The sequence below is a fragment of the Carboxylicivirga sp. genome, assembly GCF_982718395.1.
Window position 1 is genome coordinate 1 of the sequence record NZ_CEXQWX010000012.1, and the last position, 57671, is coordinate 57671.

At 36.4% G+C, this 57671-nt stretch carries 49 protein-coding genes and 1 tRNA gene (1 of these 50 running past the window's edge); 23 read left to right on the forward strand and 27 right to left on the reverse strand.

Annotation, left to right across the window (positions count from 1 at the left end; genetic code table 11):
- The 4 genes from AC4MRQ_RS04110 to AC4MRQ_RS04125 form a co-directional block, all read right to left on the reverse strand.
- Positions 1-660 (reverse strand): KamA family radical SAM protein (locus AC4MRQ_RS04110; RefSeq protein WP_491196379.1); only part of this gene is annotated, 660 nt, incomplete at its 3' end.
- A 110-nt stretch (positions 661-770) separates the two neighbouring features.
- The gene (locus tag AC4MRQ_RS04115; protein WP_491196380.1) at positions 771-1274 is read right to left on the reverse strand and encodes a MarR family winged helix-turn-helix transcriptional regulator; all 504 of its coding nucleotides are present in this window, start codon (positions 1272-1274) and stop codon (positions 771-773) included.
- A 281-nt stretch (positions 1275-1555) separates the two neighbouring features.
- On the reverse strand, positions 1556-1684 hold the full coding sequence (locus AC4MRQ_RS04120) for a hypothetical protein (protein ID WP_491196381.1): 129 nt from the start codon (positions 1682-1684) through the stop codon (positions 1556-1558).
- A 278-nt stretch (positions 1685-1962) separates the two neighbouring features.
- Positions 1963-3270, reverse strand: coding sequence for a B12-binding domain-containing radical SAM protein (locus AC4MRQ_RS04125; protein ID WP_491196382.1), 1308 nt, complete (start codon positions 3268-3270; stop codon positions 1963-1965).
- Between the two features lie 542 nt (positions 3271-3812).
- Here AC4MRQ_RS04125 and AC4MRQ_RS04130 point away from each other — a divergent pair.
- Positions 3813-4562 carry an NYN domain-containing protein gene (locus AC4MRQ_RS04130; protein ID WP_491196383.1) on the forward strand — a complete coding sequence of 250 codons (750 nt, stop codon included), beginning with the start codon at positions 3813-3815 and terminating at the stop codon, positions 4560-4562.
- A 110-nt stretch (positions 4563-4672) separates the two neighbouring features.
- Here the strand turns inward: AC4MRQ_RS04130 and AC4MRQ_RS04135 are convergent, their stop codons facing one another.
- From AC4MRQ_RS04135 to AC4MRQ_RS04165, 7 genes are all read right to left on the reverse strand, one after another.
- The gene (locus AC4MRQ_RS04135; RefSeq protein WP_491196384.1) at positions 4673-4972 is read right to left on the reverse strand and encodes a hypothetical protein; all 300 of its coding nucleotides are present in this window, start codon (positions 4970-4972) and stop codon (positions 4673-4675) included.
- 283 nt (positions 4973-5255) lie between these two features.
- On the reverse strand, positions 5256-6320 hold the full coding sequence (locus tag AC4MRQ_RS04140; protein ID WP_491196385.1) for a hypothetical protein: 1065 nt from the start codon (positions 6318-6320) through the stop codon (positions 5256-5258).
- Positions 6308-6931 carry a hypothetical protein gene (locus AC4MRQ_RS04145; protein ID WP_491196386.1) on the reverse strand — a complete coding sequence of 208 codons (624 nt, stop codon included), beginning with the start codon at positions 6929-6931 and terminating at the stop codon, positions 6308-6310. The genes AC4MRQ_RS04140 and AC4MRQ_RS04145 overlap by 13 nt, the downstream gene beginning before the upstream one ends.
- Before the next feature lie 142 nt (positions 6932-7073).
- Positions 7074-7994 (reverse strand): glycerophosphodiester phosphodiesterase family protein, encoded by a 921-nt coding sequence (locus AC4MRQ_RS04150; protein ID WP_491196387.1) that lies wholly within the window; start codon positions 7992-7994, stop codon positions 7074-7076.
- A gap of 160 nt (positions 7995-8154) precedes the next feature.
- On the reverse strand, positions 8155-9606 hold the full coding sequence (locus AC4MRQ_RS04155; RefSeq protein ID WP_491196388.1) for a sulfatase: 1452 nt from the start codon (positions 9604-9606) through the stop codon (positions 8155-8157).
- A 370-nt stretch (positions 9607-9976) separates the two neighbouring features.
- Positions 9977-10050: transfer RNA gene (locus AC4MRQ_RS04160), tRNA-Arg, on the reverse strand.
- A gap of 199 nt (positions 10051-10249) precedes the next feature.
- Complete coding sequence (locus tag AC4MRQ_RS04165; protein ID WP_491196389.1) at positions 10250-11002, reverse strand: NigD1/NigD2 family lipoprotein; 753 nt, start codon at positions 11000-11002, stop codon at positions 10250-10252.
- Between the two features lie 208 nt (positions 11003-11210).
- On the opposite strand from AC4MRQ_RS04165, the gene AC4MRQ_RS04170 reads away from it, so the two are divergent.
- From AC4MRQ_RS04170 to AC4MRQ_RS04180, 3 genes are all read left to right on the forward strand, one after another.
- Complete coding sequence (locus AC4MRQ_RS04170) at positions 11211-12923, forward strand: M23 family metallopeptidase (RefSeq protein ID WP_491196390.1); 1713 nt, start codon at positions 11211-11213, stop codon at positions 12921-12923.
- 121 nt (positions 12924-13044) lie between these two features.
- On the forward strand, positions 13045-15183 hold the full coding sequence (locus AC4MRQ_RS04175; RefSeq protein WP_491196391.1) for a tetratricopeptide repeat protein: 2139 nt from the start codon (positions 13045-13047) through the stop codon (positions 15181-15183).
- Positions 15184-17190: a tetratricopeptide repeat protein gene (locus AC4MRQ_RS04180; RefSeq protein WP_491196392.1), complete on the forward strand. Its 2007-nt coding sequence runs from the start codon at positions 15184-15186 to the stop codon at positions 17188-17190.
- A gap of 57 nt (positions 17191-17247) precedes the next feature.
- On the opposite strand, the gene AC4MRQ_RS04185 is transcribed toward AC4MRQ_RS04180, so the two are convergent.
- Together AC4MRQ_RS04185 and AC4MRQ_RS04190 are read right to left on the reverse strand one after the other, a co-directional pair.
- Positions 17248-17874 carry a trimeric intracellular cation channel family protein gene (locus AC4MRQ_RS04185; RefSeq protein ID WP_491196393.1) on the reverse strand — a complete coding sequence of 209 codons (627 nt, stop codon included), beginning with the start codon at positions 17872-17874 and terminating at the stop codon, positions 17248-17250.
- Positions 17875-17883: 9 nt separating this feature from the next.
- Complete coding sequence (locus AC4MRQ_RS04190) at positions 17884-18477, reverse strand: HAD family hydrolase (protein WP_491196394.1); 594 nt, start codon at positions 18475-18477, stop codon at positions 17884-17886.
- Between the two features lie 162 nt (positions 18478-18639).
- Here AC4MRQ_RS04190 and AC4MRQ_RS04195 point away from each other — a divergent pair, with 162 nt between their 5' ends.
- Together AC4MRQ_RS04195 and AC4MRQ_RS04200 are read left to right on the forward strand one after the other, a co-directional pair.
- Entirely contained in the window at positions 18640-19467 is an 828-nt protein-coding gene (locus tag AC4MRQ_RS04195; protein WP_491196395.1) for a mechanosensitive ion channel family protein, read from the forward strand.
- 66 nt (positions 19468-19533) lie between these two features.
- On the forward strand, positions 19534-20424 hold the full coding sequence (locus tag AC4MRQ_RS04200; protein WP_491196396.1) for a DUF3078 domain-containing protein: 891 nt from the start codon (positions 19534-19536) through the stop codon (positions 20422-20424).
- 51 nt (positions 20425-20475) lie between these two features.
- On the opposite strand, the gene AC4MRQ_RS04205 is transcribed toward AC4MRQ_RS04200, so the two are convergent.
- Positions 20476-20688 carry a DUF3820 family protein gene (locus AC4MRQ_RS04205; RefSeq protein WP_491196397.1) on the reverse strand — a complete coding sequence of 71 codons (213 nt, stop codon included), beginning with the start codon at positions 20686-20688 and terminating at the stop codon, positions 20476-20478.
- Between the two features lie 177 nt (positions 20689-20865).
- On the opposite strand from AC4MRQ_RS04205, the gene AC4MRQ_RS04210 reads away from it, so the two are divergent.
- Positions 20866-21618, forward strand: coding sequence for a creatininase family protein (locus tag AC4MRQ_RS04210; protein ID WP_491196398.1), 753 nt, complete (start codon positions 20866-20868; stop codon positions 21616-21618).
- Positions 21619-21642: 24 nt separating this feature from the next.
- Here the strand turns inward: AC4MRQ_RS04210 and AC4MRQ_RS04215 are convergent, their stop codons facing one another.
- The 7 genes from AC4MRQ_RS04215 to AC4MRQ_RS04245 form a co-directional block, all read right to left on the reverse strand.
- Positions 21643-22383 carry a hypothetical protein gene (locus AC4MRQ_RS04215; protein WP_491196399.1) on the reverse strand — a complete coding sequence of 247 codons (741 nt, stop codon included), beginning with the start codon at positions 22381-22383 and terminating at the stop codon, positions 21643-21645.
- 742 nt (positions 22384-23125) lie between these two features.
- Positions 23126-24310 carry a C1 family peptidase gene (locus AC4MRQ_RS04220; protein WP_491196400.1) on the reverse strand — a complete coding sequence of 395 codons (1185 nt, stop codon included), beginning with the start codon at positions 24308-24310 and terminating at the stop codon, positions 23126-23128.
- Positions 24311-24474: 164 nt separating this feature from the next.
- Positions 24475-26238 carry a DUF4091 domain-containing protein gene (locus AC4MRQ_RS04225; protein WP_491196401.1) on the reverse strand — a complete coding sequence of 588 codons (1764 nt, stop codon included), beginning with the start codon at positions 26236-26238 and terminating at the stop codon, positions 24475-24477.
- A 228-nt stretch (positions 26239-26466) separates the two neighbouring features.
- Positions 26467-27540: an AMP-binding protein gene (locus AC4MRQ_RS04230; protein ID WP_491196402.1), complete on the reverse strand. Its 1074-nt coding sequence runs from the start codon at positions 27538-27540 to the stop codon at positions 26467-26469.
- A 3-nt stretch (positions 27541-27543) separates the two neighbouring features.
- Positions 27544-28590, reverse strand: coding sequence for an o-succinylbenzoate synthase (locus AC4MRQ_RS04235; protein WP_491196403.1), 1047 nt, complete (start codon positions 28588-28590; stop codon positions 27544-27546).
- A 5-nt stretch (positions 28591-28595) separates the two neighbouring features.
- Positions 28596-29495, reverse strand: coding sequence for a 1,4-dihydroxy-2-naphthoate polyprenyltransferase (locus AC4MRQ_RS04240; protein WP_491196404.1), 900 nt, complete (start codon positions 29493-29495; stop codon positions 28596-28598).
- Positions 29496-29910: 415 nt separating this feature from the next.
- Positions 29911-30453 carry a hypothetical protein gene (locus AC4MRQ_RS04245; RefSeq protein ID WP_491196405.1) on the reverse strand — a complete coding sequence of 181 codons (543 nt, stop codon included), beginning with the start codon at positions 30451-30453 and terminating at the stop codon, positions 29911-29913.
- 246 nt (positions 30454-30699) lie between these two features.
- Here AC4MRQ_RS04245 and AC4MRQ_RS04250 point away from each other — a divergent pair, with 246 nt between their 5' ends.
- The 6 genes from AC4MRQ_RS04250 to AC4MRQ_RS04275 all read left to right on the forward strand — a co-directional run bounded on the left by AC4MRQ_RS04250 (position 30700) and on the right by AC4MRQ_RS04275 (position 37749).
- Entirely contained in the window at positions 30700-32715 is a 2016-nt protein-coding gene (locus AC4MRQ_RS04250) for a methyl-accepting chemotaxis protein (protein ID WP_491196406.1), read from the forward strand.
- Positions 32716-32874: 159 nt separating this feature from the next.
- A complete protein-coding gene (gene murB / locus AC4MRQ_RS04255; RefSeq protein WP_491196407.1) occupies positions 32875-33885 on the forward strand; it encodes a UDP-N-acetylmuramate dehydrogenase in 1011 nt (336 codons plus the stop codon).
- Positions 33886-33909: 24 nt separating this feature from the next.
- The gene (gene mltG, locus AC4MRQ_RS04260) at positions 33910-34977 is read left to right on the forward strand and encodes an endolytic transglycosylase MltG (protein ID WP_491196408.1); all 1068 of its coding nucleotides are present in this window, start codon (positions 33910-33912) and stop codon (positions 34975-34977) included.
- A gap of 297 nt (positions 34978-35274) precedes the next feature.
- The gene (locus AC4MRQ_RS04265) at positions 35275-35907 is read left to right on the forward strand and encodes a hypothetical protein (protein WP_491196409.1); all 633 of its coding nucleotides are present in this window, start codon (positions 35275-35277) and stop codon (positions 35905-35907) included.
- 22 nt (positions 35908-35929) lie between these two features.
- Positions 35930-36382 (forward strand): SPOR domain-containing protein, encoded by a 453-nt coding sequence (locus AC4MRQ_RS04270; protein WP_491196410.1) that lies wholly within the window; start codon positions 35930-35932, stop codon positions 36380-36382.
- A gap of 170 nt (positions 36383-36552) precedes the next feature.
- Positions 36553-37749, forward strand: coding sequence for an FprA family A-type flavoprotein (locus tag AC4MRQ_RS04275; protein ID WP_491196411.1), 1197 nt, complete (start codon positions 36553-36555; stop codon positions 37747-37749).
- Positions 37750-37856: 107 nt separating this feature from the next.
- Here AC4MRQ_RS04275 and AC4MRQ_RS04280 read toward each other — a convergent pair whose 3' ends face one another.
- The gene (locus tag AC4MRQ_RS04280; RefSeq protein ID WP_491196412.1) at positions 37857-39839 is read right to left on the reverse strand and encodes a glucosamine-6-phosphate deaminase; all 1983 of its coding nucleotides are present in this window, start codon (positions 39837-39839) and stop codon (positions 37857-37859) included.
- Between the two features lie 150 nt (positions 39840-39989).
- The gene (locus AC4MRQ_RS04285) at positions 39990-42530 is read right to left on the reverse strand and encodes a serine hydrolase domain-containing protein (RefSeq protein WP_491196413.1); all 2541 of its coding nucleotides are present in this window, start codon (positions 42528-42530) and stop codon (positions 39990-39992) included.
- 201 nt (positions 42531-42731) lie between these two features.
- Here AC4MRQ_RS04285 and AC4MRQ_RS04290 point away from each other — a divergent pair, with 201 nt between their 5' ends.
- Positions 42732-43139: a response regulator gene (locus tag AC4MRQ_RS04290; RefSeq protein WP_491196414.1), complete on the forward strand. Its 408-nt coding sequence runs from the start codon at positions 42732-42734 to the stop codon at positions 43137-43139.
- A gap of 138 nt (positions 43140-43277) precedes the next feature.
- Here the strand turns inward: AC4MRQ_RS04290 and AC4MRQ_RS04295 are convergent, their stop codons facing one another.
- Together AC4MRQ_RS04295 and AC4MRQ_RS04300 are read right to left on the reverse strand one after the other, a co-directional pair.
- On the reverse strand, positions 43278-45230 hold the full coding sequence (locus AC4MRQ_RS04295) for an OmpA family protein (RefSeq protein WP_491196415.1): 1953 nt from the start codon (positions 45228-45230) through the stop codon (positions 43278-43280).
- A 48-nt stretch (positions 45231-45278) separates the two neighbouring features.
- On the reverse strand, positions 45279-45998 hold the full coding sequence (locus AC4MRQ_RS04300; RefSeq protein ID WP_491196416.1) for a lysophospholipid acyltransferase family protein: 720 nt from the start codon (positions 45996-45998) through the stop codon (positions 45279-45281).
- An 887-nt stretch (positions 45999-46885) separates the two neighbouring features.
- Here AC4MRQ_RS04300 and AC4MRQ_RS04305 point away from each other — a divergent pair.
- The 6 genes from AC4MRQ_RS04305 to AC4MRQ_RS04330 all read left to right on the forward strand — a co-directional run bounded on the left by AC4MRQ_RS04305 (position 46886) and on the right by AC4MRQ_RS04330 (position 51576).
- On the forward strand, positions 46886-47044 hold the full coding sequence (locus AC4MRQ_RS04305) for a hypothetical protein (RefSeq protein ID WP_491196417.1): 159 nt from the start codon (positions 46886-46888) through the stop codon (positions 47042-47044).
- A 353-nt stretch (positions 47045-47397) separates the two neighbouring features.
- Positions 47398-48156 (forward strand): hypothetical protein, encoded by a 759-nt coding sequence (locus tag AC4MRQ_RS04310; RefSeq protein ID WP_491196418.1) that lies wholly within the window; start codon positions 47398-47400, stop codon positions 48154-48156.
- Positions 48157-48385: 229 nt separating this feature from the next.
- Entirely contained in the window at positions 48386-49183 is a 798-nt protein-coding gene (locus AC4MRQ_RS04315; protein WP_491196419.1) for a DUF6623 family protein, read from the forward strand.
- Between the two features lie 625 nt (positions 49184-49808).
- Positions 49809-50582, forward strand: a complete 774-nt coding sequence (locus AC4MRQ_RS04320) for a DUF6597 domain-containing transcriptional factor (RefSeq protein WP_491196420.1) — start codon at positions 49809-49811, stop codon at positions 50580-50582.
- A gap of 31 nt (positions 50583-50613) precedes the next feature.
- Positions 50614-51057, forward strand: a complete 444-nt coding sequence (locus AC4MRQ_RS04325) for a VOC family protein (RefSeq protein WP_491196421.1) — start codon at positions 50614-50616, stop codon at positions 51055-51057.
- Positions 51058-51069: 12 nt separating this feature from the next.
- The gene (locus AC4MRQ_RS04330; protein WP_491196422.1) at positions 51070-51576 is read left to right on the forward strand and encodes a VOC family protein; all 507 of its coding nucleotides are present in this window, start codon (positions 51070-51072) and stop codon (positions 51574-51576) included.
- A gap of 128 nt (positions 51577-51704) precedes the next feature.
- On the opposite strand, the gene AC4MRQ_RS04335 is transcribed toward AC4MRQ_RS04330, so the two are convergent.
- Positions 51705-51968, reverse strand: coding sequence for a YkgJ family cysteine cluster protein (locus AC4MRQ_RS04335; RefSeq protein ID WP_491196423.1), 264 nt, complete (start codon positions 51966-51968; stop codon positions 51705-51707).
- 310 nt (positions 51969-52278) lie between these two features.
- Here AC4MRQ_RS04335 and sfsA point away from each other — a divergent pair, with 310 nt between their 5' ends.
- The 3 genes from sfsA (at position 52279) to AC4MRQ_RS04350 (ending at position 56902) form a co-directional block, all read left to right on the forward strand.
- Positions 52279-52977, forward strand: a complete 699-nt coding sequence (sfsA, locus tag AC4MRQ_RS04340) for a DNA/RNA nuclease SfsA (protein ID WP_491196424.1) — start codon at positions 52279-52281, stop codon at positions 52975-52977.
- A 141-nt stretch (positions 52978-53118) separates the two neighbouring features.
- A complete protein-coding gene (locus AC4MRQ_RS04345) occupies positions 53119-55005 on the forward strand; it encodes a DUF3858 domain-containing protein (protein WP_491196425.1) in 1887 nt (628 codons plus the stop codon).
- A complete protein-coding gene (locus AC4MRQ_RS04350; protein WP_491196426.1) occupies positions 54989-56902 on the forward strand; it encodes a DUF3857 domain-containing protein in 1914 nt (637 codons plus the stop codon). Before AC4MRQ_RS04345 ends, AC4MRQ_RS04350 begins: the two co-directional genes overlap by 17 nt.
- A gap of 47 nt (positions 56903-56949) precedes the next feature.
- Here AC4MRQ_RS04350 and AC4MRQ_RS04355 read toward each other — a convergent pair whose 3' ends face one another.
- Positions 56950-57671, reverse strand: partial view of a DUF6263 family protein gene (locus AC4MRQ_RS04355; RefSeq protein WP_491196427.1) — the 3' portion only. It continues 202 nt past the right edge of the window; only the last 722 of its 924 coding nucleotides appear in the window; the start codon falls outside the window, past its right edge — the gene reads right to left on this strand; it ends in the stop codon at positions 56950-56952.

Genomic DNA, 57671 nt, shown 5'->3' on the forward strand with positions numbered 1-57671 from the left:
AATACGATAGGGCAACACAACTGGCATCCTTGTTCCTATACGAACTATCTCGACATGGGGAATTTTTTTTAATTCAGATAACAACCAGTCAATTTTATCATCTGGCAGCATTAACGGATCGCCTCCTGAGAGCAAAACATCCCGCACTTGCGGATTATCAGCAATATAGCCAATACCTTTTTGCAGCTGTTCCTTTGATGGCACAAAGTCAATATCTCCCACTTTCCTCTTTCGAGTGCAATGTCTGCAATACATGGCACACATATTACTTATATGAAACAGAACCCGATCAGGGTATCGGTGTGTAATGCCTTCTACAGGACTATCTTTGTCTTCTGATAGTGGATCGGACATCTCTGACTTTAGCACAGATAATTCTTCAATACCACCAAATGCTTGTTTGAAAACTGGGTCGTTTCGGTAATTATTCTGATCAATTAAAGAAAGGTAATAAGGAGTAATGGATAGTGGAAATTTCTGAAAGGTCTCTTCTAAGGCTTTGCGTTCCTGCTTGTCAAAATGTATGCCTGTTAAATATTCAAAGGTTTCCAGGTTGCGGATCGTATTTTTAAGCTGCCACTTCCAGTCTTTCCATCTGGAAGTGCTTCCGTTTCTCTCAATTTTATTTTCAATCTCTTGTTGAACTTCATTGTAAATCATCTAGTAGTAAATTGTTTCTACACGAACAAAATTAGATAAAATACAATAGACTTCCTAATTATAATCTTTTCAGACCATAAGCATAAACTCTATAACAAGTGATTGAAATATTACTCCAGATCTGTCTCTATATCACTTTGCTGCTCACTGTCAATCTTTAACATGATAATCGGCGATGCATCAACCTGCTCAATATCCAGCAAAGCTACCAGTGACTCTAACCCAACCTCTAATTTTTCAAGTTCATCACCATTTAATTTTTTCAACCTTTCTGATAATTGTTCGTGTAGCAATGGTGGAATGGTTTTAAGCAACTCATCTCCGGCTGATGTCAACACAATATTCGCCACACGCTTGTCTCCCGCCTTTGGTAACCTGGCCAGATAGCCTTTTTTCTCCAATCGGTTAATAATTCCGCTTACAGTGCTGGAGTTCAGGTTTACATACTTTCGTATCTCCCCCTGTGTAGCCTGGTAGTTAGATGACTCCCTGAGGTAGCTCAGGCACAACACCTGGGGTATACTCACGCCATACTCCTTTTGTATTTTCTTTGATTCGATATCAATTGATCGAACAATTTTTCTGATTTTAATTAATATTTCTTGCGTATCCATTTGCCAGCATTAATTTTTATACGAAGATTAAATCTAAATACCCGATGCATTATACGTGTTAAAGATAAGTGTTTTCTGGAATTTTATTCTTCGTTATTCTTTCGATACATATCAATAAACAGTTTAAAGCCCGGCAAACACGCGCTCAAAATACTATTGATCAAAACTAATTAATCCTTGTATGTAAAAGAATGTTGGGCCACCTTTAGGTGGCCTTTTTTATTGAGGATGATATAGACCTAACATGGTTCTAAATCCTGTTAGGTCTGGAACAAACTATATTAAACCCGCTTTGGACGTGGCTGAAGGTGTGTCAGACTTCCAATTTGCACCGGTTGCCTGGTTTCGATGCTATTGCAAGCTGCAACTCCAATTAATATGGACATTGCCCCATTTTTGGTATTACTCATTGGTAACAAATCTTCCTAATCAAACGTTTATTGAGATATAGAATCCTCTAATAAAACACAAAAGCCAGCAAGTTTAAACTCACAGGCTTTCTTGTGATCCAGAAGGAAACCTTCTTTATGCTGCAATTCACTTAACTTCGCCTATTATCCAACACTTAAGATTTAGGTATCGAAATAGTCCCGTCTGTTATTATTTCTATTATTTAAATAGTGATAAGAATTGAAAACTAAATTATTGACATATAGATTGTAAGTAAATCTTAATAAAGGGTAATACTTCATTCTGCTAATAGATTTGTTTTTAAATTAGCTAATCTCTTGCTTTCTACTTTCACCTGTTTCATATGGCCTAAATTCATTGAGAGATACACTAATGGTTTGTACCAATTTCCAAATAATCGCTTCAACACAGAAGTTATACTATAAAACTTCTTTCTGGCATTAATTTTCCCCATCTGTAGTTCAAGAGGTGTCATATTTTTTGGCTTAAATACCACTGTATTATGATCGTAATACTTCCAATCTGTAGTTATTAAGCGCTGTTCGTTTTTTAGTTTCTCGTAAACATTAGTACCGGGATATGGTGTCAGCACATTAAAAGAAACTGTACTTACTTTATTTTTTACTAAGAATTGAACTGTTTCTTCAAATATTTCCTTTGTGTCGTTATCAAATCCGAATACGATTGACGCATGGATAAGGATTCCCAAGTTTTTAACTTTTTTAAAGGCGTGCTCCAAATGTTGAATTTCCTTTATAGACTTGCGCATTGATAATAGCTGCTTAACTGATACACTCTCAATACCTAAAAAAAGTGACTGACAGCCACTTTCAGCTGCCAATTGTATCAACTCATCATCACCTACTAACAGAGATATGGAAGCTTGCCCGACCCACTTAATTTTCAATGGTTTAATTGCTTTAAAGAGAGTTTTAGCATATACCGGATTGCCTATAATGTTGTCGTCTAGAAAAATAAAGACCTTCGCCTTTGATTCCTTTATGTCACGAACAACATTATCGACAGATATATGTCGTATTTTTTGTCCAAATAAATTAGTTACACAACAAAAATCACAATTATAAGGGCACCCCCGCGTTGTTAATATTGGAATGACATTGAATAGTCTCTTCGATGCTATCTTTCTGAAATCTTTACGAACGTATTTTTCCAGGTCAGGATTCGGGTTGTGGTATCTTTGTTTCAAATTATTGTTTTCAAAATCACATAGGAGTGATTCCCATACCCCTTCTGCTTCACCAATAACAACAGCATTTGCATGCATTAATGCCTCGTCAGGAAGTATGGTTGGATGCACACCGCCCAAGATGACCGTTTTATCCCTACTTTGGAATTCATCGCAAAGTTTGTATGCTCTTGGTGCATTTGCTGTCATGCAACTTATTGCAACCAAATCACATTCCTGTTCCAGGTTAACCTCTTCCGTTTCTTCCTCAATCACCTTTACATCAAACCTATCAGGAGTTAACCCTTCAAGTATATATAAAGCCAGTTGTGGTATCATAAGCCCTTTGTTAGTTCTCTTTTCTGTATCAACTGTTGGCGAAATAAGGAGAATTTTCATCTGTTTAAATTTTGCTTTTATTTGTCCTAATTCAGTTTCCCTGTCATGTGAAAGTATTTTCTGATGGCTTGTTTCATTGGACTGGTTATATTCTATTTACTGTAAGAAACTGTTAAAAAAATTTAAGCATGCTTTATTGTTTGTTTGCATACATGAATATCAATCTCTCTACTTAAGCTGTAAAAAGGACAAACAGCCCTAAAAAGAAATGGGCTTTATCTGGAATGTTTTGTATTAACATGAGGTCAAAGAACATCGTTTGAAGTTACGAAACTTAAATTCTTGCTTCAAGCCATTGGTTACCATTCTTAAAATTAGAAATTAGGCTTTCATTAATTATGGAGCATGTACATATGAGCTATATGGGTTTAGTATTACCAAATAACTGCATATGTAATATTTGTATCCCCCCTTGAATGGGAATAAAAGTTTTCGCCATAATACATTAATATACAATAGAATTCTGCCTTATAATTCATTAACTTAACCACTAATTCAAATCTTCAATAACAAAGTTTGATGATGAACCTAAAATAAATCTGATGAATATAAAATTGGCAGTATTAATTGATGGTGACAATATCCCATCTGCTAACGTAAAAGAAATGATGGAGGAAATTGCTAAATACGGCAATCCAACTATTAAGAGAATATATGGAGATTGGACCAGGCCTGACTTAAGCAATTGGAAAAAGGTATTATTGGAGAACGCAATAACACCTATTCAGCAATACGCATATACATCGGGAAAGAATGCTACCGATTCAGCTATGATAATTGATGCCATGGATATCCTTTATTCTGAAAAAGTCAATGGTTTCTGTTTGGTATCAAGTGATAGTGATTTTACTAAGTTGGCAACCCGATTGCGGGAAGCCGGTATGCTGGTAATTGGAATTGGTGAGAAAAAAACACCAACTCCCTTCATTGTTGCTTGTGACAAATTTATTTACGTTGAGATATTGAAAACCAGAGCTAAAGAAAAAGAGTTTGAAGATGGTAAAGATTTTGAAAAAGAAACATTTGATAAAATAACCCCGAAAGAAATTAAATTAATTGCTGCAACAATTACAGACCTTTCTGATGATGATGGATGGGCTTTTTTAGGCGATGTAGGAAGTCTATTGCAAAAAAAGAGACCGAACTTTGATCCAAGGAATTATGGATTTCAAAAACTAACTCCTTTAATAGACTCTATTGACAGATTTGAGATTGAGCAGAGAGACAGTCCAAACAGCAGGCACAAGTTGATCTTCGTGAAAAATAAATTAAGATACCCCTTAAAGAAATAGCCCAACAAGTATAATAGTGATATACTACGCAACGGAAGTTAAATCGAACCATCACATTGTTCTAATAAGAGGCAGAATCCATAAAAATATTGTTTCATTCAACTTTAAAGCTATTCTGCATTTTGATTGCTCCCCAAAAAGTCATCTTTGTCAGGGCTTTTTACCATCGTAAGAAAATCCCAAACCTCATTTAAAATTTGGCGTTCCTCAACCGCAGAGGGTTTTATGCCATCCAAGTATTGTACTTCGGCAACACTTCTAAAAAACTTATTAAAATCGGCATAATAGCCCTCGGTGCGCTTAAAACGAACAAATACACTAGGAAAGCTTAGTTTAATCACAAACTCATATTCAGGAAAGAAAAGGCTGTTTGTTCCCAGGTAGTAATTTTTAAATTTTTCAGGAATCATAACTTAAAACTTTAATGTACTAATACGGGATAGTTGGACAATAAAAGCTTTAGCAGTGCATTATACACTTCATACAAGGTAGTGAAATAATAATGGAATATACAGGATTATATATTACTGTGCTTATAAAGCTACCTTAAAATACAAAAGCCTGTATATCAAACAACATACAGACTTTCGACTTAATCGAGTTTCATAAATATGATCTTGAAGAGACTCACCCCACAAACCTCCTGATATAAGCCAATAAATACATAAACTTAGGCTTATGCTTATTTTTACCTTATAATCCAATCATCTCTCTCAGTTCATTTACTTTAGTATCCGCATGATTACGAATATGTCGTCTATAATCTTTTGTATATAGAGTAGCTAATGAAGGGTATAACTCCGGGAGTTTAGCATATTTGTCCCATGCCTCATCGTAGGTGATGATCCATTGCTTCATCGCCTCTTTATTCCCTCTTGCTTCTGCATCAGCCAAATAAACCAGACTCCGATAGATTTCGTAAAGATACAATCCATAGTATGATGACCCTATTGCATGCTGTTTTATATCATTATCAGACCATTGTATGATTTCTGCCAACTGCACAATTTCCTTCCATTTTTCAATTGACTCGTCTTTTTGCAATAAATTGCGTTGTTGCTTTTCTGTGTCCTGATTTAAAGCAGGCATAGGCCACCCAATCCCCTGATCGCGTGTCCACCATGGGTTCATATCTCCATAAGTTGAGTTTCTTCCTCGTACAACTGCTTCTGCAGAAAGGAGGCAAAGCTTTCTAAAATTGGGAATATCGGACTCTGACAAGTTAAGTATTTCTGAAGCATAACAATTAAAAATCTCTTTTTCACTCTGCTTTGGTTTTTTAGCCCATTGCGACATAACCCAGGCATTCAGGTCACACCATATTTCATCTTTGATATAAGGTCCATCCCAACCTCCTCCTCTCGTCCATGTCCACACTCCTGCATACATGTCCGGGTGCTTTTCTACAAATTCACTTATGCTGTTAATTCTACTCTCAGGCATCTCGGCATGCTCTTCAAAACCTTCAATCACTCCATTAGCGATATAGTTTGGATAGGCACCTTTACCCTCATATTCTCGTGCACATTGCACTTCTATAATCTGTTTGTGACGCCCTTGACCAATAACCTTACTAAAATTGTTGGCCCGGTGAAAGTCTCCTTCACAATGTTTTACAGATATAATCAGGTTTTCATGTGGTTCTATTGCATCTGAAACAGCCTGATAAGTTAACGAGTCAACATCAAAAGACAACCATGTACGGAATATCAACATCTTATTTCTCTTAACACTGATTTCTTCTCTTAAGAGCTGCATAAGCGGGATAATCGTTTTTGTGGATTTTTTTTATCTGAAATTTTCCCTTTATGGTAAGGGGCATCATGAAGATAAGTCTCACCTATACGCACGACAAGCCCATCAAGATCTGGGAATTGCTCAAAGATCTCATCAACCTGAGCACGAAGGAATTTCTCGGTTTGTGGGTCTTTTGGGTCACCAAATGTTTCTTCAATTCCATATTTCTGAATAAGCCGCTTAGGAAACAGGATAAGATCTGACATTGCATAAACGTCAATATTCTGTTCACGACAATCCACATGCATCTTCCTGAGCTGGGCTGCTTTCTCATCTACCCATTGTCGTTCTACACTTCCTTTAGGTAATATATCTGGATCTACCGATTCCCAATTAATGGCTAAAGATGGAGATTCAAAAAGTGCGTAAACTTTACCGTTAAACCCCATATCTTTAATTACTGCCGGATCATTGTACGCACTATTGTAAGGTTCCTCCCCCGGATTATGATGAACCATATCAAGAATCAGAGGTTTATTCTTGTTGTTCTGTTTTTGGGATTGACAAGCGTAAAAAACAACTGCTAAAAGTGTTACTTTAACTAATGTCTTAAATAGAGGAGTATTATTCATGCGTTTATAATTTTCATTTATTGCATCGAACTCTCAAGGAAATTTATTATTCATAAGTGCTCATGAATACTTCGTACTTCATTCGCTTTGTAAAAAACTGAATAATTAATTTTTACCTGATCGTTCTCATATGCATTATTATTTAGTTCTTATTAGATTTTCTTTTAATAATATGTTCGAGTAATGCTTGCGTTTCGTCAGTCATAATTATCTCAATACCCCTGTCTATCAGCCAACCCCAGTTTTCTTCAGGATTTTCAGGTGCTTTGTAATCCGAACGGCCTGCTGCTGAACCTCCATTCCATAACGTATGGCAGTAAAGTTTAATGCCTCGCTTATGTGCGTCGGGAACGACTGTCCATAGGGTATCCTGTTCGGTTTTAAAACGGAAAAACACAGTCTCCAGATCGTAATTGTTCACCCATTTTTTGTAACTACCCACCGGATCTTCCTGGTGTGAGCCAATCTTTGGGCACATAATTACTCCCGGATATTTTGCCAGCATATCTTTGACCGTTTCATATTCTGCATTAAAAACCCACAAAGCATGATCTAATGTTTTCGTTTTTTCCAAAATACGATACATGGCCGCGAAATTCTTTAATGGATTAATTTTAATATCAAGATTAACCATTATTTGTCCTTTGGCAGTAGCCATGTACTCTTCTAAAGTTGGTACTGTATGATCTGTTTGATTACCTTCATGATCTTTAAGTCGAAGTGCTTTGATTTCCTCCAGGGTCAAGTCCGATATTCTTCCCTTTCCATTGGTTGTTCTGTTAACACTGCCATCATGCACCACAATTAATTCGCCGTCTTTTGTTTTTCGAATATCAATTTCTACTATATCAATCCCTTTATCTATGCAGCCTTGTAATGCAGCTATTGAGTTTTCCGGGTAGTTTTTCCAATCCTGACGATGCGCCATGACCATAACAGCACCATTACCTCCTTGCTCAAAGTTCTTTCTTTTAAATTTGAAAGAACCGCTTTGTGCATAAACACTTATTGATAAAAACTGAAGAATTATAGTGATAGAAATAAAATGGTACTTCCTGTTCATGATTTTAAGTTTTTAATACACATTATAAAAAGGTCTGATCCTGAATTAATGCATCATTAGTCATCTAAAAATAATAGATATCAAATCAATTTTGGTCAGGCAACGAGTATTATTAGAATGAAACGTCATAGCTTTTATCAATCCTGTTAAGCTCTGGTCCTCATAACTCAACTTTTATTGATGAATCATCTTGCAAACGGGTATGTAACATACTTCTTAACTGCCTAACTAATTCCGGATTTTCAGTGGCTATATTGCTACTTTCCCTTTCGGGAGTTGTATGGCTGTATAGTTCCACACTTCCACCGTTATGAACTATTAAGCGATGTGTACGTGTCCTAATAGAAATAGCATTGCCTTTATATGATATGGCTGAATGTCCACCATGGTTTGGGTTGTCAAGAATGGTTTTTAATGACTTACCTTGAGTAAATTGTGGAATATCCACACCCGACAATTCACATAGTGTTGGAAAAATATCAATGGTTTCAATTATCGCTTTAGATTTTGAACCTTTTGTAATATTACAGGGGTATTGGATAATTAGAGGTGAACGCAGGCTTTCTTCAAACAAGCTATGCTTTCCCCAAATAGCATGTTCGCCAAGATTCCATCCATGATCACCCCAAAGAATGATAATTGTATTTTCATAGGCACCTGATTGCTCTAAGCTTTCAATCAACTTCCCTACCTGGGCATCGGCATAACTTACACAAGCTGCATAATGATGTCTTACCTCTTCTGCAAAGACCTTATCTTCATTTGGATTCTTACCCCACCTGTTATATTTCATAAACTCACCCGAACCATGCCATGTTGTTTTTCCTTCAGGTTTCTGTGGATGTTCAATAGGTGGGAAAGTGGTGTTTTCATATAAGTCTAAATACTTCCTTGGAGCTCCAAAAGGCAAATGTGGCTTCAGGATGCCAACTGCCAGAAAAAAAGGTTTTTGTGGATCATCTGCTAATAACTTTAACTGTTTTAGTGCTTCATTAATTATCAGGCCATCCGGATAAATTGTGTCATTTCCTTCCACACTTTGAAAAACATCCATATTGCCCGGCTTTTTTCGAATTTCCCCATGTGCCAGTCCATGCATCATTCCGGCAGGATGCTGCCATTCTCCTACAGGCATCAGATGTTTATCCCAAGCCCCTGGTATTTCAATAATAGTACTGTCATTCCAGTTTTTACCACCTCTTCCTCCCGGATGGTGAGATACTTTTCCTACGGAAACTGTTGTGTACCCATACTCTTTGAACCATTCAGGCATACTTGGATCAATTTTGTTGCCTAAAGATTTTTCTTTAGAACGAATGAAAAGAGCATTATTGCCTGGTGGGCCATATTGTCCTGTTAGCAAGGTATACCGAGATGGTCCACAACTAGGAGCATTTACATAATGATTGAGAAACAAAACTCCATTTTCAGCAAGTTTATCAATATTGGGCGATACAATATGCTCTGCATTAAAACATTTTAGTTCCGGACGAAGATCATCCACACAAATAAGCAGAATATTTGGATTTTTCCGGCTATTTTCATGACTTGTGCATTGTGTAAACAATACTCCACAAAAGAGTGGTACGAAAAGTAAATTCTTAATTTTCATTATCAGGAGCTTTATTCATTTTCAATAATTGACTTTTCTAATTTGATTCTGAACTGATTTTGTACAATTACCATATCTCATACTTAATAATTATGTACTTATTCTCAAAATTATTCCTTGTATCAATATTAAAAAATGTCTCGTGCTTAAATATGGTTCCCCTCAATGAGTTTTATACTTCAGGTTTTATAGCTCAATTTAAATTGTTGGGATTATGGTGCAGTTCACGAAAAGAAAGTATTTGAACGATATTTATTTATGATCCGTCATCTACTATAAATTACAGATTCATTGAGCTTGGTGGAGATACAAAAGTGTTACTCTTGTATAACACAAAAGCCTGCAAGTTTAAAACTTACAGGCTTTCTTGTGATCCCGAAGGGACTCGAACCCCTAACCTCCTGGGCCGTAACCAGGTGCTCTATCCAATTAAGCTACGGAACCATTATTTTGTGTTATTTGTGAACCATTGTTCTCAAATGCGGTGCAAATATAGGCTTTTATCCATGAACCGTCAAAACATTTTTATAAAAAAGTTGCAATAAACTTCACCTACAACACAGCAATCATAAGGCTTATAGCTATTTGCAACACAAAAAAGGTCGCAAAAAATTTGCGACCTTCATTTTGAACTAAACTCAATTTATTGAACTGACTCAGATATCGGCTTATCTGAGAATTTCTTCATCATTGGTTCCGGCTCCACATCATACTCATAGGTTAACACCTTATTGTACTGGTACTCGCCTTCTTTATCAAGGCTACGTACAAAAATATCAACCGAATTTTGACCATCCACCTTCAACTCTGAAATATCAATTGAGACAATGCCCCATTGCAGGTAGTTGTAAGGATCATTATTCTTGTTGTGCTTCAGTTCAAGAATAATCTCACCATTTTCTGTTTCTAAATCCTCGGTATCTTTCACCAGATTAATAAAGTGGATATAGCCAGGGCCACCACCATATTCAAACTGCAGATTCAGGTAGTCGTCGGTAAACCATGTATCGGTTATTGTAACCGGATCGTTACCAATCGAGTCTTTCACCGCTTCAGATGTATTCTCGTCAAAATTAAATATTGGCTTCGTTAATAACTCTGAGATACCATTAATCTTAACGTAATAGTCATAGGTTTCCGAATCGTCAGCATCACCTAATATGGTATAATTCACCAAAATACGTATACCATCTTCCACACTTCCCGGCGATACATTGCTTGCCGATGGCCACAGTGCATCACCTGCATCCGTTACTACATAAAAATAATCGGTTGTTTCTACCACTGTCCCCGTAGTTACCCAAAAATCGCCTAATGAGTAACCATCATCATCTGAACAACTAAAAGTTAATACTCCAATTAGCGCCAGTAAAAATCCAAACTTTAACTTTTTCATGCGATTACATTTTTAATAAAACTTTCACTCAATCATAGGGTTATAAAGATCGTGCCAGCATTGATACTTTTACATTGATTAACTATTTAGAGGGAATTTTAAGATAAGGGTTGCGTGATATGATGCAATCGCAAAAAATTTTTCATTGCATTTTCAAACACAGAAAGCTATTTTTGGTTGTTTTTTAAAAGGTAAGGAGAGGTAGAGCATGAAGCACTTGGCTTTGTTATTATTCGGGATTGGATTTTCACTATATTCATTATTCGCACAAGAAATAGATACAGAACGCTTTGTTAAGCCCATGAAACTAAAGCCATCGGTAAGTGGCAGTTTTGGAGAGTTGCGTTCCAATCATTTCCATTCTGGTCTGGATTTAACCACCAACCGAAAAACAGGTTATCGCATTTACGCTTCTGACAAAGGCTATGTATCTCGCATTAAGGTTTCGCCTTACGGATATGGTAAAGCCATATATATAAACCATGAAGGTGGATATACAACAGTGTATGCTCATCTCGAACGCTTTTCCAATAAAATAGATTCACTGGTAAGAGCCGGGCAATACAAAAATAAATCTTTTGCCTTCGAACAGTTTTACAAAGCCGGTGAAATACCTATTGAGAGAGCCGAGGTAATTGGCTACAGTGGTAACTTAGGTAGTTCAGGTGGTCCTCACCTCCACTACGAAGTGCGCGAACAAGCTAGTCAAAAACCTATGAATCCCCTTTTATTCAGAGATGATATTGTAGATGATGTACGCCCACAAATACAAGGCTTAAAACTTTATTGCCTATCTGATGATGCCAGTATTGAAGGTCGTTCAACCGACAAATATTTGCCCACGGTTTTCTATAATAAAGAATTTCATCCCAAAGGGAGTAAAACCTTTAAAGCACATGGCAAGATAGGTGTCGGTGTTCAAGTGCTGGACTATTTCACTGACAGTTGGCGCAAATGTGGCATCACTTCAATCGACCTGTTTGTTAACGATTCACTGGTATATAATTTTAATATCGAGAAATTCAGTTTTGCAGAATCACGCTACATCAATTCGCACATCGATTATGCCGAAAAAATAAGAACTGGTAAGGTGATTCAGAAAAGTTGGGTGGAGCCTAATAATCAGTTAAGCCTTTATGGAACCCGAAACACATATACTGATATTATTCAGCCAGGTGACGAAAAGCAATTTAAATATGTGATTAAAGATTTTGCTGGCAACACCTCTGTTTTATCATTTGTTGTACAGGGAGATGCACCACCTGAATTATCACAAAACAAGCAAACGTCGCAAATAAAGGTTGCTTACGACAAAGCGATTACCCTGGATACTTTAGGTATGACCTTGAACATTCCGGCTAAAACCTTTTACACTGAAATAGATTTGTTTTTGCATAAAGATCAAAAGGAGGGATTTATCTCACCAATCTATCACATTGGCGACAGGTATATACCAATGCACCGGTCAATGAGTATCAGCATACCTGTACCCGACTCGCTTATCCAATTCAAGGATAAACTTCTACTGACAAGTGTATCACGTACAGATAAAATGAGTTCAATTGGCGGATCATTTAAAGATAATAGAGTGGTAGCAAGCACTCGTGGTTTCGGACGTTTTACCCTGGCTATTGATACAGTTCCTCCTATTGTCAAGCTGCGTAAAGCACCAACCAACAATGACTATTCGGCAAGGAAAAATATTGAAGTAATAATCAGTGATAAACTAAGTGGTATTAAAAAATACTACTGTCTGATTGATGATCAATGGGCCCTATTCGAATATGATGCTAAGAATGCTCGCTTAACCGGTACTTTCAAGCACATACCTTTCTTAAAAAAAGGAAACCATCTGCTAAAGGTTATTGTTATCGATAATAAAGGGAATGAAACAGTGAAAGAATACGGTTTCAAGAACTAATGCTGGAATAATTTTTGCTTGCAAAAGGCTTAAATTCATTGAATATTATTCATTAACAATACGGCTTCATATAAACGAACTATTGTATATTTGTTCGCATTGTTGTTTTCAGATTAACTGTATGATAAAAAGATACATCCTCGTAATATTACTGTTTAAATGCTTCTTTAGTATTAATACCAACGCGCAAATCAATACTGACCGAATGCTGACTATTGGTAAAAATGCGCTCTACTTCGAAGATTACGTATTAGCTATACAGTATTTTAATAAAGTAATCAAAGCAAAACCTTATTTGTCTGATCCGTACTTTTTCAGAGGACTTGCTAAGTATTACCTGGAAGATTTTAATGGTGCCGAAGTTGACCTTAACACCTGCTTAAATAAGAACCCTTTTTTAGTGGATGCCTATAATGTTCGAGGTATCATTATGAGTAAGAAAAAGAATTACGAAAAAGCAATTGATGATTATTCAAGCGGCTTGGAGATTGATCCCGAAAACATAAATCTACTGATTAACCGTGGTAACAGTCATTCGATGCTGGAAGAATTTGACCTGGCTATTGAAGATTTTAATAAGATCATTGAGCGCAACCCTTCGATGCTAAGTGCTTACCTCAGCCGTGGAGCTGCGAAGATTAATGCGGGCGACTCTATTGGCGCTCTTGATGATTATAGCATGGTGATAAAGCGAAATCCATATATGTCTGAAGCATTTGCTTCGCGAGGGATACTTTATTATCAGTTACAGCAATTTGAAGATGCGCTGAAGGATTTTGATAAAGTAATTGAGTTGAAGAGTGATTTTGCAGGTTATTATATGACGCGTGGAGTCATCAGGTATCAGCTGGACGACTTAAGAGGAACCATGAGCGATTTCGACAAGGTGATTGAGCTTGATCCCAAGAACGCTCTTGCATATAATAACCGTGGAATACTGAGAGCACAAGTTGGGGATAAAAACAGAGCTATTGATGATTTTTCACGTGTTTTGGCACTTGATCCAAATGATCTTCTTACGCTCTACAATCGATCTTTATTGTACCTGGATCTCGGACAATTTCAAAAGGCTTTAACCGATCTGGATATCATTGTAAAGAATTATCCCGACTTTGGAGCAGGCTATTATAACAGAAGCATTGCCAAGCAAAATTTGGGTGATATGGAAGGTGCTAAACTGGATTACGGAACAGCGATTAAGCTTCAATACGACAAGCGACAGAATAGCGAATATGCATCGAAAGATGATGATGACTCCGATAACAAAGGTAAAAAATCAAAAAAGAAGAAAAAAGAAACGCGTAAGAAGTCAGATAAAAACATCCAGAATTACAACAAACTGGCAGTCTTGGATGACTTTGAGGAAGGCGATAAAGAAGAGGAACAGATTGAAAGCATCCGTGGTAAAGTGCAAAACCGAAATATCTTCATTGACCTGGAACCTGTATTTGGCCTGACCTATTATAGTGGCGATACGATTTTAAGTCGTCCGCCTTATTATGAGAAAGAGTTAGTGGCCTTCAATAAGAAAGAACTGTACAAGCGCCCTATGATCATTACTAATAAAGAGATCGAAGCAGAAGGGCTCAAATACATCCGCTTGACAAATGATATCAGTTCAATTACTGAAGAGCTTAAAGACGAAGAAACCGACCGGGATATACTTATTACCAGAGGTGCATTATATAGCATGGTGATGAACTACAGTAGTGCCATGGCAGATTATAACGAAATATTAAAATCTGATCCGGATAATGTGATTGCCTTATTCAACAGGGCCTACTCTCGTCATAAAATGGTTGAGATCATTAAAGCATTAGAGGAGGAAACACAAGCGCCAAACAACATCATGCTGAACGGCTCAATAAATGGGAATAACAGTAATCTATCGACTCCTAAAATTGAAAAAGAAGCCTCTCACATACTGGATTATGAATTAATTCTTAAAGATCTGAACCTCATAATTGAATTAGCTCCTGAATTTGAATTTGCATACTATAACAGGGCCATTATTCAATGTTTAAAAAAGAACTTTTTGCAAGGGGTTGAAGACTTTACTAAGGCCATTGAGCTGAATCCTGATTTTGCCGAAGCCTATTTCAACAGAGGTTTAACGCTAATCTATCTGAAACAAGAAGCTAATGGAACAGCTGACTTGAGTAAAGCCGGAGAATTGGGTATTTACAAAGCATACAATGTAATCAAACGCTACGGATCAGAAGAATTATCAGGAGAAGAACGAATTGCTGAAGTAGAATAAATGAGTGTTTTACCGGAGAATTTTGATACAGATAATCAAGAGTTTCAGGATGCCCTGAAATTGATCCAACACACCAACTCATCTGTATTTTTAACAGGGCGGGCTGGTACTGGTAAATCAACCTTTTTGCGCTATATCTGTCAGCAAACACACAAGAAATTTGTGGTTGTTGCGCCAACTGGTATTGCTGCTATTAATGCCGGTGGAGTTACCATCCATTCGTTTTTCAAAGTTCCCTTCCGTCCTATCCTGCCCGATGATCCTGACTTATCAACTCAAAAAGGTCGTATTTTTGACTTTCTTAAATATCGTAAGGCGCATACTAAAATTATCAAAGAACTTGACCTGTTGATCATCGATGAAGTATCTATGGTAAGAGGTGATGTTCTGGATTTTATCGATCGGGTATTAAGGGTTTATACAAAAAACATGAATCAACCATTCGGAGGCAAGCAAATACTAATGGTTGGTGATGTATTTCAGTTGGAGCCAGTTGTTAAGCGAGATGATTGGCAGATATTGCGGCACTTTTACCCCTCACCTTATTTCTTCTCAGCCAGGGTGTTTAAGCAGATTCCACTGGTACAGATTGAATTAAAGAAAGTATACCGACAGAATGATACAACCTTCGTTAATCTTTTGGATCGGATACGTATCAATCAGGCTGGCACAAATGATATTCAGGCCATCAATGCCCGTTTTAATCCAGCTTTCCAAAGTCCCATAGACGAATTCTTTATTACCCTTGCCACTCGACGTGATACAGTTGATTATATCAACGACAGCAAACTCGAAGAGCTCGAAGGCGAAGAGCATGAGTTCACGGGACGCATATCAGGCGAATTCCCCGAATCAGGTCTGCCAACCTTAAAGGAATTGGTGATAAAAGAAAATGCCCAGGTGATGTTTGTGAAAAACGACATGGAAAAGCGCTGGTACAATGGCAGCTTGGGCCGAATAGAAGATATTGACGAGAACGGTATTTATGTGCGCCTGCAAAATGAGGAAATTCATTTGGTTGAAAAAGAGGTATGGCGCAACATTCGTTACAAGTACGATGAGAAAAATAACCGCATAATTGAGGAAGAATTGGGGTCGTTTACCCAATACCCACTTAAACTGGCGTGGGCGATCACTGTTCATAAAAGCCAGGGACTAACCTTTGACAAAGTTATGCTCGATTTCTCAGGTGGTGCCTTTGCCGGTGGGCAACTGTATGTAGCTTTATCGCGTTGTGTATCTTTGCAAGGTATTGTACTTAAAACCCAAATATCGCCTCGTGATGTGATTGTCAATAAAGAGGTGGTTAAATTCTCAAAAGCAGCCAACAATAAAGTACTGATTCAAAAAGAACTGAATAAAGCCGAAGCACAGGATTTATACAAATTGGCAGCGATAAAGTTTGAGGATAATGCCTTTTTTGATGCAGTCAACTCTTTTGCCCTGGCCAATGAAAAACAAGAGTCACTGTCTGTTGAATCAGTACAACGACTGATTGCAATCAGACTATCGAAAATTACCAAACTCGAAAAAGAAGTTAAAGAGCTAAACAGTGCCCTGAAGCGTCAGCAGAAGAATGTGGAAGACTTTGCCCGTGAATACTACTTAATGGCTAATGAATGTATCCTTAAGTTTAAGGACAAACCGTCGGCAATGGCCAATCTTAATAAGGCCATCAAGTTAAAACCACAGTTTTTTGATGCTTTGGTGCGCAGAGCAGGCTTGCATGTTGAAATGGGTGATCTTGAAAATGCCGAAAAAGATTATTCAAAGGCCGATAAGATTAAGAAGAAATCGTATAAAGTGAAGTATAATCGCGGTCGCACCCGCTTGGAACTTAAAAAGTATGAAAAGGCCTACAACGATTTACTTCAGGCAACCCGGATTAAAAAAGACAAAGCGGAAGCATATTTCTACCTTGGCGAAGCATGCGAAAAACTGGGCGATATGAATAAAGCTCTGGAATACAAGAACATTGCTGAACACCTTGGCTTTGACAGTGAATAGTTATTATTAGGTATCAGCAATTCATCAAATTATCAATTCGACAAACCAGAAATTAAACTACTCTTTCTCTCCCAATGAAATATGTGGCATGGTAATGTTATACCTGACTGCCCATAAACGAATCCCGATTATCGTTACCACAGTTATACTTTCGCAAACAATCTCTGGCACATTAAAATGGTATAAAGCCAAATAAACTATTGCTCCAGTTATACAGGCAGTCGCATAAATCTCTTTATGGAAAATCAGCGGTACCTCATTTGTTAAAGTATCGCGAATAATACCTCCAACAACAGCTGAAGAAAGTCCCATTATCACAGCGATTGGCGCTGAAATACCAAAAGCAAGTGCTTTTTCCAGACCAATAACAGTAAATACACCTATTCCGATGGTATCGAATAAGAATAAGGTATTTCGGAGTTTCAACACAGTCTTCTTAAATATGATGGTAATTAATATTCCGGCCAATATCAGAAAGAAATAATTATTCGATTGAATCCAGGATACCGGTAGGTTGCCAAGCATGAGATCGCGTACCGTTCCTCCTCCTATTGCCGTTACAAAACCAATAAATATAGCACCAAAAATATCAAGGCGCTTTTGCGCGGCAGTGAGCGTTCCACTGATTGCAAACACCATGGTTCCAATGTAATCAAATATTAATATCAGATCAAAATTTGGCATTCGGGCACTTTACTCATAGAATGGTTTAACATCTATCACTTGCATTCCGGCACTTGTAGCTGCATCCATCCCTAAATGGCCATCTTCAAAAACAAGACAATCCTCAGGTTGAACCTGAATATATTCAGCAGCCTTTAAAAATGTTTCGGGATGCGGCTTGTAGTTGTTTACATCATCTGAAGTAACAATTACATCAAAACGATCAATAATACCACTATCTGTTAAGAGCTTATTGGCTCGTTCACGACTTGCTCCAGTCCCCACTGCCATTGGTAAACGCCCCTGAAAGTTCTTTACCACTTCAAAAACCGGTTTAATAATCTGTACATTATGCAGATTGCTTTTAACCAACTGCTCCTTCCTAGCCACTAACTCAAAGGGATCAGCATCCATTTTATAGCGTTCAATCAGATCTTTACCCAACTCAACCACTGGTCGACCAGTTAAGGTTATAAAAAAATCATAACTAAATTCAACACCAAATGGCTGACAAGCTTCTAACCAGGCTTTGTAATGTACAGGCGTACTGTTCAGTAAAGTACCATCCATATCAAATATTAACCCTTTTATGCCTTCAGGTACAACAATCTTTCTTTCAGTCATTTTAGTATTTTAAAGCATTCTAACTTTATTGCGCCGCGAAAGTAATCATTCTGAATTTAATTTTTTGTTTTCAATCAATAACAAATACTAAATTTGCATGAACATTAGTAACACTGATGTGTTTTAACCAAGATTTATTAATTAAAACTTAACTCATTTATTATGGAAGAATTAGGTATTGGAAAATTTGATTGGGAACCGATTCAAGCTTGGATTATTGCCAACGGAATTAAGGTTTTAGGTGCCATTCTAATTGCTGTTGTTGGTCTGTGGATTATTAATAAAATAGTTAAAGGCTTTAAACGCGTATTGGTATCACGACAAGTAGACGAAACATTAGTTCCCTTTATTGTCAGTTTGACTTCTGTTACATTAAAAATCCTTCTATTCATTAGTGTCATCACTTACCTTGGTATTCAGATGACATCATTTATTGCCATATTAGGTGCGGCTGGTTTGGCTGTTGGTATGGCACTGTCTGGCACCTTACAAAACTTTGCAGGTGGAGTAATCTTACTCATTTTAAAACCATTTAAAGTTGGCGACTATATCGAAGCACAAGGACATGCCGGTTTAGTTAAAGAAATACAAATATTCAACACCATACTGACGACACTGGATAATAAAGTGGTAATTATTCCCAATGGAGGCTTATCAACCGGAGCAATGATCAACTACACCAAAGAAAAAACACGACGTGTTGACTTTGTATTTGGTATTGGCTATGACGACGACATTGATAAGGCTCGCAATATCATTATTGAAGTTGCAAATAAGAATGAAAAGATCATGAAAGATCCCGAGATGTTTGTTGGTGTATTGGAACATGGCGATAGTTCAGTTAATCTTGTAACTCGCGTATGGTCTAAAACATCTGATTACTGGGATGTATATTTCTACATGATGGAATTTGTTAAGAAAGAGTTTGATAAACAAGGCATCACTATACCTTATCCACAACGAGATGTGCATATGTATAACGAAAAATAATTATTAACGTATATTAAAGCTCCACTGCAAAGTGGAGCATTTCTTTTTTTTAATCTTAATTTATTTATGAAGAAAGTTTTAAGCATTTGCCTTTTATTTGTTGCAGTTACAGCAATTGGTCAAACGGCAGAGAGCGATACTATTAAGTACTGGAAAGTTGGTGGCACTTCGGCTTTTACTTTTAACCAGGTATCATTAACCAACTGGGCTGCTGGTGGTAAAAATTCTATTGCCGGTACCTTCTTATTCAATATGCACTTGAATTACAGCAAAGAAAGAGTCAGTTGGGACAACACGATTGATCTGGGTTATGGTTTGACCAAGCAAGGAACTGACAACCTTGTAAAGACTGAAGATAAGCTATATTTAACGTCTAAAATAGGTTACCAGGCCGATGGTAGTAAATGGTACTATACTGGTTTGATGGACTTTAAAACTCAATTCGATGTAGGATACAACGATCCACCAGAAAACACAATTAAATTGTCAGAGTTTATGGCACCGGCTTATGTGAATTTCTCGCTCGGTATGGATTATAAACCAAACGATAATTTCTCGGTATACATTTCACCATTAACCAGCAAAATGACCATTGTATTGGATGATTCGCTTTCGAGAGAAGGAGCTTTTGGTGTTGACACCTTAAAGCACGTAAGAAGTGAATATGGTGCATCGGTTAAATTATTGGCAAAGAAAGCCAACATTGTAAAAAACGTGGATGTAAGTACTCGCCTCGACCTGTTCTCAAACTTAGGCAACAATCCACAAAATATTGACGTAGATTGGGAAGTAGCTTTCAACATGAAGGTAAATGACTTCTTAAGTGCTGTAGCCTCTGTAAACCTGATTTACGATGATGACATAGATTATATAAATGAAGAAGGAAATCCCGAAGGTGCACGCGCGCAATTTAAACAACTCTTTGGTTTTGGTATAAATTATAAGTTCGGACGGTAACTTTTACTAATCGGATTTTATAGCCTTGGTTAAGCCAATTAACCAGGGCTTCTATTTTCTTAATGGTTTAAGTAAGTACTCCAAACCATTCAACTTAATTTCATATAAGGTATGCAGAAGCATCCCAAGCTTCCCTTCAGGAAATCCTTTATTGTGAAACCATACCAGGTAAGGTTCTGGTAAATCACATAATATCCTCCCTTTATATTTTCCAAATGGCATACGCATGGAGGTTAAAGCTTCTAATAATTCAGGGTTCATCATATCTAAATTTCAGCTGCCAAAGTAACAAAATTAAATACATCATATCGTAATTCAATTTCAAGAATTACTTAACCGTTGTTGTATAATTAAAGCAATCGTATTACCTTAAGCTTCGTATTAAACAATTTAAACACCTTTTATTAATACACTTTTAAAACTTCAGATCCTAACTCAGTTATGCAGCTAAAACAACTCAACTTACAAGACATTAACAATAATCAATTTGACCTGGCCATACTTCCTTGGGGTGCAACCGAAGCACATAATTTTCATTTGCCTTACGGTACAGATAACTTCCAAAATGGGGTAATGATCAATCAGGCAGTTGAGATTGCTAATGCTAATGGAGCAAAGGTTCTAATCTTACCTGAAATACCCTTTGGAGTAAATACCGGTCAAACTGATATCCCTTTTGTTATTAACATGATGCCAAGCACACAGCTTGCAATCATAAAAGATGTTGCCGAGTCAGTATTCAGGCAATGTGATAAACTGCTAATATTTAATGGGCATGGAGGCAATGACTTTAAATCAATTATAAGAGAGGCAGGTGCACCATACCCGGATAAAAAAATCATTACCTGCAATTGGTTTCAGGCTTTGGATGCCAATAATTATTTCTCTCATCCCGGCGAACATGCTGATGAAATAGAAACAAGCTTAATGATGTATTTATACCCCGAGCTGGTTCGTCCTCTATCCGAAGCCGGTAACGGTCAATACAAGTCTTTTAAAACAAAAGCTCTCAATCACAAATGGGCCTGGACAGAACGCAACTGGACCCATATCACGAATGACACAGGTGTTGGTAATCCTTATCAGTCAAGTGCCGAAAAAGGAGAACGTTACTTTAACGATTTATGCCATGTAATCAGTCAATTTCTGGTAGAACTAGCTAACACTGAATTAACTGATTTCTACAGTTATTAAAACAACATGTAAGAATGACATTCTTTATAGCGATTTAATTGTCCAGTTGTAGTCCGCTGATGTAAATGCATTGCTCCATTTCAGGTAGTACTTCTTTCCTTTCTCACAATGAATAGTAACTTCGGCCTGAAGTGTTCCGGACTTTCCCATACTTGATGCTATACTACCTTCCTGTGGGTCTTTGTAAACAAACAAACATGTGTTTTCCTTTGTCAATCCGACACTCGATATGCAAACACGACTATCTTCCTCTGCGGTATAAACATACCATTGATCGGTATCAGAAGAATGTGTTGTTGTGACTTTTTCTTCTTTGATTGAAATAGCATTATTAGAGCTTATACCAGCAACCTCCTCCTGTTTCCCACTCCATTCAAAAGACTCATTGTCATTTACATGCCAATCAATTATATAAACAGAATCTTTACAAGTTTTAAAACCAAACTTATTAACTTGATTTTCAAGTTTAGTTTTACCTTGCGTAACGACCGATAAGTCTGCCAAGTTGTAAATTGTTACAACTTTTGAGGTCTCATTAGTATTTTTCAACTTTAGTTGAATAAAACCATCATACTTGGCTTTGAGTTGAAAGACGTTACAAGTATCGCAAGACGTAAAATACTTGCCTTCTAAATCACCCTCAATAATAAAATCAGCTTTCTCTGGTGATCTTTCTTCAATACCAATTGCCAGTGTACTTTTCTGAAGAAAATACAACATAATGAACAGAAGCACAGAACCTCTGCATAAGTTTCCCACTCTCATTTTAATAAATTTAGTTCCCGCAACAAATATATAAAGAGTTTTTACTTTTTAGAGGAATTATCGAATAAACTATAAGTTATAAGTGGCAGATTTTAAGTACAAAACAAGCTGAATAAAAAAAGGAACTTGGCAACCAAGCTCCTTTTAAATTCTAACCTTAACTCAAAATCCAAATCTATGAAAAAAATCTTAACTACATATTTAACGCATTTACGAATAAAAAGTTCATTATTAGACAAAAAAAGAGGAATGCTTGACTTTTCAAACATTCCTTCTTCAACCTAACCTTAACCCTAACTTATGAAGAAAGCTTCATAAATCTTTATACTCAATTCGCAAAAATAAAGTTCATTAAATATTGAATCAAAATCAATCTTTTAAACTTTTTTAACGCGACTTTGTAATTCTAAATTAATATTGTGTAATAATGCATCAATTATTTACACATTTTAACATTCACAAATATGTAGCTTTTTTAGTTAATTCAAAAATTTTTCTACGAAAACTTCATAACTTATTACGTTAGTACCATGTCTAAGAGGAGCTTCTGAAACCCAGAATCTTTATTCAAAGCATTTATTTGCCAATGATTATATTGAATTATTAACTTGTAATATGCCTAAACAAGCGAAGTTTACTACATCTAGCTTGTTATACAATTAGACGCTACAGATCAATTGCATTTCTAATCACATAAAAAAGGGTGACAACCGCCACCCTTTATAGTATATTCAATCACTTGTTATTTAATTCCGAGCTTTTTCTTCAAGTCTTTAGTCAGAGCATTTTTATTAATCATTATCGACATAGTTTTATACTTGACAAAAGCCTCTGAAGCATAGAAATATCCATCATACTTATTGTTGGTATTCCATGAGTTTTTCACTTTAAAATACTTAGTACCATTTTGATCTTTCACTAAACCTGTTATTTGCATTCCATGATCATCCGTAGTCTGGTAATTATCATACGCTTCCTGACGCAACTCTGGAGTAATTACTTTCTCCTTTACTGGTTTATCAAAGCTGTATAACATTTTATTTCTGTCAGCTCGAGACATACTTTCCCAACGTGAACGCTCCGATCCTGACATTTCTTTTGCATCATTTTCTGGTACAATGGCAACACCATTGGTATGAGAAAATCCTTTTTCACTGACATCAGCAGCCCAACCAATTGTATAACCCTTCTCCAGTGAATGCTCGAAAATCGTCATTAAGTCATCAAGCGTTACATTGTATACTTCACCCCACAGCCAGTTATCAGGCACTTCAATAATAAAGGTTTCATAAGTAGGATGATGTGTATATGAAGTAACCTGAATATAATCATCCATATCCAGGCCAACAACTTCTTTCATATAGGTTTGTGGTGTATAATCCTTACCATCAACTTCAAACGATTTAGGTTCTTCTCCAAGATATGCATCTAAAACACTATCAAAACCATTTTTCCAAACAGGACTCAACTTCTTATTAGGATTCTTAATTACGGCATCAACATAGTTTTTTAATATACCATCCATTTCACCGTGAACATGTGATTCTTCACCATATTCAAGACCTGAATATACTTCTTCTGGCACCATTCCGTACTTTTTCATCACATACACTGCATCGTGAAAAGCTCCGCCAGGACCAAAATTCAGTGATCCGTGTAAACGAACATACTTCTCTGCTTTATCTGAATAGCAATGACGAACAACAAACATTTCAGACAAGTTTGCAGGTTCTTTCCCTTTACGGATCATTTCCGATTCAAAGAAACCTAAAGCTGAAAAACTCCAACACGTACCTGAACGGTGCTGATCCTTAACACAAGTCGCTTCTAAATCATAGATCGTTTCAAATTTGTATCCTTCACTCTTCTCCTGCGCCACAATTGTTAAGCAAATCAGGCTAAATAAAATTGTTGATAATAGTTTCATATAATTACTTTATTAATGTGTCAACTTAAATAATGGCAGACCATTACAGTACAAATAAATAAAAGATGTTGCTAATGTGTTATGACATAATTCATACGCCACACTTATTCGTTTTGTCCTTGGAAATTGTCAAGTGTACCATGAACATCAAATGCAATCTCAATCTAATTATTTACCGATAACTGCTTAATCAATTCCTGCCCGTTTTTCACCATTTGGCTCGCACTCTCACGAGGAATACGATCAATAACAAAATCACTCAATACCTCATCAATTAACTCAAGATTTTGGATATTTTCAGCCGACTCTTGAGTCAATTGTTGCTCTCTCAGCACTAATACTTTTTCATAATCCTGTAGACCTTCGATTAGTCTTTCAAATCTGATGGAACTTCGAGCTCCCGGGTAAATTAAATAATTACTTCCACTGGAAGCCTTTAACATTCTGGCATCAAATAATGGTTTTTGCCCCCAGTTGTTGAAATTATCAATATGAATACCATCCAATCCTTGTGCAGCAGCATACCACCCTAACCACGAAGCTTCAGCAGAAGGCGAATGGATGTACGTATTTGGATAGGCAACATTACTTTCAAGTTCATAGGATGTTTCGAGTCCCTGCTGATGACGCAACTTAAACCATTCCTTAAGTGTACTAAATCCCGAAGGTACATTCGCAGCATACACATCTTTCAGTAAACCTGACGTCCAATCATGTGCAACCAACTCCATTTTGATATCCGGTTCAATTTCCTGAAGAAGATGCTTTAAATTGCTAATTGTTTCAGTATCCCCTTTATCAATAGCAAATACAGCCTTTCCAAACCAGTTTTGTTCCTTAAGGTGATTAATTATTTCTTTTAAGCATTGCTCCATAATTTTACGATCCTGCACAACATCCAACTGTTTTCTGATGAGCTCATTATTCCTTTCATCCAAATAAATGAGTTTATTATCGCCATCCGGATTATAAACAAAACAATCCAATTGTGACGAAATTCCATTCTCCATCAAAAACTTAACCCACAAATCAAATTGGGTAAAATCAGCCTTCATTTGATTATTCAGCTCTTTTTTCCATTTAATCAAAGGTTGATAATTGGTATTTTGATGTTCGTGATTAAAAACCGTCACATTAATTCCTTTTTGTCCAGCCCGTTTCATTAACTCAACATATGGAGTTAAGGCTTTGTAATGTTCATCTGACCAAACGGGGACCTGCTGCCAATCAGCAATTGCATCAGGATTGACATACATATTCGTTTGGAATCGCCAATTTTCCGGTTTGGGCAATACCCTGCTACAAATATCCAGTTTCAGTCTTAATTCCTGAGGTGGATTTTTCTTTGAATAAACCTTAAGGGAAGCATTATAAGTACCTTCTGTAACATCGCCAGGTATGTTTATTGTTACCCATAATGGTCTGACTGATTGTGCCTCCATATTCATACAAGGCAGACTGTCGAGCATATCAGGTAGCAAACATGAATCGCGCCAGGCGATATTATCAGATTCCCCATTAATAAAATCAGTGTCGCTTAGAATATATCGTACAAATCGGGTTTGTATAATATCACGCGAAATTGTATCACCCTTCGGTGTTGTCAGATTTTCCCACTCACACTCAATTTGCTCCACAGGAAATGCGCTCCACAATACTGCTTGAAAGGATACTGATTCCCCTTTCCAAGCAAGTATTTCTTTATCTTTAGTTACTGCCAGCATGGGTACTTTTCCCTTTTTGTACTTTACATCCTTGCTTCCAAAGGAAAGGTGCAGTCCTCGCCCGGTGGCTTCCCACTCCAATACATCTGGAGTCTCAGGATCTTCCGGTTCATTAAATGTGGTACAGGTTATATCAGGCCTTTGATTGTAGCATGAAGTTGCTATTAAGGCGAAGATGAACAAATTAAGCAGTAAAACTTTCATTATCGTGAGATTCAAATTACCAGCAAATATAATATAATAGTCTGTTAGTTTTAAGACAGCAGTTAGCGAGCAGTATTATCCTAATAATAAATCTCACATCATAAATAATAAACCACACGAAGTGAACCCGACTTTCCGGATTCGATCTTTATTTACTTCATATTCATAAAGGCATATTACCAACGCTTTTAGGCTAACGGTCGACAGCTATAAAGGAACTATTGTAACCTACTTCAACAGAAGTTTGATTTTATATCGATGTAGTTTACCTGTTTCAGTTCTTGGAAATTCATCGATATAAACCACTTCTTTAGGAGCCTCAAAACGATTGAGTTCTGAATAATCAGGGCTAATAAATTCTCTTTTATTCTTCAGCTCCAGCACTAAAACCAATTTTTGCCCCAACACCTCATCTTCCTTTGAGGAAATAATAAACTCAAATGGTATTTGTTTTTGTAACTTAGCTTCAATCTCCTCTGGCATTAGTTTAACACCACCTGAATTAATAACATTATCGTAGCGTCCTTTTATAACAAAATGATTAGAGGCATCTATTTCAACAATATCATTGGTAATTAGGGTTTGCTCATTAACATCTGAAGCTTCAACAACCAGGCACTGCCTATCATCAGTTGATATTCTGATATTAGGCAGCACCTTAAAACCTTCATTATATTGATGAATAGAGCGTAATGCTATATGAGATACTGTTTCGGTCATCCCATAGGTCTCCCAAGCATTAACACCGGCTCTTTTAAGGTGCTCGATGGTGTTCTTATTAAGATTTCCTCCACCAATGATTAAATGTTTGATTCGCTTTAGTGATTGAGGAGATTTTTCCATAAGTTGACTCACTTGCATTGGTACCATGGCGGCAAAATCTATTTCCCGATCAATATTTGCGAGTGGATCACTTGACACATTACCAACTATCAGATTTAACTGTCCAACCAAGGCTCGCACAATCATCATTTTGCCGGCAATGTATTTAGCTGATAAGCATAGAAGGGCTGTATCAGCTTTGCTTAAACCCAAAAATTTTATTGTTTTTTTGGCCGAAGCTATCATGGACTTTTTTTTCACCATAATCTGTTTGGGTGTCCCTGTACTACCAGATGTTTGAAGTGCTATAGTGTCATTATTATTGGTCCATTCATCCAGAAAGTGTGCAATATTAAGATGTTCTTCAGATTTCGAAGCTTTTAATTGTTCAGTCAGATGCTGAATGCCTGACACCCCAACGTAATGATGTCCATTAAGGTACAGTGAATCGTATTTTATATGAGAATCGTCCTTGGTCATATTCTACATATCAAAGGGGTCGTCCCACTTTGCACCTTGTTCATAATATAACTGCTCACCTTTCAGGTTAAGCGGAGATACAATATTATTACTAAATACTTGTCCAGTACCCAAACCTTGTTTCATTGAGTTTTTCTTTGTGAAGACCCATTGGGCAATGGCACTGAGGCCAATATTAGCTTCAAGAGCCGATGTAGCCCACCAACCAACGTGATTATTTTCAGCAGCATCAATCCATTCTTCGGCCGATTGAAAACCTCCCACCAAACTGGGTTTTAAAATTATATACTGTGGTTGAATTGAGCTTATCAACTCGCTTTTTTCACCTGAATCATGAATGCCAATTAATTCTTCATCGAGTGCAATAGCAATAGGAGTTTCTTTACATAGTTGATGCATCTCTTGTACCTGTCCGGCCTTGATGGGTTGTTCTATTGAGTGTAGATTATATTTCGAAAGTGCCTCTAACTTCTTCAAAGCATCATTAAATGAAAAGGCTCCATTGGCATCCACCCTCAGTTCCAGCTCCCTGACAGAATAACGTGATCGTATCGTTTGTAATATTTTCAACTCTTCGTCAAAGTCAATTGCGCCAACCTTTAGTTTCAAACAGGTAAATCCACTTTGCAGCTTAAGCTCGATCCGCTTCAGCATTTCATCAGCTGAACCCATCCATATTAGTCCGTTTATCGTGATGGAAGCATGTCCTCTTGTAAAATCAGATGGAAATAATTCGTAAGGCTTTTTATTTTTAAGATCCAACAAAGCCATTTCGATAGCAAAACGAAGTGATGGGTACAACTTCAAAGACTGATGATAGTTACTGATATAGTCATTAATATGAATACATACATCCTGTATTTTAGCTTCCAGTCCCGGAGTATCATCTATACTTAAGCCTGGTATTATGGAGCACTCTCCTACCCCTGTTCTGCCTTTTTCATCGCAAATTTTAATAAACCAACTTGGCTTTTGATAAAGTGTACCACGCGAGGTACCTCCTGCCTCATTAAAAACTAAAATTCGCTTAATGTATTCTGCTCTATACATAGCTACTATATTAACAAGCCTAAAGCAAACAACAATACAAAAAGAAAGGTACTTATGGCCAGTTTTTTTAATTCCGGATCAAAATCCTTAGCATCATTGGCCTTAACAACAACAAACAGGTGTCTTATAAATAAAGGTACGCTTACCAAAAATATATAAGCTAACAAGCTTGCCTGGTTTAAAACAACAAATACCATCGCACAAGTAATCGCCATACTCACCAAAAAATAATGATACTTTTTAGCCTTGCTTAAGCCATATTTTACCACCAATGTGTTTTTATTGGCCGATGTATCACTTTGCACATCACGCATATTGTTCAAGTTAAGCACACCAGCGCTTAAAAAACCAACCGATAAAGCGGGCCATACAACAGAAAGGTTTATAGCTTGCGTATGCAGATAGTATGATCCTCCTACCCCTACAAAACCAAAAAACACAAGTACATAAAAATCACCTAACCCCCTGTAGCCATATGGATTGCTCCCCATAGTATACTTAACGGCTGCTGCAATAGCTCCTATACCCAATACGAAAAATAAAAAACTTATCAAGCTAACATTCGGAAATACAACAGCGATTAAAGTCAAACCCGATAATAGGGCTAAACCTGCCATTATATATATCCCCTTAAGCATCGATTGTTTGGAAATAATACCAGATTGAACCATCCGGTCCGGTCCCTGCCTTTCATCATGATCCGCTCCATTAACCGTATCTCCATAATCATTAGCCAAATTGGAAAGTACCTGCAAGAATAAGGTGGTTAAAGCTGCTAATAATAATACCGTCCAGCTAAAGGTACCGTAATAAGCAGCCACGCTACTACCCATAATTATCGAAGAGAGTGCTAATGGTAAAGTGCGTAAACGAAATGCATTAACCCAAGCTTGTGCCTTTGTCATATTTAATTTTTACACAAATGTAAATAATCATATTTAAACAAGTCTTGTCAGCAAGTATTTTCGTAAAGCTATTCTCTTTTAATTCTTCACTCTAACCATGGCCTGTAATAAGAAAGGTAAGTTTAAGTAATAATTTAACGAGGAAACTGATGAATAACCTAGATAATTGATCTTCGAATAATCTACAATCAATGGATGAAGAAAATTAAAGAGCTTTTCAATTTAACCTCATCAAAACAACAGTATCCTATCTGCGATTAGTCACAATACCAACACCGCACAATTCCGTTAGGTATTGAATATTCAAATAGATTATAAGTGTCCCAAAACATCATATAACCCCATGGTACATCAGCCCATGCGACTCAAGATTAATTCACTGATAATCTACCACTTAAATGAGATATTACAATAATTATCCAATCTGCCTTTGCCCATAAACAAAACGGTAAAGCAAACTTCTCAAATCTTTAAATTGCAAATAAGAAATCCCTGAAGGATAACTCATTATCTTTTGTGGAAAGGATGCGTACCCTTTATGATAAGACGGTTGGATGTATATATATGGATTTTCGATAAAACCACACAAACGATAAAGTTCTTTGTATGTTTGACTGGAATCAGCACTTAAAACATCAACTTCTGTTATAACTATAACTCCTTTATCTACTGCACTATGTAACATCTCTAACAACACCGGTACTATTTTATCAGGACGCTCCTTTGGTTGTACTGCAATGTGTTCAATAGCAATCCACTTTCCAAGATTCCAGTATCCGATAAAGCCAAGTAAATTACCATTCGACCGATGCTCTATTAGTTGATACGAAGTTCTTTTGCAAACTTCTTCAAAATGTTTCCTGCACCTACGCCTCTCATAGTCAAATGCATTGGTCATTAAATCCCAAACGTCTTCTGCCATCATAACAAGTTTTCTGGCCAAAAGAACAATTGACATACCAGTTTTATTAAATATTTTGAAAAAAATGTGAAAGAAACTACTAATCAGCATGTTTTATTTGAATCTAACAATGTTAATTTTTATTAAAATACAACTTTCAAAAAATCAATAACGCGTTGGTACTTAGGTAGTAATTTTTTTGTATTATTTGCGCACTTCTTTACCTAAATTTAAAACCCTAACCTTTTATTAACCACCACGTTGAAACACCTACTTTCTCACAATAAAAGAGACCGCATAATCATGAAATGGAATAACTTGAAACTAAGCAGAAAATTCTTAATTGCTTTTGGTATTATTATTACTTTATTACTCATAAGTGGTTTATGGGCAATATTCGGAATCAATGGAATTGTCGGCAATGCCTCAGAATCAATTGACGGTAATAAACTTCGTTCAGATCTCGAAAGTAAATATGTAGATCATTTAATATGGGCTAAGGAACTCAACCGATTACTATCTGATGATGAAGTTACGAAACTAACCGTTCAAACTGATTATCACAAATGTGCCTTTGGAAAATGGTATTATGGTGAAGGCAGAAAACAAGCGCTGGAATTAGTACCTGAACTGGAACCAATCCTTAACGAGTTTGAAGAACCACATAAGCATTTACATCAATCAGCTATAAAACTAGCAGATGTTTATAGGCATATGGACTGGCATATTTCACTTCACCTGAAACAGGCTGAGTTAGATCACCTTCTGTGGATGAACGATGTTAAAGATGCCATTTTTATTGATAATGCAAAGCACATCAATGTTACCAAAGATCCCAGGCAGTGTAATTTTGGTAAATGGCTGAATTCCGATGAAGTGGTAAATATGAAAAAGGAATACCCGGAAATTGAAAAACTCCTTGAAAAGGTTATTGAAAAACACAACAAATTACATACAAGTATATATAAATTAGAAAGCTTTCAGCGCAATGGTGACAACATTGCAGCACGCAATTATTTTAATTCAACCATTAAAAGAAATACTGAAGAGGTTTTATCCCTTCTAGATGAAATTGGTAAATGGAGTGCCATGAATCTGAAGGGAATGGATCAGGCAAAAGACATCTATCACAACGAAACCATGGCATACCTCGAAACGATGGGGCTGTTATTTGAAAAAACCATAGAAGAGTCAAAGAAATACTTGCTTACCGATGAGGTGATGTTGGATAAAGCTGAAAACACCCAATTTATAGTGCTTATAATAATTATCGGAGCAGTTATTGTTGCCATAGCTTTGGCTTATTTCATCACAGGTAACCTGGTTAACCCGATAAAAAAATCCCTTCAATTTGCTAATAAGGTGGCAAAAGGCGATTTAACTGCACAAGTTGATGTTAACCAAAAAGATGAGATAGGACAATTAGCCATAGCACTGATCAATATGGTTACTCAGTTACAGAGCATAGTATCCAACATTAAAACAGGATCGGATAACCTGGCGATTGCGAGTCAGCAGCTAACCTCAGGAGCACAACAGATTTCCAGCGGTGTAAACGAACAGGCAGCTTCAGCTGAAGAAATTTCTTCATCAATGGAAGAAATGACGGCCAATATTCAACAAAACGCATCCAATGCCCGACAAGCACATGAGATGTCAGACAAATCGTCAAAGTCTATTCAGAATGTTGCTAAAGCCTCAGAGCAAAATATGATTTCATCAGCCAACATTAATACTAAAATTAAAGCCATTGTTGAAATTGCCCAACAAACGAATATATTAGCCCTTAATGCAGCAGTAGAAGCGGCTCGTGCAGGTGAAAACGGTAAGGGTTTCACAGTTGTTGCAACGGAGATTAGAAAATTAGCTAAAAGAAGTAAAGACGCAGCCAGCGAAATTGTTAGTTTAACCAACGATGGAGCCAAAATATCTGAAAACTCACATCAACTCTTACAGGAAATTATACCTGACATTAATAAAACATCGATGCTGGTGCAGGAAATAGCAAGTGCCAGTAACGAACAGGAGCAGGGAGTAAATCAGGTGAACTCAGCTATCCATCAATTTAGCGCCGTTACACAACAAAATGCTTCATCAGCCGAAGAAATGGCAGGAAGCTCGGAAGAATTATCAGGCCAGGCTTCGGAGCTGGATCGAATGATGCAATTTTTTAAGATTAGTAAATCAAACAATACAAAGGAGGCTAAAATGGGAAAGCCCCAATCTCAACCGAGCACATCCGGTTCTTCAGTCAATCTACAAGACAACACCTTCAATCCCCAAGAAGTTTACAAAGAGGGTGAATATGAAAGTATCTAAAAGACTGGAGAGATAAAACGAGGGAGGCGCAAACCTTCCTCGTGTTTTATTTTTTTACTTATGGGATGAATATTACAGTTTGTAAATATTCATTCAATGAGTTGTTGGCAAACCATAAACCACATATTCTTTTATCTTTGCCTGCTCAATAGCAGCTATATGATTGAGACAAAACAGAACTTTAACCTGACTTCGTTCAATACCTTCGGCTTTAATGTTAATGCGCGAGCATATTTAGCGTGTAAAAACATTAACGAGATTAAAGAGGCTTTAAGCCAGGTAAATGAAAAGCAAGAACCATATTTGATATTGGGCGGGGGAAGTAATATCCTGTTTAAGGATGATTTTAATGGTACGATTGTTCATCCTCTTATAAATAACATCTCTGTTATTAATGAAACACAAGAACACATCTGGCTTGAAGTTGAAGCTGGAGTTGAGTGGGACGAATTGGTAGAGTATACAGTTAACAACAACTGGTACGGACTTGAAAACCTATCCTACATTCCGGGAAGTGTTGGGGCATCTCCGGTTCAGAACATTGGTGCTTATGGGGTTGAAGTAAAAGACTGCATTGAAAAAGTAAAAGGCTTTTATATTGAAAACCAAACGTCATTCGAGTTTGATAATGAGCATTGTTTGTTCGATTATCGACAAAGCATCTTTAAAACAGAACTTAAAAATAAAACCATTATCACGTCAGTGATATTTAAACTCAATAAAACAGAACAATATAATCTAACATACGGACCAATTAAGGAGCAGCTGAACAACAAAGAATTATCACTTAATACCGTTCGTCAGGTGATTATTGACATTCGAAAGAGCAAATTACCTGAACCTGATGAAATTGGAAATGCCGGGTCATTCTTTAAAAATCCGGTTATATGTGCAAAAGACTTTAACTGTCTGAAAGAACAATACCCAACAATACCCGGTTATGTAATCAATGAAGAGCAGGTAAAAGTACCTGCAGGATGGCTAATAGAACAGGCGGGCTGGAAAGGTCAATCAATTGGAGATGCAGCTGTGCATAGTAAGCAAGCTTTGGTTTTAATTAATAAAGGTAAAGCCACCGGACAACAAATACTTGATCTGGCCAAAGCTATTATTGACAGCATCTACAAAAAATACAATATTGCCATTGAACCCGAAGTCAATGTGATTTAAAAACATATTCACTAAACACCTGACATGACAATTAAACAACGAAGTAAAAAAACAAAAACCAATAAGACTTTCATCAGAATCATATACCTGTTGATCATCTTAATGCTTGTTGCTGTTTTTGTTGGTAAATCATACTACAATCGCATTTATGCAGCTAACGTAATCGTTCCTGAAGGTAAAGAAATTATCTATATACCTACCGGGGCAGATTTGGAAGATGTATACATAGCACTTGAAGATGGCGGCTATCTGAAAAATGTAAAAGGTTTCAAATGGGTAGCCGAATTGAAACAGTATAACAGCGTTAAACCTGGACGCTATCGCCTCAAAAACAATTGGTCAAATAACCAACTTGTTAATACACTCCGGTCAGGCAATCAGTCACCAGTGAAAGTGACCTTTAATAATATCAGAACAATGCCGGAATTGGCAGGTAGGGTAAGTCAATACCTTGAATGTGATAGCATCGAATTATTAAGTGCGTTAAACTCGAAAGAAACCTTTGAAAGCTTGGGATTTAACGAAGCTACTGCACCGGCACTCTTTATTCCGAATACTTACGAGTTTTGGTGGAATACTTCACCTGAAAACTTCATTAAACGTATGCATAAGGAGTATAAAAAGTTCTGGAGTGAAGATAGAGTTGCCAAAGCAAAAAAAGTTGGTCTGAGCCCTAAGGAGATCAGTGCACTGGCTGCCATTGTTGATGAAGAGACTATCAAACCTGACGAAAAGCCTAAAGTAGCAGGATTATATATTAACCGTTTAAAAAAGAACATTCGTTTGCAAGCTGACCCAACAGTTAAATATGCCATTGGTAACTTTAACATTCAACGGGTGCTGACTAAGGACCTAAAAACAAATTCTCCTTATAATACCTATTTGCACACCGGTCTCCCTCCGGGTCCAATACGAATCCCATCTGTGTCAGGTATCGAAGCCGTGTTGAACCATACTCAACATGATTACTTGTATATGTGTGCTAAAGAAGATTTTTCGGGTTACCACAACTTTGCAAAAACACTAAAACAACACAACATTAATGCTCGAAAATTACACCGTGCTCTTAACTCCAACCGGATTTACAGATAAATAATTGAATCAATTAATATCAAATGCGATAATAATAGATTGAACACTATCATTATCGCATTTTTAGTTTTACAACTAAAATGACTATTTTACGGTATCGTTTTGAACCCGGATTATGCATTAGAACATCGTTGTGAGCATTGAAAATACAATAAAACAAGCATTTACTGAAATGAGCCGTAGCACCGCTACGGTGAATTGAAGCAAATGAATGAAGAGATTTGTTTTGAAGTAGTTTCGATGCGTAATAGAATTTCTAATGCATATTACGGGTTGAATAAATAAATCCGATGTCTGATGGAACGAAAGGTACGAACACAGCTCACGCAAATACGCGATTACCTGCATGATCATCCTTCTGAAAAAATCAATTTATCAGAAATCTGCAATGCAATCGGATATCAACTAAATGATATTACGAAATGGGCACCTACGCCGGATGAGTTAATCAAAAAGATCCTGGACTATAAAACTTTGGAGCTTTTGGAGGTACTTAATTTTGAAAAGTATGAAACCGAAGGAGCAATAGACAGCATGATTATAAGCGGACAGGAAATATATGAACGCTTTGAGCAGCTTTCTCCAGCCAAATATGTATTTATTCTAAGAATGTACCCTGACCTCTATCATCAATACCAGGCCAGGAAATTTGATTTTATTGAAAAACGATTATCAGATAATCTTGAAAAAGGTATCCGTAAGGGTGAGTACAAAAGCAACCTTAATAAAGATGAGATTATAAAAAAATATCTCAAGCGAATAAAAGCAATCCATTCCCAGGAGTACTTAAGCTCAGAGCATTTTTCATTTGCCTATATTTTCAGTAATATTTTTGAAGATTATTTAAAAGAAGTGGCAACAGAAGAAAATTGGAATTATTTTCGCAAGCGGAAACAGTTTTACGAAGCCATTAGCTTTGCTAGCAGATAATAACCTTAAAAATAATAAACACATGCAGTTATTTAAAACCTTAACATTAGCCGTACTTGCCGTTGCAACCGTATCATGCGCCTCATTAAACGGTGGATCATCAAGCTTTGATGATAGTGACAGTCCATATGTAAAAGAAGAAACAACACCTGTTGTTAAAGAGGAAAACAAACCTGCTGAAACAAAAATTGTTGTTAAAGAAGAAAAAGTAAAGGTGGTTGACGACCAAGAGTCTGAAGTTTTTAAATACTATGTGATTATCGGCTCATTCCGCGTTCTTGAAAATGCCCAAAACTACAAGAAACAACTTATAGAAGAAGGTTTTCTGCCGGTGCTTCTTGAAAATGAAAATGGATTATACCGCGTATCAGTTTCTGCCTTTAATGAAGAAATGCCAGCCAGAGAAAGAATTAATTCAATCCGCAATAAGTACGATAAGTATAATGATGTATGGCTTTTAATAAGGCGTCAATAGATTGATCAGGGATATTACAAAAGTCGGTTCAGAGGAGCCGGCTTTTTTAATGTCCACACGTTATTAATCAAGATATAAGATGACTTTTATTCTTTCTACTCGCTAACTTTTTTCTATTTTTGCGCATTCAAATACCGAAATAAATAACATACAATATAAACCAGACAAAAATGTACAGACCGGTAAATCTTTCTGAAGATATTTTTTACGTAGGTGTTAATGATCGTCGCACAAATTTATTCGAAAACATGTGGCCGCTTGAACGCGGTGTATCATACAACTCATATGTTATAGCCGATGACAAAGTAGCCATTGTAGATACCGTTGAAGCGGGTCATTTTGAAAAATGGCTTGCTAAAGTAAGAGCGATATTAAACGGACGAAATGTTGACTACCTTGTGGTTAATCATATGGAACCTGATCACTCGGGAGCTATCCGCATTTTAACGGAATTATATCCGGAAATGAAAATTGTTGGTAACAAGAAAACTGTTCCAATGATTGAAGGATATTACGGCATCACAGGTAATTTCGAAATTATTAAAGAAGGCGATTCAATTGAGTTAGGAAAAAACAAGCTGACTTTCTATACTGTGCCGATGGTTCACTGGCCGGAATCAATGGTTTGCTTCGAAGAAACCAACAAGATCTTATTCTCATCAGATGCTTTTGGTAGTTTCGGTACATTGGATGGCGGAATTTTTGATGGTGAATTGGATTTCGAACACTATGTAGATGAAATGCGCCGTTACTATTCCAACATTGTTGGGAAGTACGGAAACCCAGTTCAAAAAGCTCTCCAGAAACTTGGTGCCTTAGACCTAAAAATGGTGGCGCCATCTCACGGGCCTATCTACCGTGAAAACATCAATCGCATGATTGAAATGTATGACCAATGGAGCAAATACGAAGGTGAAGAAGGTGTTATTGTAGCCTACGCTTCGATGTATGGCAATACAGAGGAAATGGCTGAAGTTACAGCTCGGGCCATCACTGAGAATGGCATTAAAAACGTTCGTGTTTATGATGTAAGTAAAACACATCCTTCTTATATTATTTCGGATATATTTAAATTTAAAGGCTTAATTCTTGGAAGTCCGACCTATAGCAATGAATTACATCCTAATATGGAGACATTGGCACTTAAGCTTCAGCACATGGGCGTGACCAATCATTATTTTGGTGTATTAGGTTCATTTACGTGGGCCGGGGCATCAGTTAAGAAACTTCGCGAAATAGGTGAAAGCCTGAAGTGGGAAGAAGTTGCTGATGCTGTTGAAGAAAAACATGCATTAAAAGAAGATAAGTATGAAGCCTGCTGGCAACTTGGTGTTGCAATGGCCGAAAAGCTAAAAGCAAACAGATAATATTGTCATTAATCTGACTGGAAGGGCAATCAAATTGATCGCTCTTTTTTTGTGAATAAAAAAAGGTGCTCTCTTCGAACACCTTTTTCCTATCTAAATGCAAATATTTATAAGAACTCGTAACGAACAAACGCTTCTACGGCTTCATATTCGGCCATACCCAATTCGTTGTACAAATTAGCCGTTCCTCGGTTTCGATCTTCGGCCCTTTGCCAAAACTCACGGTTGTCACCACCTAAGAACATAGCTCCATCTTTTTGTGATTGGTGCTTAAAGATAGCATTACGCTTACGCATTAGTTCATCAGGGCTAATAGGCACAGCCATTTCAATATTATGAATTTCCCACTCGTGCCATGCTCCTCGATACAACCATACCCAGCAATCCTTCATCCAGTCTTCAGACTTTAGTACATCTACGGCCTGAAAAATAGCATCCAAACATACACGATGCGTACCGTGTGGATCTGACAAATCACCTGCAGCAAAAATCTGATGAGGCTTAACTTCTTTGATTAATTCAGCTACAATTTTAACATCCGCTTTTCCCATCGGGTGTTTCTCAACACTTCCCGACTCATAGAACGGTAAGTTTAAGAAATGTACATTTTCATCTTTTACATTGGCATAACGGCATCCGGCCTTAGCCTCTCCTACCCTGATCAACCCTTTAATACGTCGCACCTCAGGTAAGTCGATCTGATCGGCTTTTTTATTGGCCAAAAACTTACGAATCTTATCGTGTTCAGCCTTCATCTTTTTACTATTCTCGGTTAAGCCATTGGTGTAATCGCCAATAAAATCAAGGTAACGTAATACATCATCATCCGATACTGCAATACTTCCAGATACCTGGTAAGCAACGTGTACTTCATGCCCTTGATCAACCAAACGTAACATCGTACCTCCCATCGAAATTACATCATCATCGGGGTGCGGACTAAATATTATTACACGTTTCTTAGCTGGCGATTTACGTTCAGGTCGATTGGTATCATCAGCATTTGGTTTACCACCCGGCCATCCGGTAATCGTATGTTGCAGCTCATTAAATATTCTGATGTTGGTCTGATAGGCCGATCCTCTCTCTGCAAGAATATCACCCATACCATTATCGTTATAATCACGATCTGTCAATTTCAGAATTGGCTTCTGAACTTTTTGACACAACCAAAGAACCGCTTTTTTAATCAGGCGATCGTCCCAAACAACACTATCAATTAACCATGGTGTCTGAACACGAATCAAGTCAGCAGCTGCAGCTTCATCCAAAATCATTTTGCAATTTTCATGATTTTGCAGGAACGACGCCGGAATCTCTTCGGTAATGTCACCTTCAATCGTTTTCTTTAAAATGGCTGCTTTACCTTCACCCCATGCCAATACGCGAACACGCTTAGCATTAAGTATGGTTTTAACACCCATAGTAATTGCTTTGCGAGGCACACTATCAATGCCAAAGAAATCAGAGGCCGCCTCTGTTCTTGTAATGTTATCGAGCGATACAATGCGTGTTAGTGAATTACCTGAAGAACCAGGTTCGTTAAGTCCAATATGTCCGGTTCGACCAATACCCAGAATCTGCATATCAATACCTCCTACTTTTTGAATTTTCTCTTCAAAACTATGACAAAATTCGTAGATCTTTTCCTGTGGTATGCTGCTATCCAGATAATTGATATTCTCTTTTGGAATATCAATATGATTAAAGAATTTCTCTCTTATGCTACGATTAAAGCTCTGTAATGCTTCAGCTGTGATTGGGTAATACTCCATCACACTAAATACAATAACATTTTTAAAGCTCAAACCATCCTCTTTATGCAGACGAATCAATTCAGAGTACACTTCACTGGGTGCTGATCCAACTGCCAGTCCTAATACACACTTTCCACCTTCGAGCTCCTTTATTTTTATAATTGAAGCAATTTCTGAGGCAACGGCTTTCGAACCTCCTGTTGACGAACCATAAATTTTAGTGGAAATCTTTTCATGTTTGGTTATTAAAGCACGTAAATAAGGATCATCGTGATAACCTTCATTCTTAAATTTCCCTGCGGGAGAGATTTTCTGATTGAATTTTTCTATCATAATTACTCTAAATTGAAGTTTTGCGGTTTTAGATCAGATGCAAATTTACAATTTATAATCATTAAAAATAAAAAAAATAGAAAGTTTTAATAACCCATTTCAATTAATTTAAAAGCTATCGAAAGTTTCAAAAAATTATTTAATACTTTTTTATTTAACAATTGAATGATAGATCACATCCTGAATCTGGGTACGCACATTCATTTCAATCAACTTTTTATTATAAGCTCTTGGATGAATACGGTTGGACAGGAAAATATAGATCAGTTCGTGCTCTGGATCGATCCACATAATGGTACCTGTAAAGCCCGTATGTCCAAATGAAGATTGCGATGCCATTTTCGACACGTGAGAGTCTTCATCAGGTTTTAATTGCGGTTTATCAACCCCCAGGCCCCTTCGGTTACCATACTGATTGTTTTGAGTGAAATAACCAATTGTTTTGGGATTAATAAATTGAATACCACCATATGAACCTTCATTTAGCATCATTTGTGCCAGTTTGGCTAAATCACCTGCATTAGCAAATAATCCCGCATGTGCCGCCACTCCTCCCAACATTGCCGCTCCCTGATCATGCACAAAACCATGAAGCAACTCTTTTCTGAAAGCTAAATCATTCTCCGTTGGAACTATTTCGTTCACTGAAAACTGATCAAGCGGCTTGTACAAGAGCCTGCTTCCACCGGTTAAAGAAGTCAGGCGCTTATAAAATAACGTGTCAATACTTACTTTTTCTTCCTTTTCGATAATCTTTTGAAGTATGTAATAGCCCAAATCGCTGTATTGATAATTTTTCAGACTACGAAGTGGTGATTCATATATACTATAATACATCGAATCAACACAATTGGCATTCATAAACATATTGCCTGATAACTGCAGGTTAAAGGACTCTTTCGCTTTACTGGAAAATACATCCTTACGAAACCTTGCATTTTTATTTTGATACAAACGGGTATCCACACGAACATTAAAAATACGCGAGTAATGCCGGCTATATAACGATCGTCTTCTTAACGATTCTCGATCAAGGAAGTTATTATGAAAAGGTATATAACTTATTAAACCACTCTGGTGAAGCAGCAATTCCCTGATCGTAATATTTGCCTTGTCAGTTGTATCAACCTCCGGAATGTAATCAACAATTGGTGCATCCAAATCCAGTACTCCTTCATCATAAAGCTGCATTACCAAAGGAAAGGTGACTGCTAATTTGGTAATTGATGCAACATCGTAAAGGTCATCATTCTTTACTTTAACCTTTTTATTATAGGTATGAAATCCATAGCTTTTTTGCGTTATAATCTCACCTTTATTAACCACCAGCAACTGACAACCCGGCATAGCTTTCTCACGAATAGCTTCATTTATAATTTTCTCAATTTTCGCGATGGAGTCCCTTGGAATTATCCTGTCCGGACCGTATGCAAAACCTATTCGATTCTTTTTTATGGCTTCTCGTTTTAGTAAACTGTTTTCGAAAAGATCGTTATAAATTGAATAACCATTAACCTGAGCACCACCATAAACAGCCTGCGCCATTAACGACCATGATTGGTCCGTTTCCTTTGGCATAGTTAAAATGGTCTTAAAAACATCAGCTGCTTTATTTGCCAATTTTTCACTTATGCCGCCTGCATAGATTAAAATATAAGAATGATTTCTTGTCAGATTCACGTTTACCCGATCCACAAATGAAGCAAGGCTATCCTCTTGATTGCATAATACGATTTGCACATATGCAATACTATCAGATTGTCTGACAGTTGGCTGATAATATTTGGCTAAATGAATAAATTGCTGTCCTTGCCCTGATGTCAAATCATTAACAGAAACTAAGGTAGAATCTATCCTTTTAATTGGCAGTAGTGATTCTCTTTGATATAAAGAAATGGATTGTTTCGAGGCCTTATGCATCATCAATTCCCAATAGTCATCACTCAAAACATCGGGTTTCGGATTCGACTTAATTAATTGAAGTTGTATAAGTTTTCGCACACGGTGATCGAGCAAGGAAGCATCAATTTTCTCCTCCAGAAATATCTGTTCCAGAAGCTGTTGTCCATATTGATCTTCAGTTCTCCAAAAAAGAATGTCTCGTTCCAGAAGTTTGGTTAACGAAATATCAAATTGAGGTGTTCGTTTCCAAATATTTAAAATGGATAACCCGGATTCATCAAATTTCTGCTCTTTCAAGGACGGCTCTATCCCATTATTTGAATGCACCGAATTATTCAACTCTTCGAAATAAACATCTTTGGGAAAATCAATAATTTGATGCCGTGCTCTTATTTGAAATGAATCTGTTTTAATATCCAGGCTAGCGATTCCAATTTTGTTACCAGGTGTTATTACGCCATCATATCCACTATTAACACAGACATTCAGGGTTGCTTTTCGTATTGATTCTTTCAAATTATTATCGCCAATACAATAATAAGTGGTTGCATCTGGAAAATCATAGTCCAAAGAATCATTTAAGCCCGTATAGGCATCATATATCGAAAGTGGTTCTGAAATTTGATCTCCAACAACTATACTATCTCCCCATCCCTTTGATGGAGCGATAAATAATAAGTCAACTTTTTCTCTTAATGTCAGGTTATTAATAATCGAATCTACTCGTGTATCTGACCTGCCAGATGATATGAATGCAAATAATAATGTAAAAACAAAAACCGTCCTCATTCTTTACGTTTATCCCGTCAATATGATAAACGAAAATAGAAAAAATTAATGCATACCCCTATCAAATTGTAAGATAATCGCTTTAAAAGAATTCAAGTGACGAAAATTGTCAGTAAATTGTTTTTAAAAGCTTTTTTGGATAATAGTGAAACATCAGTTATTTTAGGATTGTAAAAAGGATATTAACCCATCTATATTGAAATGAGTGTAAGTGATTCGATTAACAATTCGCTGGTTCAAGACTGGGCGGATAAAGTAATCTTAGTTGTTGAGGATGTTGACACCAACAAGATATTTTTTGATGCGGCACTACGAAAAACCAATGCTAAAATCTTATGGGCCAAAGACGGGAAAGAGGCCATTGACCTGTTTAAAGACAATACGGTTGATTTGGTTTTAATGGATTTGCAGTTGCCAATTATGGATGGATATACGGCTACTCGCGAAATTAAAGCCATCAACAAAGAAATTCCTGTTATTGCTCAAACAGCTCACGTTATGTCGGGAGAGAGAGAAAAATGCCTGGAAGCAGGCTGCGACGATTATTTGGCAAAACCCATCCGTTTACAAATACTGATGGATACCTTATCAAAATATTTAAACAAATAAAAAACTGCCTTCGGGCAGTTTTTTTTTGCTACTACTAGTTGGTTTTAAAAGTAGCATTATACTCATCGGATGACTAAGTAATAGATTATCAAACTAGTCATCCGATGAGTTATATAATGAAATTTAATGAACGATACACTATTCAATAACTTTTAGTTCTGTTCTTCGATTATTCGCCTTGCCTTCATCCGTCTCATTGCTATCAATTGGATTAGACATGCCATATCCCTTATAACTAAGCTGCGTTGCGCTTATTCCTTTGGATAGAATGTATTCATATACAGCTTTTGCTCTGTGATTGGATAACTCAAGATTATAAGATTTAGTACCTGTATTATCGGTATGACCACCTATTTCAACTTTTACATTTGGATTGATCTGCAATAATCGAACAACATAGTCTAACTCAATATGAGAACTGACGCTTAATACATACGAATCTGATTCAAAGAACACATTACGAAGAATAAAACAGGCACCTGCCTTTATTTTATTCAGGTAAACATCCAGTTGTTGCGGCTTAAGTATTGAAGCATTATCTGCAACCTTAAAGTTATCGGAATAAAAAAGATAGCCTTCCTTTTGGATATTAAGAGCATATTGATTGCCGCCCGGCAGACAAAACAAAAATTCGCCCGAATATGGTGCTGTACTTGTTAATACAGAAAGCTGTCCATCAGCTATATTATTAATACGGATATCAGCCGATAAAACCTCGTTCGTCTCACCATCGTAAACTTTACCTTTTACGTAAGTTACAGGATTTGGCCGAATCTGTTCAGGTATTGTGAATTGATACAAATCTTTATCATCACCTTCGTCCAGACCATCGGAAGAAAAATATCCCAAATCTCCTTTTGCATTAATAACCAGGCCTATTTCATCATTTTCGGTATTTAAGGGATAACCCAGGTTAGTTGGCCTTGACCAACCTTTTGATGGCCCGTTACGCGAATAGAACAAGTCCATCGCTCCCATTCCCGGCCATCCGTCCGATGAAAAATAAAGCGTTTGATTATCGTGATGTATAAAAGGTGAGTTTTCATCACCTTCGGTGTTAACGTTAGGTCCCAGGTTTTCCACCTTTCCGAAATAAGGTGTTCCATCTTTCTTAAATCCTGAAATGGTCGCTTTCCAAATATCTTTCTTTCCTTCTCCACCGGGGCGACTGCTTACAAAATAAAGTGAACGTCCATCTGCCGAAAAGCTTGGTTGCGACTCCCAAAAAGGCGTGTTAACAGGTGCTACAAGGTTAGTTGGCTTGCTCCATCCTTCTTTTGTCCGTTTCGAAAACCAGATATCACAACTTCCTTTCCCTCCGCTTCGACCACAGGCTGTAAAAAACATCCAATTACCATCGGCACTCAACGACTGAGCACCTTCGTTGCTGTTGGTATTAAGCGACACAACGGCTTCTCGGGCTATCCAGTTGTTGTTTACCTTTTTCGATACATAAAAATCCTCACGAAAATTAATGGCATTCTTTGTTAAACTACCCGGATCGGCCTCCAATGGATCTTTTGGCACCAAAACCGTAAATATCATTGTTTCACCATCGGCACTTAAACTGGGCCAATATTCATCTAAATCGCTATTGATATTCTCGCCAAGGTTATACGGTTCAATAAATACCGGGTTGACAATGGCCTCTTTGGCAAAAACAGCTTTCTCAATCCAAAAGTCTGGGTCAAGCTTCGTGCGTTTGCTTTTATTGTGTCTTTTAAAAGTATTCATCCAAAAAGCAACCTCATCGTATTGTCCGGTATTATATTTGGCCACCCCCATATTGAACAAGGCCGGTTTAAAGTAGGTGCTGTCAATAGTAATTGCCTTCTCCAGTGCCTCAAGTTCCAAAGTATGTTGTTTTTGATTGAAGTAGATATCAGCCTTTAGCAAGTAGGCTTCAATAAAGGATGATTCTTTTTTAATGGCGGCGTTTAAATAATTGATTGCTTCATTGAAGCGACTATTGGCATAACTTTTCTGAGCCGCTTCAAAGCTGGCAATCGCTTTTTTTGATTTAACACTATACTTTTGCCCCGAAGCACCCAGGCAATACAAGCAAATAATCATTAATAAGAAATACTTCATACCCGTGCACTACGTTAGACAAACCATTTTGTTTGATAATATACCACCTTAATTTAAGGCCGATTGTATGATTGAATGCGTTTTATCAATCAGCTCATTCTGATTATCCATGTAATCCAATGTATTAATGGGCTGATGAATATGCATTTGCACCTTACCCGGCAACAGATTTAAGCCTTTACTATAAACCTTATATGTATCTGCAATACTTATAGGCAATATAGGCAAACCCAATTCGAAGGCAATTTTGAACGCTCCTTTCTTAAACCGTCGCACTTGATTAGAGCCACTGCGTGTTCCTTCAGGAAAAACAACAACCGAAGTGCCGTTCACCAATTTTCTTTTGGCCTCTTCAATCGATTCTATAGCCGCTCTGGGCGATGATCGATCCAAAAAGATATGTCCTACCTTATAGCTGGCGTAGCCAATGCCCGGTGCATTCCGCAGCTCTTTCTTCATAATCCATTTAAAATCGACTCCTAACCATCCGTATAACAAGAAAATATCGTAACCGCTTTGATGATTGGCGATGATGACATACGACTGCTTTTCTTCGATATTTTCACGCCCTTTGACACTTACCAGCATGGGTGTGATATACCCCGTTACCCGTGCCCAGGTAGCTCCCCAAAAACTACCAACTCGTGGATTTACCAAAATAGAAAAACTTGCTGCCAAAAAGGAGAATAACAAACTAAATACACCAAAAAGTGGCAAGAATATGAAAAACTTGTATGGTTGGTAAAGCCAGTAAGTCAACTTCTTCATCTTAGATCTTTATTTTAAACACTAAGTCCATAAAATGATTTTACAGACTTTGGTAAACAAACATTAATACAATAGCGATAAACAAAAATAGAAAAACAGGCAAAGTCAGCAAAACAAATACACAACGGCTAGCCAGATATAGAGCAATTCATGACACTTATGACTCTCGTGAAAAAGAAAGTCGTGTACAAATATTTATAAGCAGAAGTTGATCTTAAAAAACAGTTCTTTTGATTAATAAGAAATAAGCAATAACTAGTAATACATGTTAAAAAAGAGCATCTTAAGTGCCAGGGGGTACTTCTAAAGTACCCTATTGGTGTTTAAAGATACATTTATCCATCTCCGGGTACATCATTTGAGCCAGTGGAATAATAAGAGGGCAAAATATATTAATCAACTGGCAAAATGGATGCATCCATGACTCGTTTTACGGAATAGCTGCAGGTGCGATACCAATAAGTCTATCTACGGCTAAACAGGTGTATCGCGTAAATATAATGGTCGATATAGTAATACCAAATGTCAATACTTTCTGCCCATGTGTTTTTATAATCCGCCTATTGCTTATCCCAAACAGCCCATCGTTCATTACTTTTTGCTAATTGATGTTGGTTGACCACCCAATTGAATTACTCTCAGATATAAAGATGCACTTAAACATAGAGGGCTTCGATACAGATAAACGAATGATGCATGATTATCATCCCAGCCTATGCCATTTTACCAAATGGATAATATAAGAGAAGAAAGCGACCTTTCTTAGTCTTTAATTTATTGCCATACAGGAAGCTCAATAAAGTTTCGAAACCCTGTTTCTGGCCTACGAAACGGATAAGGCTACCGAAAGTTCGTATGCCAATGCCTCCACCATTAAAAAAGAAGTGGTGAAACTAATTAACAACCAACTGATCAGTTACCTGAATACCATGAACCTGATCAATGCCGATATGTACGGTGACTTTACCCGCGTAGTTGGGCAAATAATAGCTGATAATAATGAAATTGTAAGAAAACGCTCGAAAAAAGAAGAAGCAACTACCTAAGAGTAAAGAGTTTGTCCATTTTAAATAGGTTTAACAAAGGGAGGTAAAGGGTTTAATTCCATTTACCTCCCTCTTCTTTTGTAATTAATTATAACCATATCGTTTGATCAAGAAAATTATCAAAGAATAAACTATTGACATCAGAATTAAAAGAGGATAACTTGCGTGCACTAATCGGAGATATGCTGCCCTGCCAAGTGGGATTAAATGGTGAGTTGGGGTGGTAAAGCAAGAAATTTATTTAAACGTGTAATGGTACATTATAATTGAGGATTCAATTATATAATGATGATGCATAAACGTTATGAGCAAGCTTAAAAAAGGGCATTCCTTTAACTTAAAAACAATACATTATGAAAACATTCATTTTTTTACTTATTACAAGTGTCCTTTTATGGATTATATCATGTAGCAGTCCTAGAAAAGAAAATAGTGAAACTGGCGTTGAAGAAATCCAACTTGCAGAAAAATCAATGAAAGAATTTGAAGATTTTAGAAGTGAAATTATTCCTAATATTGAAAATTTTGAAGAAGAAATCATTAAAGAAGATGATCCTGCAAAAGAAATAAAAAATAAAATAGGAGTAATTCGAAAAACATGCTCAGAAGATGTTAATAAACCAACAAAAATTGAAGAATTAACTGGTGGTTATGATGTTTTTTATAGCAGTTTTGATGAGAACATTGCAGCAAGTTTAAAACTGATTCCATATGGTTCAATATCTGGAAAAGATAGAAGTATTGTAGTTGTTTACAATTTCCTTCAATATAAAGATGACTATTGCAATATAGACAATAAAGATTATCCTGTTTTGTGGGGATCAGGGGTGCAAATGACTTTACACATAAAGAGCCGAAAAAGAAATCTAAAAACTACTGCCATGGCTGGCTTAGCTGCAGCCGTTGATTATAATAGAGCACACGTTGAATATAGACTAAAAACAATTGGAATAATTGGTGATCCTGTTCGTTTTAGAGTTGCAACACAAGGAGAGTTTAATGTTGATAATTATGCTAAAATAATCAGTAATGTTGACGAAATAATAAGATTGATGGGAGATTCTGCGGTAACCATAACCCCACAACTAATAGTAGTAGGAGAAGAATTATAAAGCCATCTACTACAAAAGCTATTTACAATGCGGGATTCAGCAGATAATTTAATAGGAACTCTTCGTTATGACACCACCAATTCGTCTTTGACGATTTGGCTTTAAAAATAAATAAATCGGTTTAATGCAATTTGAAAGTGAAATGCTTCGAAAACTCACACTTTATATAGCCCAACCTCTGCAACATAATACATGTCAGGATGTTTTTATCTAAACAAATACCATTACTATGAACAACAAACAGGGAAATTACCAAGCTATTTCAAAGCAGGATTTCAAAACTGTTTTGGATTTCTTTAATAATGCAAGCACCTCTAAGGAAATTGAGGATGTTATAAAAAAGAGCAAAAATGTTTCTGACTTGACTGAATTATCTGAATCAATTGTAGCCCATCGAAATAAATTAGGTGGTTTTACTAAAATTGATCAATTAACCCAAATTTCAGGATTGGATAATCAGGAGTTTTCTACTTTATTTTCTGCAATCGAAAAACCAACATTATCGCTTGAAGAAGAAATACTACAACATGTAATGTGGGTTAATGGAACAAGTTTACATGTTGAAAACCCTGAAGCATTTGGAAGCGTTTCTAAAAAGAAGAATGGAACACGAATTACTGGTTTAATTGAGTTTGCGGAACTAATTGAGTCATTTGTTCATTTTGCCATTCCAACACCTTCATTTTCTTCAGGAAACAGGTTTTACATTCGCTCAATATTCGTTATTTGGAGGACATCTGTTACAACCCATTCTCGTGGGCCGTTTGTTGGTGTATCTGATGTCGAAATCTGGGATGGACATCAACGAATAACAATCAATCCACCATTTGAAATAACTAAACTCAGCAACGGATATATAATCACTAAACTAATTATTAATTCAAATCACAGGATTAATTTTGGTATTGGAGTTTCCTTTAAGCAAACAATTGAAGTTGGTGATTCCTCAAACCTTGGTTGGGCAGACTATGTGTCTGTGGGGGTGGAATTTGTAACAAGAAATAATGTTGGTGAATTATTATTTTGAAAGTTAATAGAATAATGATCTTGATGATTTATTCTTTCATCTAAATATAGAATGCAGTGTATAATCTAATCGACAGCTAGCGAACCTATAGTTCGCCAATACGCATCTTAGTGCGGATAACTTCGCTCCTTCTATTTAAAATAATGTCCACTGGATACTTTTTCATTGAACATATTCGACGATTTAGTAATCATCAGAATAAATTACTTCGGATTTTAAGGTAGTCTTCTTCAAAAAGGATATAACCACGCTGCCTAAGACGATCAATAGTGATTGTAGTACGTAAGATTGGGTTACAGGCCAACCGCCTAAGTAGATATGCGACCAGGCATAAGTTGCTCAAAGAATAAGATTTCGCTTTTTCTTTTCTGTTTTTTAGTTATGTGTATTACCTTTTAATCGAGTCCATGATTTCCACATCGCGTCAATTCGAGACTTCACCCAATTGGCTTTCATTTACAATACCACAGAAGGACTTTTTATATATTTACCACTTAAGGTACACCCAATGTCCAAAATAATAATCAAGATAATTGTTGTCAAAAACTTTAGCCTGCTTTATTTTTCGTGTGACCTGACTGGAGAGTACCACGCGGTTGACTAAGATAACAAACAGTAATGCTAAATGTCCGTTAACAAGATAATATACCGTGAATTTGAACCTGACCTAAGGTTAAAGGATTATATAAAATCCTATTGGTATTTTGGTATTCAGACTAATACTCAAAAACCTTTTGATATACTTCCGGATGGCTATTTTGATTTATTGGTTGTTATAAAAGCAAATCGGATTGTAGATACACGACTAACCGGAATTTGGAGTAAATCAATTTCGATAAGCTATTCTGAGAATACTGAAGTTTTTGGAATTCGTTTTAAACCATTATCAATTGGTGGACTATTCAAATTCAATATAAAAGAATCACTTAATGGTTACCAATCTATTACCTTAAAGGATTTTGATTTAAACGAACAAATCCTGATTGATGGTTTAAATGGATTCCCTGAGTTTCTTGTGAATTATTTAGATAAGCAATTTTTAAAACTTATTCCTCAAAATAAACCGGATAAACGATTGAAAAAGTGTTTTGAACTAATTGATACTTCAACTGGAAATATTACAGTTGACGAAATCTCAAAAACGATCGGATTGAGTTCAAGGCAACTGCACAGATTAGTAAGCAATATGATAGGAATCGGAATAAAAGATTATTCAAAAATTGTTCGATTCAAAAAGAGCCTACGAGAAGTAAAAAATCACAAACCGGATTATTTCAATTATTATGACCAATCCCATTATATCCGAGAAATAAAACAATTTACCGGGTTTACACCTGAAAAACTGGATTTGAAAAACAATGACCGATTTATACAATACTATGACTTCGAACCAATCTAATTTTGTCGGATAATCATTTAAAATTAAAACTATGGAATTAAATGGTATTAGACTTTTAGTCAAAGATTTCGATAAGTGCTTTGAGTTCTATTCAAAAACTCTTGGATTAAATGTAACATGGGGTAAAATCGGTGGAGATTATGCCAGTTTTGACATTGGTATACCTTCGGGTTTGTCTCTCTTTAAATCAGATTTAATGGCAGAAGTTGTTGGAAATGCCAACGAAGAATTGCCGGTTAATAACAGAGAGAAAATTGCCATCATCTTAAAAGTACAGGATGTTGACAAATCCTTTGGAGAATTAAAAGATAAAGGTGTTTCATTCATAAAAGAGCCATCTGATATGACTGCTTGGGGCATAAGAGCAGCTCATTTTAGAGATCCCGAAAAAAACCTGATTGAGATCTGGTCAGAGCTTGCAAAAGAAAAATGGGATAAAGATTTACAAGAAGAAGCAGATAAATATGGTATATAAAATCCTTGAACTATGAAATACATTTGCCCCCTGATTACAGTTTCTGATATTGAGAAATCAAGACATTTTTACGAAAACATACTTGGTCAAAAAATAAAATATGACTTTGGTGAAAACATAACCTTTCAAGGAGATTTTGCCATTCATTTGAAATCACACTTCAAGGAATTGATTGATAATAAGGAAATAAATCAGGGAGGCAATAATTTTGAATTATACTTTGAATATGATGATGTTGAGAAGTTAGTCAAATCACTAAAAGACAACAATGTTGTATTTGTTCATGAATTAAGAGAGCAACCTTGGAAACAAAAAGTAGTCCGATTCTATGATCCGGATAATAATATCATCGAAGTAGGAGAATCAATGGAATATTTGGTAATCAGACTGCAAAAAGAAGGTTTATCGAGGGAACAAATATCGAAATTAACTGGAATGTCTGTTGCTTTAATCAACAAACTGACTGAAAAAGAAAATGAAGCACATGTCTCAGTCGGACTCGGCTCAATACAGAAATAAAAGTTTAAACTATAGAACCAAAAACACGGTTGCACGACGCCAAATTTTATATTTGGCGTTAAAAAGAAAACCCAATACAAACTCTCTATCTCTGTGCGCCCTGACATTGATTTTAATTGAGAAATGTCTTATAAATGCTCCCAGCATTTTAAACCTTCTAACTTAGCCAATATTTCAATTGCCTCTGAGCGTTTATTCCCGCAAAACATTTTTTCAGGAGTAAAACCAGAACATACATCAGGACGATCAGGGGAGTCAAAAATATCACACTGATACTCCTTCGTTAAATGCGGACAAGGAACACCTCCCGGTTTGCCCTCTTTCATCTTTGGTAAAGCGGATGAAATACTTGGCACTATACAACATGCTCCGCACTTTTCTCTACATTCCATTCTGTAATTCTTTTGGGCCGCAAAAATATATTTTCTATTGCAAATGATAAAAGATGGCAAATCATTTAGTGGTTTAAATAATCAGGTATATTTAATAACGCACTTCTGTTCGTTCCGAAACCAGTCTGGATACTGAGTACCTTAATAGTACTTAATGCACAATGCACCAGGCAATTCAAATAATCCCATAGCCTCATTTAATCAGTTGCCAAACAAAATCGACATGAATTGATTGATATAAATTATTCCTTAAAGCAGTTGGTATTATAGAAAATGTACAATCTTTATTGCTGGAACAAAACATTAAAAGATGAAATTTGATACACCACTTATACACGGTACTTTAATAAGAAGATACAAACGTTTTTTAAGTGACATTCGCTTAGATGATGGAACAATTGTAGTAGCACATTGCACCAATAGCGGATCGATGAAAACTTGTATCGAAGAAGGTGCAGAAGTTTACCTATCTCCTGCCAAAGATCCCAAACGTAAAACCAAATACACCTGGGAGATGATTAAAATAAATAATCAGTGGGTGGGAATTAATACCATGCATCCCAACTTAATTGCCTTTGAAGCAATTAAAAGTGGTCAAATTCCACAGCTAGCCGGTTACAAACACATACAACGCGAAGTAAAAACGGGCAACAGCCGTATTGATATTATGGCTCAAAACGAATCGGAAACCTGTTTTATTGAGGTTAAGAATGTAACCATGAAGGATGGTATCTATGCTCGTTTCCCAGATGCAGTAACAAGTAGAGGTAAAAAACACCTTGAAGAACTCATTCAATTAAAAACAGAAGGTATTCGGGCTGTTATGCTTTACATTATACAACGATGTGATGTCTCGGTATTTGCCCCTGCAAATTCCATCGATCCTGAATATACCAATACATTAATTAAAGCACACCAATGTGGTGTAGAGATAATTCCTATTCAGGTTAAAGTAACACCAACTGAAATAACCATCGATAGAGAACTTAATTTCGATCTAAAAGCATAACCCCAAGTAGTTAAGAACATATATTAAAATTTAGCTCTTTTCGTAGAATAATTATAAATAACATATAAGGCTGCTGTTACACACATTAAAGAATAAATATAATTAATACATTTAACTGATATTAATTAAAAAACCATCCCTATGAAAAGAAATTTTCTTGCCTTGCTGCTTATACTAGCAGCTACATCCCTTTATGCCGAAAAAGCACCTATTAAATTTGGAAAAGTAAGTATCGAAGACTTAGAGATGACAGTATATGAACCTGATACATCTGCAACAGCTGTTGTATTATGCAAATATGCTTACTTCAATGCTAATAATCTATCATACAGACTTGTTAGGAGAGTTAAAATCCTTAAAAAAGCAGGAACTGAATATTCAGAATACACCTTTCCAGGTGATGAAGATGTAAATATTCGCGGAAGAGTTTATAACCTTGATAATGGCGAAATAATAGAAGAAAAACTTAAGAAGGAAAGTATCTTTAAAGAAAAGGTAACTGAGGATTATTATCGAATTCGGGTAGCCATGCCAAACATAAAAGTTGGTACAGTATATGATATTGAGATCTCTCATACTCTTTTGCCTTCAGAGTTTTCTTTTCAGGAATTGATCCCTGTTAAACATGCCGAAATTAAACTTGAAGAATCAAATATCATTAGCTATCGCAAACGTTCCATAGGATATCGAAGAATCACACCTGTTAATACCAATACATACCGAATGCTTGAAGTACCTGCATTTAAAAAGGAAGCCTATATGAGTTCGATTGAAAACTATATGTCGAAATTTGAATTTGACATATTGAATATCACAGCTCTTAATTATGGTATTTACAGAAACTACACAACATCTTGGGAAGCTGTAAATGATCGCCTTGCAAGCAACAAATACTTTGGCCACGCAATAATGAATGGTTCAACATACTTAACAAAAGTAAAAAAACGTATTGAGGCCGATTACACAAATGATTTAGATAAAGTTAAAGCTGCCTATAATGAAATTAAAAAGATCAAATGGAATGGAATGGAATCAGCATATAGTTCCAGCTCGTTACTTTCAACACCATACAAAGAAGGAAAAGCCAACTCCGCAGAAATTAACATGATGCTAATGCAACTTCTTATGAAGATGGATCTTACTGCACTTCCAGTTGTAATAAGTACCAGAGACAACGGACGTCTTCATAGATTTTACCCTAGTTTTAGAAAGCTAAACTATATGATGGTTTGGACCAAAATTGATGATAAAGAGTATATTCTTGATGCTACAGAGCCATTCCTTCCATTTGGAATGTTACCTAAAAGGTGCCTTAACCAGCATGGACGACTGGTCACTAATAAATCAGGTAAATGGCTTGATCTTAATACCGATTTAAAGGATAAAGATGTAGTATTCTATGATCTTAAAATAGATGAACAGATGGCACTGAATGGTAAAATAAGTTATAATCGCTATGATTATTCGGCATTTAATTTTCGTAAAAATATGAATGAATATGCGAGTAACGAGGAATACATTAATCATATTGAAAATACTAATCCAGGCCTGACCATTAAAGATTATTCTTTTGAAAATATTGACAGTCTCAATAAACCGGTTAAAGAACAGTATGATGTAAGCATCAATAACAAAGTGGAAGTCATTAATGAAATGGCTTTAATTAATCCTTTTCTATTTGAGACACTAGAAGATAATCCTTTTAAAATTGAAGAACGAAAATTCCCTGTTGACTTCGCATACAAACATGAGAAATACCTTATTTCAAAAATAAACATCCCTAAAGATTATCAGTTTGAAGAAATTCCGGAACCAATAAGGGCTGTACTACCGGACAAAACAGCAACAGTTTTAATTAATTATCAAGCTCAAGGAAACACAATAACTGTAACATATAGACTTCGGTTAAATAAACCAGTTTACAGTGTTGAAGAGTACCAATATTTAAAATCACTTTATGCAGCTATTATAAATAAACATGCTGAACCAATTGTTATTAAACGCGCACAAAATGAAGCTTCATTATAATCTAATTACATTACTACTACTGCTTTTTTCAAATAGTGTATTTGGGAAAGATAAACTTAAGTATCCTGTTGAAGAAATACCTAAAGCTCTATTGGCAAATGCACATGCCGTGGTAAGGTATAGATCTTCAGCAACAGAATACATTAGTCCAAGTAAGATGGTTAGTAAACAAACGGTTGCTATTACAATCTTAAAAGAAAGTGCTCTCGAACTTTCCTATTTTTCAGAAAGATATACCAAACTTTATAAAATAGAAGATATCGAAGGTACAATATACAACAGCACAGGTAAACGCATAAAAAGAATAAAGCAAGATGATATAATCGACCGGAGCTCCATTTCTGATGCATCACTGTATGAAGATTCAAGGGTTAAATTAATAGATCCTAAATGTACTGATTACCCTTTTACGGTGGAGTATTCATATACAATGAAAATAAATAACTCTTATTTGTGGCCAAGTTGGTCTCTATTCAATGGTATGAATGTTTCTGTTCAGGAGTCGGTTGTTTCATATAAAGTACCTAAAGATTACAACTTTAGATACAAGGTGAATAACTTTACTCAAAAGGTGGAATTGATTGAAAACGATAATAGCAAATTGTACACTTGGGTGGCACGAGACTATGAAGCACCAACTTTTGAACCGTTGTCTCCTCCAGCTTCCTTATGGGCCCCGACTATTATTGTATCGCCAAGCTATTTTCAGTTAAAAGGTTACAGTGGCAATCTGGAAAGCTGGAAAGGATTTGGAGATTTTTGCTATTCTCTTATCGAAGGAAAGGATAACATTCCTGAAGAAACAATAAATAAGATAGGTCAACTATTTACCGATGAAATGACTGACTACGAGAAAATTAGTAAAATCTATGAATTTTCTCAGAAAAAGAATCGCTACATCAGCATCCAGGAAGGTATAGGTGGACAACAGCCTTTTGATGCAGAAACTGTTGATCGCTTGTCTTATGGCGACTGTAAAGCATTAACAAATTACGTGATGTCAATTCTTAATCATTTTGGTTACAAGAGTCATTATACAGTAGTAAGTGCAGGCGATGATAATATCACGGTTGATCCTGAATTTGTAGCTGATAGTTTCAACCATGTCTTTTTAAACGTTGAATTACCCAATGATACAATATGGATTGAATGTACAAATTCACACTCTCCTTGTGGATATATCAGCAATTTTACCGATGATCGAAATGCTTTAGTAGTTAAGAATGGTGGTTCAGAATTAATTAAAACACCATCATACTCGGTTGAAGAAAACCGTCAGACCATTAAAGCAACGATCAACCTCGATTCAGATGGATATGCGGATGCCAATGTAAGAGCCTGCTATTCGGGAGCATTATACAGTAATGAATTCGCGCTAACCATACTCGATGAGCAAGATAGAAAAAAACACATCACCAATTCCATTGATATACCGAGTTTTCAGATTGAAAAATATGAAATTAATGTAATTAAGAAACGTCATCCTGAATTACACAAAACCATCGATCTTATTCTGCCAGATTTTGCTACAAAAATGGGAACGCGTCTACTTCTTAAAACCAATAAAGTAAATGACTTTTCAACCATTCCTGCGTATGCCAGAAATAGAAAAACACCCGTTTATATTAAACGCAACTACAGTGAATGCGATACTTTAATATACAACCTCCCAGAAAACATGCAGGTCGAATCTTTACCCAAAGATGTGAATTTAACTACGCCATATGGAAGTTATAATTGCAGTATCAAGAGTGCAAATAAACAATTAATTGTACATCGATATCTAGAAATCAAAAAAGGTTTATATCCTAAAGATGAATTCAATGATTTTAGGAAATTTCTTGAGCAGATTTCTACTGCTGATAAAGCCACAACAATTCTTTCACCTAAAACATAACAAAAAGCCGGCATAGCCGGCTTTTTCATTAGTAATTTCTTAATACTCTAGAAGCTCGAATAAGTCGATTCCGAATTTATTTTCATTGGCATTTCCATTGGTGTTGGTAACTGAGGTGACTCAATAGCAACAACACCATCCAGATTTTGTGTCAGTTTTATTTCTGTAGGCCAACCTGTTTTAGCATTTACACTGGCAGCAAAACTTAAACCTCCTTTTAAATCAAAATGCTGTGTCATGCCCATCTGCTGCATGGTTTGTCCTTCTTCAGTTGCCATTGTGCCTGAACCAGATAGACTTACACTTTCCTTTCCCACTTGATCAACAGTATAGTTATAAGTATTGTTAATCGTTACCGGTTGCCTCAACTGAGTATTATTGGTCCACTTTGAGCCAACCTTTATCTTTTCCTCCGGATAAACGATAAACATACTGCTTAGTGTATTCTTCATATTTTCATCCGAAAATTGACCTCCCAATTGCTTCTTCATCGTTTCGGCCTGCTGCTGGTCTTCACCAAAAACTGACGTTATTTTACTTGCTACCGTTTCAAATCCCCTTACCTCCTGAATATTACCTCGATCATCAAACTTCACCTGAAATTTATGCCCTACAATCAGGCTAAAAGTTTTATTAAGTGGATTTGATTGATCTGCTGATTCATCTTTCGAATCATAACTCATATTCATCATCGGACTCTCCATCTTAAAAAGCATTGACTCAAATACAACCTCTGAGGAGTAAACATTTCCATTTTTAGCAAGTATAG

Excerpts from the sequence above, each read along its gene's own strand:
- AC4MRQ_RS04335 (WP_491196423.1), bottom strand. The coding sequence starts at position 51,968 with ATGGAATGTAGAGAAAAGTGCGGAGCATGTTGTATAGTGCCAAGTATT.
- AC4MRQ_RS04250 (WP_491196406.1), top strand. The coding sequence starts at position 30,700 with ATGAAATGGAATAACTTGAAACTAAGCAGAAAATTCTTAATTGCTTTT.
- AC4MRQ_RS04270 (WP_491196410.1), top strand. The coding sequence starts at position 35,930 with ATGCAGTTATTTAAAACCTTAACATTAGCCGTACTTGCCGTTGCAACC.
- AC4MRQ_RS04300 (WP_491196416.1), bottom strand. The coding sequence starts at position 45,998 with ATGAAGAAGTTGACTTACTGGCTTTACCAACCATACAAGTTTTTCATA.
- AC4MRQ_RS04275 (WP_491196411.1), top strand. The coding sequence starts at position 36,553 with ATGTACAGACCGGTAAATCTTTCTGAAGATATTTTTTACGTAGGTGTT.
- AC4MRQ_RS04135 (WP_491196384.1), bottom strand. The coding sequence starts at position 4,972 with ATGATTCCTGAAAAATTTAAAAATTACTACCTGGGAACAAACAGCCTT.
- AC4MRQ_RS04180 (WP_491196392.1), top strand. The coding sequence starts at position 15,184 with ATGAGTGTTTTACCGGAGAATTTTGATACAGATAATCAAGAGTTTCAG.
- AC4MRQ_RS04115 (WP_491196380.1), bottom strand. The coding sequence starts at position 1,274 with ATGGATACGCAAGAAATATTAATTAAAATCAGAAAAATTGTTCGATCA.
- AC4MRQ_RS04165 (WP_491196389.1), bottom strand. The coding sequence starts at position 11,002 with ATGAAAAAGTTAAAGTTTGGATTTTTACTGGCGCTAATTGGAGTATTA.
- AC4MRQ_RS04320 (WP_491196420.1), top strand. The coding sequence starts at position 49,809 with ATGTCCGTTAACAAGATAATATACCGTGAATTTGAACCTGACCTAAGG.
- AC4MRQ_RS04245 (WP_491196405.1), bottom strand. The coding sequence starts at position 30,453 with ATGTCAATTGTTCTTTTGGCCAGAAAACTTGTTATGATGGCAGAAGAC.
- AC4MRQ_RS04195 (WP_491196395.1), top strand. The coding sequence starts at position 18,640 with ATGGAAGAATTAGGTATTGGAAAATTTGATTGGGAACCGATTCAAGCT.
- AC4MRQ_RS04200 (WP_491196396.1), top strand. The coding sequence starts at position 19,534 with ATGAAGAAAGTTTTAAGCATTTGCCTTTTATTTGTTGCAGTTACAGCA.
- AC4MRQ_RS04175 (WP_491196391.1), top strand. The coding sequence starts at position 13,045 with ATGATAAAAAGATACATCCTCGTAATATTACTGTTTAAATGCTTCTTT.
- AC4MRQ_RS04280 (WP_491196412.1), bottom strand. The coding sequence starts at position 39,839 with ATGATAGAAAAATTCAATCAGAAAATCTCTCCCGCAGGGAAATTTAAG.
- AC4MRQ_RS04325 (WP_491196421.1), top strand. The coding sequence starts at position 50,614 with ATGGAATTAAATGGTATTAGACTTTTAGTCAAAGATTTCGATAAGTGC.
- AC4MRQ_RS04225 (WP_491196401.1), bottom strand. The coding sequence starts at position 26,238 with ATGAAAGTTTTACTGCTTAATTTGTTCATCTTCGCCTTAATAGCAACT.
- AC4MRQ_RS04315 (WP_491196419.1), top strand. The coding sequence starts at position 48,386 with ATGAACAACAAACAGGGAAATTACCAAGCTATTTCAAAGCAGGATTTC.
- AC4MRQ_RS04150 (WP_491196387.1), bottom strand. The coding sequence starts at position 7,994 with ATGAACAGGAAGTACCATTTTATTTCTATCACTATAATTCTTCAGTTT.
- AC4MRQ_RS04220 (WP_491196400.1), bottom strand. The coding sequence starts at position 24,310 with ATGAAACTATTATCAACAATTTTATTTAGCCTGATTTGCTTAACAATT.
- AC4MRQ_RS04215 (WP_491196399.1), bottom strand. The coding sequence starts at position 22,383 with ATGAGAGTGGGAAACTTATGCAGAGGTTCTGTGCTTCTGTTCATTATG.
- AC4MRQ_RS04330 (WP_491196422.1), top strand. The coding sequence starts at position 51,070 with ATGAAATACATTTGCCCCCTGATTACAGTTTCTGATATTGAGAAATCA.
- AC4MRQ_RS04290 (WP_491196414.1), top strand. The coding sequence starts at position 42,732 with ATGAGTGTAAGTGATTCGATTAACAATTCGCTGGTTCAAGACTGGGCG.
- AC4MRQ_RS04190 (WP_491196394.1), bottom strand. The coding sequence starts at position 18,477 with ATGACTGAAAGAAAGATTGTTGTACCTGAAGGCATAAAAGGGTTAATA.
- AC4MRQ_RS04230 (WP_491196402.1), bottom strand. The coding sequence starts at position 27,540 with ATGACCAAGGACGATTCTCATATAAAATACGATTCACTGTACCTTAAT.
- AC4MRQ_RS04185 (WP_491196393.1), bottom strand. The coding sequence starts at position 17,874 with ATGCCAAATTTTGATCTGATATTAATATTTGATTACATTGGAACCATG.
- AC4MRQ_RS04240 (WP_491196404.1), bottom strand. The coding sequence starts at position 29,495 with ATGACAAAGGCACAAGCTTGGGTTAATGCATTTCGTTTACGCACTTTA.
- AC4MRQ_RS04140 (WP_491196385.1), bottom strand. The coding sequence starts at position 6,320 with ATGCAGCTCTTAAGAGAAGAAATCAGTGTTAAGAGAAATAAGATGTTG.
- AC4MRQ_RS04310 (WP_491196418.1), top strand. The coding sequence starts at position 47,398 with ATGAAAACATTCATTTTTTTACTTATTACAAGTGTCCTTTTATGGATT.
- AC4MRQ_RS04120 (WP_491196381.1), bottom strand. The coding sequence starts at position 1,684 with ATGAGTAATACCAAAAATGGGGCAATGTCCATATTAATTGGAGTTGCA.
- AC4MRQ_RS04210 (WP_491196398.1), top strand. The coding sequence starts at position 20,866 with ATGCAGCTAAAACAACTCAACTTACAAGACATTAACAATAATCAATTT.
- AC4MRQ_RS04345 (WP_491196425.1), top strand. The coding sequence starts at position 53,119 with ATGAAAAGAAATTTTCTTGCCTTGCTGCTTATACTAGCAGCTACATCC.
- AC4MRQ_RS04170 (WP_491196390.1), top strand. The coding sequence starts at position 11,211 with ATGAAGCACTTGGCTTTGTTATTATTCGGGATTGGATTTTCACTATAT.
- AC4MRQ_RS04125 (WP_491196382.1), bottom strand. The coding sequence starts at position 3,270 with ATGAAAATTCTCCTTATTTCGCCAACAGTTGATACAGAAAAGAGAACT.
- sfsA (WP_491196424.1), top strand. The coding sequence starts at position 52,279 with ATGAAATTTGATACACCACTTATACACGGTACTTTAATAAGAAGATAC.
- AC4MRQ_RS04295 (WP_491196415.1), bottom strand. The coding sequence starts at position 45,230 with ATGAAGTATTTCTTATTAATGATTATTTGCTTGTATTGCCTGGGTGCT.
- AC4MRQ_RS04145 (WP_491196386.1), bottom strand. The coding sequence starts at position 6,931 with ATGAATAATACTCCTCTATTTAAGACATTAGTTAAAGTAACACTTTTA.
- murB (WP_491196407.1), top strand. The coding sequence starts at position 32,875 with ATGATTGAGACAAAACAGAACTTTAACCTGACTTCGTTCAATACCTTC.
- mltG (WP_491196408.1), top strand. The coding sequence starts at position 33,910 with ATGACAATTAAACAACGAAGTAAAAAAACAAAAACCAATAAGACTTTC.
- AC4MRQ_RS04235 (WP_491196403.1), bottom strand. The coding sequence starts at position 28,590 with ATGTATAGAGCAGAATACATTAAGCGAATTTTAGTTTTTAATGAGGCA.
- AC4MRQ_RS04350 (WP_491196426.1), top strand. The coding sequence starts at position 54,989 with ATGAAGCTTCATTATAATCTAATTACATTACTACTACTGCTTTTTTCA.
- AC4MRQ_RS04265 (WP_491196409.1), top strand. The coding sequence starts at position 35,275 with ATGGAACGAAAGGTACGAACACAGCTCACGCAAATACGCGATTACCTG.
- AC4MRQ_RS04130 (WP_491196383.1), top strand. The coding sequence starts at position 3,813 with ATGAATATAAAATTGGCAGTATTAATTGATGGTGACAATATCCCATCT.
- AC4MRQ_RS04155 (WP_491196388.1), bottom strand. The coding sequence starts at position 9,606 with ATGAAAATTAAGAATTTACTTTTCGTACCACTCTTTTGTGGAGTATTG.
- AC4MRQ_RS04285 (WP_491196413.1), bottom strand. The coding sequence starts at position 42,530 with ATGAGGACGGTTTTTGTTTTTACATTATTATTTGCATTCATATCATCT.
- AC4MRQ_RS04205 (WP_491196397.1), bottom strand. The coding sequence starts at position 20,688 with ATGATGAACCCTGAATTATTAGAAGCTTTAACCTCCATGCGTATGCCA.